The 57671-nt window shown below is 55.8% G+C and carries 51 protein-coding genes and 1 tRNA gene (2 of these 52 only partly in view); 17 read left to right on the plus strand and 35 right to left on the minus strand.

All coding sequences use genetic code 11. The features are described 5' to 3' along the window. Together IPN69_19815 and IPN69_19820 are read left to right on the plus strand one after the other, a co-directional pair. A protein-coding gene (locus IPN69_19815) for a VCBS repeat-containing protein (GenBank protein MBK8812958.1) crosses the window boundary here: on the plus strand, positions 1-2059 show its 3' portion. Its footprint begins 233 nt before the window's first position; the window shows 2059 of its 2292 coding nt (coding positions 234-2292); its start codon lies off the left edge, out of view; its stop codon occupies positions 2057-2059. A gap of 71 nt (positions 2060-2130) precedes the next feature. Next, on the plus strand, positions 2131-2403 hold the full coding sequence (locus IPN69_19820) for a hypothetical protein (protein ID MBK8812959.1): 273 nt from the start codon (positions 2131-2133) through the stop codon (positions 2401-2403). Positions 2404-2715: 312 nt separating this feature from the next. Here IPN69_19820 and IPN69_19825 read toward each other — a convergent pair whose 3' ends face one another. The 8 genes from IPN69_19825 to IPN69_19860 all read right to left on the minus strand — a co-directional run bounded on the left by IPN69_19825 (position 2716) and on the right by IPN69_19860 (position 13088). Then, positions 2716-5958: a PD40 domain-containing protein gene (locus IPN69_19825; protein MBK8812960.1), complete on the minus strand. Its 3243-nt coding sequence runs from the start codon at positions 5956-5958 to the stop codon at positions 2716-2718. 471 nt (positions 5959-6429) lie between these two features. Continuing rightward, on the minus strand, positions 6430-7614 hold the full coding sequence (locus IPN69_19830) for a beta-lactamase family protein (GenBank protein ID MBK8812961.1): 1185 nt from the start codon (positions 7612-7614) through the stop codon (positions 6430-6432). 11 nt (positions 7615-7625) lie between these two features. Further along, complete coding sequence (locus IPN69_19835; protein MBK8812962.1) at positions 7626-8390, minus strand: hypothetical protein; 765 nt, start codon at positions 8388-8390, stop codon at positions 7626-7628. A 50-nt stretch (positions 8391-8440) separates the two neighbouring features. Next, positions 8441-8995 carry a tetratricopeptide repeat protein gene (locus tag IPN69_19840; protein MBK8812963.1) on the minus strand — a complete coding sequence of 185 codons (555 nt, stop codon included), beginning with the start codon at positions 8993-8995 and terminating at the stop codon, positions 8441-8443. A gap of 350 nt (positions 8996-9345) precedes the next feature. Further along, positions 9346-9421, minus strand: a tRNA-Lys gene (locus IPN69_19845). Between the two features lie 301 nt (positions 9422-9722). Further along, on the minus strand, positions 9723-11036 hold the full coding sequence (locus IPN69_19850; GenBank protein ID MBK8812964.1) for an adenylosuccinate synthase: 1314 nt from the start codon (positions 11034-11036) through the stop codon (positions 9723-9725). Positions 11037-11181: 145 nt separating this feature from the next. Further along, complete coding sequence (locus IPN69_19855) at positions 11182-11541, minus strand: four helix bundle protein (protein MBK8812965.1); 360 nt, start codon at positions 11539-11541, stop codon at positions 11182-11184. A 131-nt stretch (positions 11542-11672) separates the two neighbouring features. Continuing rightward, the gene (locus IPN69_19860) at positions 11673-13088 is read right to left on the minus strand and encodes a glycogen synthase (protein MBK8812966.1); all 1416 of its coding nucleotides are present in this window, start codon (positions 13086-13088) and stop codon (positions 11673-11675) included. A 266-nt stretch (positions 13089-13354) separates the two neighbouring features. Here IPN69_19860 and IPN69_19865 point away from each other — a divergent pair, with 266 nt between their 5' ends. From IPN69_19865 to IPN69_19890, 6 genes are all read left to right on the plus strand, one after another. Next, entirely contained in the window at positions 13355-14335 is a 981-nt protein-coding gene (locus tag IPN69_19865; GenBank protein ID MBK8812967.1) for a diacylglycerol kinase family lipid kinase, read from the plus strand. A gap of 287 nt (positions 14336-14622) precedes the next feature. After that, positions 14623-17442, plus strand: coding sequence for an AMP-binding protein (locus IPN69_19870; GenBank protein MBK8812968.1), 2820 nt, complete (start codon positions 14623-14625; stop codon positions 17440-17442). A 20-nt stretch (positions 17443-17462) separates the two neighbouring features. Next, the gene (locus IPN69_19875; GenBank protein MBK8812969.1) at positions 17463-18293 is read left to right on the plus strand and encodes a hypothetical protein; all 831 of its coding nucleotides are present in this window, start codon (positions 17463-17465) and stop codon (positions 18291-18293) included. 80 nt (positions 18294-18373) lie between these two features. Next, positions 18374-20305 carry a CocE/NonD family hydrolase gene (locus IPN69_19880; GenBank protein MBK8812970.1) on the plus strand — a complete coding sequence of 644 codons (1932 nt, stop codon included), beginning with the start codon at positions 18374-18376 and terminating at the stop codon, positions 20303-20305. Between the two features lie 286 nt (positions 20306-20591). Further along, positions 20592-21176, plus strand: a complete 585-nt coding sequence (locus IPN69_19885) for a tetratricopeptide repeat protein (protein MBK8812971.1) — start codon at positions 20592-20594, stop codon at positions 21174-21176. A gap of 57 nt (positions 21177-21233) precedes the next feature. Further along, positions 21234-21632, plus strand: coding sequence for a hypothetical protein (locus tag IPN69_19890; protein MBK8812972.1), 399 nt, complete (start codon positions 21234-21236; stop codon positions 21630-21632). Here the strand turns inward: IPN69_19890 and IPN69_19895 are convergent. Both IPN69_19895 and IPN69_19900 read right to left on the minus strand, forming a co-directional pair. After that, entirely contained in the window at positions 21601-22977 is a 1377-nt protein-coding gene (locus IPN69_19895) for a HAMP domain-containing protein (protein ID MBK8812973.1), read from the minus strand. The two genes, IPN69_19890 and IPN69_19895, sit on opposite strands and share 32 nt — an antisense overlap. Before the next feature lie 3 nt (positions 22978-22980). Further along, positions 22981-23673 (minus strand): response regulator, encoded by a 693-nt coding sequence (locus IPN69_19900; GenBank protein MBK8812974.1) that lies wholly within the window; start codon positions 23671-23673, stop codon positions 22981-22983. Between the two features lie 155 nt (positions 23674-23828). Here IPN69_19900 and IPN69_19905 point away from each other — a divergent pair, with 155 nt between their 5' ends. Continuing rightward, entirely contained in the window at positions 23829-24341 is a 513-nt protein-coding gene (locus tag IPN69_19905) for a Spy/CpxP family protein refolding chaperone (GenBank protein MBK8812975.1), read from the plus strand. 250 nt (positions 24342-24591) lie between these two features. Beyond that, positions 24592-24879, plus strand: coding sequence for a hypothetical protein (locus IPN69_19910; GenBank protein ID MBK8812976.1), 288 nt, complete (start codon positions 24592-24594; stop codon positions 24877-24879). Positions 24880-25058: 179 nt separating this feature from the next. On the opposite strand, the gene IPN69_19915 is transcribed toward IPN69_19910, so the two are convergent. Next, complete coding sequence (locus IPN69_19915) at positions 25059-25691, minus strand: hypothetical protein (protein ID MBK8812977.1); 633 nt, start codon at positions 25689-25691, stop codon at positions 25059-25061. 476 nt (positions 25692-26167) lie between these two features. On the opposite strand from IPN69_19915, the gene IPN69_19920 reads away from it, so the two are divergent. Further along, positions 26168-27001, plus strand: a complete 834-nt coding sequence (locus IPN69_19920) for a hypothetical protein (protein MBK8812978.1) — start codon at positions 26168-26170, stop codon at positions 26999-27001. On the opposite strand, the gene IPN69_19925 is transcribed toward IPN69_19920, so the two are convergent. Next, positions 27002-27556, minus strand: a complete 555-nt coding sequence (locus tag IPN69_19925; protein ID MBK8812979.1) for a PqqD family protein — start codon at positions 27554-27556, stop codon at positions 27002-27004. It abuts the gene before it with no gap. A 164-nt stretch (positions 27557-27720) separates the two neighbouring features. Here IPN69_19925 and IPN69_19930 point away from each other — a divergent pair, with 164 nt between their 5' ends. From IPN69_19930 to IPN69_19940, 3 genes are all read left to right on the plus strand, one after another. Beyond that, positions 27721-28017, plus strand: coding sequence for a hypothetical protein (locus tag IPN69_19930; protein MBK8812980.1), 297 nt, complete (start codon positions 27721-27723; stop codon positions 28015-28017). 337 nt (positions 28018-28354) lie between these two features. Beyond that, complete coding sequence (locus IPN69_19935; GenBank protein ID MBK8812981.1) at positions 28355-28930, plus strand: hypothetical protein; 576 nt, start codon at positions 28355-28357, stop codon at positions 28928-28930. Positions 28931-28976: 46 nt separating this feature from the next. Next, positions 28977-30014, plus strand: a complete 1038-nt coding sequence (locus IPN69_19940; GenBank protein ID MBK8812982.1) for a 50S ribosomal protein L11 methyltransferase — start codon at positions 28977-28979, stop codon at positions 30012-30014. Between the two features lie 68 nt (positions 30015-30082). On the opposite strand, the gene IPN69_19945 is transcribed toward IPN69_19940, so the two are convergent. The 3 genes from IPN69_19945 to IPN69_19955 form a co-directional block, all read right to left on the minus strand. After that, on the minus strand, positions 30083-31330 hold the full coding sequence (locus IPN69_19945; protein MBK8812983.1) for a hypothetical protein: 1248 nt from the start codon (positions 31328-31330) through the stop codon (positions 30083-30085). A gap of 141 nt (positions 31331-31471) precedes the next feature. Then, positions 31472-32047, minus strand: coding sequence for a PqqD family protein (locus IPN69_19950; protein ID MBK8812984.1), 576 nt, complete (start codon positions 32045-32047; stop codon positions 31472-31474). A gap of 166 nt (positions 32048-32213) precedes the next feature. Further along, positions 32214-33020 (minus strand): DUF1223 domain-containing protein, encoded by an 807-nt coding sequence (locus tag IPN69_19955; GenBank protein MBK8812985.1) that lies wholly within the window; start codon positions 33018-33020, stop codon positions 32214-32216. A 383-nt stretch (positions 33021-33403) separates the two neighbouring features. Between IPN69_19955 and uvrA the strand changes: the two genes are divergently transcribed. After that, entirely contained in the window at positions 33404-36211 is a 2808-nt protein-coding gene (gene uvrA, locus IPN69_19960; GenBank protein ID MBK8812986.1) for an excinuclease ABC subunit UvrA, read from the plus strand. A 205-nt stretch (positions 36212-36416) separates the two neighbouring features. Further along, entirely contained in the window at positions 36417-37028 is a 612-nt protein-coding gene (locus IPN69_19965; GenBank protein ID MBK8812987.1) for a transposase, read from the plus strand. A gap of 184 nt (positions 37029-37212) precedes the next feature. Here the strand turns inward: IPN69_19965 and IPN69_19970 are convergent, their stop codons facing one another. Next, positions 37213-37512, minus strand: a complete 300-nt coding sequence (locus IPN69_19970; protein ID MBK8812988.1) for a DUF2695 domain-containing protein — start codon at positions 37510-37512, stop codon at positions 37213-37215. A gap of 22 nt (positions 37513-37534) precedes the next feature. Here IPN69_19970 and IPN69_19975 point away from each other — a divergent pair, with 22 nt between their 5' ends. Next, the gene (locus IPN69_19975; GenBank protein ID MBK8812989.1) at positions 37535-37783 is read left to right on the plus strand and encodes a hypothetical protein; all 249 of its coding nucleotides are present in this window, start codon (positions 37535-37537) and stop codon (positions 37781-37783) included. On the opposite strand, the gene IPN69_19980 is transcribed toward IPN69_19975, so the two are convergent. The 19 genes from IPN69_19980 to infA all read right to left on the minus strand — a co-directional run. Then, on the minus strand, positions 37733-38098 hold the full coding sequence (locus IPN69_19980) for a hypothetical protein (GenBank protein MBK8812990.1): 366 nt from the start codon (positions 38096-38098) through the stop codon (positions 37733-37735). The genes IPN69_19975 and IPN69_19980 overlap by 51 nt on opposite strands. Position 38099: 1 nt before the next feature. Then, a complete protein-coding gene (locus tag IPN69_19985) occupies positions 38100-39362 on the minus strand; it encodes an MFS transporter (protein ID MBK8812991.1) in 1263 nt (420 codons plus the stop codon). Between the two features lie 217 nt (positions 39363-39579). Beyond that, entirely contained in the window at positions 39580-42453 is a 2874-nt protein-coding gene (locus tag IPN69_19990; protein MBK8812992.1) for a proprotein convertase P-domain-containing protein, read from the minus strand. 106 nt (positions 42454-42559) lie between these two features. After that, positions 42560-43792, minus strand: a complete 1233-nt coding sequence (locus IPN69_19995) for a hypothetical protein (GenBank protein ID MBK8812993.1) — start codon at positions 43790-43792, stop codon at positions 42560-42562. A gap of 39 nt (positions 43793-43831) precedes the next feature. Next, positions 43832-45220: an HD domain-containing protein gene (locus IPN69_20000; GenBank protein ID MBK8812994.1), complete on the minus strand. Its 1389-nt coding sequence runs from the start codon at positions 45218-45220 to the stop codon at positions 43832-43834. 245 nt (positions 45221-45465) lie between these two features. Beyond that, complete coding sequence (locus tag IPN69_20005) at positions 45466-46866, minus strand: glycine--tRNA ligase (protein MBK8812995.1); 1401 nt, start codon at positions 46864-46866, stop codon at positions 45466-45468. A 341-nt stretch (positions 46867-47207) separates the two neighbouring features. Further along, positions 47208-48158, minus strand: coding sequence for a hypothetical protein (locus tag IPN69_20010; GenBank protein MBK8812996.1), 951 nt, complete (start codon positions 48156-48158; stop codon positions 47208-47210). A 48-nt stretch (positions 48159-48206) separates the two neighbouring features. Continuing rightward, positions 48207-48824: a PEP-CTERM sorting domain-containing protein gene (locus IPN69_20015; GenBank protein MBK8812997.1), complete on the minus strand. Its 618-nt coding sequence runs from the start codon at positions 48822-48824 to the stop codon at positions 48207-48209. 294 nt (positions 48825-49118) lie between these two features. Next, a complete protein-coding gene (gene pnp / locus IPN69_20020; protein ID MBK8812998.1) occupies positions 49119-51233 on the minus strand; it encodes a polyribonucleotide nucleotidyltransferase in 2115 nt (704 codons plus the stop codon). A gap of 305 nt (positions 51234-51538) precedes the next feature. Further along, on the minus strand, positions 51539-51808 hold the full coding sequence (gene rpsO / locus IPN69_20025) for a 30S ribosomal protein S15 (protein MBK8812999.1): 270 nt from the start codon (positions 51806-51808) through the stop codon (positions 51539-51541). Between the two features lie 168 nt (positions 51809-51976). Then, the gene (gene accC, locus IPN69_20030) at positions 51977-53323 is read right to left on the minus strand and encodes an acetyl-CoA carboxylase biotin carboxylase subunit (GenBank protein ID MBK8813000.1); all 1347 of its coding nucleotides are present in this window, start codon (positions 53321-53323) and stop codon (positions 51977-51979) included. Positions 53324-53411: 88 nt separating this feature from the next. Continuing rightward, positions 53412-53858, minus strand: a complete 447-nt coding sequence (gene accB / locus IPN69_20035) for an acetyl-CoA carboxylase biotin carboxyl carrier protein (protein ID MBK8813001.1) — start codon at positions 53856-53858, stop codon at positions 53412-53414. Between the two features lie 120 nt (positions 53859-53978). Further along, positions 53979-54482 (minus strand): 50S ribosomal protein L17, encoded by a 504-nt coding sequence (gene rplQ, locus IPN69_20040; GenBank protein ID MBK8813002.1) that lies wholly within the window; start codon positions 54480-54482, stop codon positions 53979-53981. Between the two features lie 140 nt (positions 54483-54622). Beyond that, positions 54623-55639, minus strand: coding sequence for a DNA-directed RNA polymerase subunit alpha (locus IPN69_20045; protein MBK8813003.1), 1017 nt, complete (start codon positions 55637-55639; stop codon positions 54623-54625). An 86-nt stretch (positions 55640-55725) separates the two neighbouring features. Continuing rightward, complete coding sequence (gene rpsD / locus IPN69_20050; protein ID MBK8813004.1) at positions 55726-56358, minus strand: 30S ribosomal protein S4; 633 nt, start codon at positions 56356-56358, stop codon at positions 55726-55728. A 202-nt stretch (positions 56359-56560) separates the two neighbouring features. Further along, on the minus strand, positions 56561-56959 hold the full coding sequence (gene rpsK / locus IPN69_20055) for a 30S ribosomal protein S11 (protein ID MBK8813005.1): 399 nt from the start codon (positions 56957-56959) through the stop codon (positions 56561-56563). Positions 56960-57039: 80 nt separating this feature from the next. Further along, positions 57040-57423 carry a 30S ribosomal protein S13 gene (gene rpsM, locus IPN69_20060; GenBank protein MBK8813006.1) on the minus strand — a complete coding sequence of 128 codons (384 nt, stop codon included), beginning with the start codon at positions 57421-57423 and terminating at the stop codon, positions 57040-57042. Positions 57424-57512: 89 nt separating this feature from the next. Further along, entirely contained in the window at positions 57513-57626 is a 114-nt protein-coding gene (gene rpmJ, locus IPN69_20065) for a 50S ribosomal protein L36 (GenBank protein ID MBK8813007.1), read from the minus strand. A 17-nt stretch (positions 57627-57643) separates the two neighbouring features. Further along, positions 57644-57671: the final stretch of a translation initiation factor IF-1 gene (gene infA / locus IPN69_20070; protein ID MBK8813008.1), read on the minus strand. Its footprint extends 194 nt past the window's final position; the window shows 28 of its 222 coding nt (coding positions 195-222); its start codon lies off the right edge, out of view — the gene reads right to left on this strand; its stop codon occupies positions 57644-57646.

Below are 57671 nucleotides of genomic sequence, written 5' to 3' on the forward strand. Positions count from 1 at the left end.
CGATGATTACCGGTTCGTCGCGCTCGGAAGCGGATGTTTGACCGTCACACTGAGCAACGCCGGCGACAACGTGTTGTTTGGCGTCGCATACGACCAGACCGGACTGAATCCGGCAAATCCAACGGCAAACTACCTGGCCGATATGGGCCTCAGCCCGACTTCGGCCGTCCCTTCGAGAACTTTTTCGTTTGACGTCACCGCCGGCGAGATCTTTCACATCGTCATCCACGAGGTAAATGCCGGCGGCGCGATCGGGCAGACCTATACTCTCGATGTCGGAGGCGTCAAGATCGTTCCGGACTTTTCGGTCACGGAGATTATCGACACAACGTCGGCGCAGCAAAATCCGGCCTATACCGCCGCTACCGGACCGCAAACCGGGCGGCTAAATCGGTTTCCACCCGCGAGCGATTGCAGCGGATTGAAAGCAAATCCCGGGTTGTTCACGACGATGGGGACGCGCCAGGTCGATCTTTATTCTTTTACGCCAGCCTCTTCGGGCTGCGCACGGGTCACTCTGAGCCACACCGGCGCCGATTCGGTGCACATCGTGGCCTATAACCAAAGCGGATATGTCCCGACGAACCCGTCGACCAACTATCTGGCCGACTCCGGTGCAAGCGCGACCAACAATTCGGTGACGTTTTCCTTCCTTGTGACGCGCGGAGTCCGGTTTTACATCGTCGTCAGCGAGGTCAATCCCGGCGCCGGCATCGGCGACTCTTACACACTGAACATCAGCAACATCAGAGTCGCTCCGCTGATCCGGGTCACATCGACGCTTGATGCGACCTCGCCATCGACAAATCCCGACTTCACTGCGGCAACCGGCGTGCAGACCGGAAGGATAAATCGACTTCCGCCGCCCTCGGACTGCAACGCATTGAAAACAGCGCCCGGTTTGAGCAGTCCGACAGGCTCGAGAGACTATGACGTTTACACGTTTACGCCGGCCAGGCCGGGTTGCGTTGAGGTAACGCTCAAGTCCCTTGGCGGGCCGCTTCTTTACGCGGCCGCCTATAGCAACCTCGGATTCAATCCGGCCAATCCGGCACTGAATTTCGTCGCCGACGGAGGCACGAGCCCGACTCTGGGCAATCCGGAGAGTTTCTCGTTTCTCGTATCCGCCGGTGTGCCGTTCAGCATTGTCGTCCATGAGGTCGATGTCGGGGCCGTCGGCCAGTCGTATTCGCTTGAGGTGGAAGGAATAGCGATGAACGCGACGACGCGCGCGGCGATGTTCGATTTCGACGGCGACCGCCGTACAGATCCAAGCATCTTCCGGCCGTCCGTCGGCGAATGGTGGTACATCCGCTCATCCGACGGTGGAAACAACGCGTTCCAGTTCGGAGCCGCGACAGATATGTTGGCCCCGGCCGATTTTACCGGTGACGGCAAGACGGATATCGCGTTCTTCCGGCCTTCGACAGGCTTCTGGTATGTGCTGAGAAGCGAGAACACAACGTTTTACTCGTTCCCGTTCGGATTGGCGGGCGACATTCCCGCCCCGGGCGATTTCGACGGCGACGGCAGAGATGACGCGGCCGTTTTCCGTCCGACCAACAGTACCTGGTACATCCAGAATTCGGGCGGTGGGACAACGATCCTGGGATTCGGATTGCCGGGCGATCTGCCGGTGCCGGCGGATTATGACGGCGACAACAAAGCAGACATCGCTGTTTTCCGTCCGACGCTCGGACAATGGTGGCTAAGGCGCTCGAATCAAGGACTGATCGTCCAGAACTTCGGAACGAGTTCAGACCGGACGGTTCCCGCGGACTATACCGGCGACGGACGGGCCGATGTCGCGATCTTCAGGCCGTCGTTGAACAGTTGGTATGTTCTCCGAAGCGAAGATTCGTCGTACTACTCGTTCCCGTTCGGCGCATCGGGCGATGTCCCGGTTCCCGGCGATTATGACGGCGACGGACTTGCCGACGCCGTTGTTTACAGACCGTCGACGCGCACGTGGTACAAACAGCAAACAACGAACGGTTTTGAAGCCATCAATTTCGGCGCCGCAAGCGATTTGCCGGTTCCGAATGCATACGTTCGCTAATGGTCGTCAAACGACCGAACAAGAGGTGCCGCCTGAAGTGTGAATTTCAGGCGGCCCTCAAATTGGTTAAAATGCCGGGCATTCAGAATTCACGATTCAAGATTCCAGGATTTCAGGATTGCAGGATTCCAAGATTCCAAGGATTCCAAGAATCCAAGAATTCAAGAGGTCCAGGAATTCAAGAGGTCCAGGAATTCAAGAAGTCCAAGAAGGCCAAGAAGGCCAAGAATTCGAGATTCCAAGAATTCCAAGAATTCAAGATCGCATGGTTGACCCTCGGAAGCCGGCTTGAGATCTCAAATCTCAGATTTCAGAATTCAGAAGACGTATCCGCCGCGCCGTAGGATTGCGGGCAACTGACTTCACCTTGAAGCCTGTCGGAAAAAATCGATTCAGTGTACGGAGCACACGCACGGACGATAGAACCACGTGGAGCGGAGCGGAGCGTGGTGATTGATCGGGCCGACTTCCAAAGCGTGTGTAACACGCGTAACTCTTGTGATTGCAACAGGTCCGCGTGTCTCACATGCTCGTTGGAACTGCCCGTGGCTGACACTTGGGCTCCGCTCCGCTTCACGTGGTGCTATCGCAAGTTCGCGTGCTCCGCACGTTTGAAGAAGTTAACTCGGTTTCCGAAAGGTAGTTTGTGGCTCGTCCTACCTGTTCATCAGCGTCTTTACCGCGGCCTCGACCTGTTGGTCACGGCCGGCCGCCATAACGTCGGGCTCGTTGCGCACGAGGATGTCCGGTTCCTGCTGGACGTTTTCGGCGCATTTGCCGTCGAGCGTGCGCCAGCAACCCATCGGGATGCCGAAGCGGAGGCTGCCGTCGATCTGGTTTTCCCACCAGACGAACGTTCCCGTTCCGGGTACCGGCATCCCCAGCACCTGGCCGATCCCCTTTGCCTTGTACGCGAGCGGGAAAAGGTGCGCGTCCGAGTAGTTGCTCTCGCCGACGAGCACGATCGACGGCTTGATCCACTTATCAAAAGGCTCGCTGCCGATATACTGTCCGTGCGGAACGACATCGAAATACTTCTTCCCGCTCAGGAAATCCGAAAGCTGTTCGTGGATGCTGCCGCCCCCGTTGAAACGCGTGTCGACGATTATCGCGTCTTTTGAAATGTTCACGCCGAGCGATTCGTCAACGGCCGCGCGCATGCTGGCGTCGTTCATCGAACGGACGTGGATGTAGCCGATCTTGCCGCCCGAAAGCCGCTCCGTCTCGGCGCGCCGCGCGCGGACCCAGCGTTTGTATAGCAATTCGTTCTCTTCGCCGCGGCCGATGGCCTTGACCGTCTCTTCCCAGCGCCGGTTCGTCGCCGGATCGAAGACCGAGATCAGGACGAGCTTTCCGGCCTTGCGGTTCAGAAGTTTGAAGAAATCGAAGGTGCCGTCGATCGCCGCGCCGTCGATCGATTCGATGACGTGGCCGGCACGCACTCCCGATGACGCGATATCGAGCGGGCCGCCCTGAATGACCTCGGCGATCTTCGCGCCGCTTCCCGCGCTTAGGTAATCATAAAGAACGCCCAACGACGCCGTTTGATCGCCCTGCGGAGAAATTGGCGTGTAGTACGCGCCGGTATGCGAGACATTGACCTCGCCGAGCATTTCGCTGAGCATCTCGGCGAAATCGTAGTTGTTGTTGATATAGGGAACGAAGCGCTTGTAGGCCGTGTAATAAGCATTCCAATCGACGCCGTTCAGGTCCGGGAAGATCAGCTTTTGCTTGAACTGCCGCCACGAATGGTCAAAGATGTACTGCTTTTCGGCCGTGTAGTCGAGCACCATTTCGGTGTTGACCGCGATCGGTTCCGGTTTGCCGCTTTCGGCGTCGATCTTCGTCGCGCGGCCTTCGGCAAGAATCAATAGGAACTTGCCGTCCGTGGAAAGCTCCATCGAAGCATTGTTGACGCCGAGTTTGGCGAAGACCTTGGTTTCGCGGGTCCGGATCTCGGTCACCCAAAGATCGTTGCCCTTCTCGAAAGCCGTCAGGTAAAAGAGCCGTTCGCCGTCTTTGGACAGCGCCCAGTCGGAGATCGCCGACGTGTGGGCGGTAAGGCGCAATTTGCGTTCGCTGACGCCTTCAAGATCGAATTCGAGGCCTTTCTTTTCCTCAGTTTTGGGCGACGGTGAAGGCGAGGCCGATGCCGCGGCTTTGGCTTTCTCGTCGGATTCCTTCTTCTCTTTTTCTTCGGTCTCTTTCAGCAGGGCGAATTCCTCTTTTGACAGACGCGCACGGTCGAAAAACGCCTTCGTGAAGTACATCCCGTAGACGTCGCCGGAGACCGAGTCCAATGCCTGCGACAACGCGCCTTCGCGGGTCGAGCCCCAGATCATCATCTTGCCGTCCATCGCCCATTTTGGAGCGACGTCGTCGTAACCGCTCTGTGAAAGATTGATCAGCCCGCTTTTGCCGTCGGCGGAGACCAAGCCGACCTCGGGCGTGAACATACGTTCCTTCGGGCCGAATTTCACGAGAAACCATTTCGAATCGGGCGACCAACGGTAATACTGATCACCGTCGGCGTAGGAGTAGTTGTACTCGGCCGGCAGGATCGTCCGCGACTGCTTCGAGGCGATGTTGTGGACGCGGAGCACTGTCCGATTCTCCAGATACGCGATCTCCTTGCCGTCGGGCGAGAAAGCGGGCTGGAATTCCTCCGCCGGAGTGGCAATCACCGGATCCTCCTTGACGACCGTCGACGCGTAGAAGTACGGCTCCTGTTTCCGCACGATTGTCGAAGTGAATATGTTCCAGTTGTTGTCGCGTTCGGCGGCGTACACGAGCGCACGCCCGTCGGGGCTCCAGTTGACCGAGCGCTCCTGCCACGGCGTATTGGTCACGCGCTTTACGGTTTTGCCGTCAATGCTCGAGACAAACACTTCGCCTCTGAAAACGAACGCGAACTCCTTTCCGCTCGGCGCAAGCTTCGCCTCGGTGAAGCCGCCGTTGACCGGAACGACGCGTTCGATCGGCTCGCGCCCGTCGGCGGCGATGCGGATCGCGACCTTTTTCGGCTCGCCTCCGTCCTTCACGGTGTAGAGTTCGCCGTCGTAGCTGAACGCCATCACGCCGGACTTCGACCGCGTCAGGAATCGGACCGGATGTTTGGTCAATTTCGTCACCGGGGTGCTGCGATCGGGCCGGCTGAAACTGCTTTTGTAGATGTTGAATGACCCGCTCTGTTCGCTGAGGTAGTAAAATTCGCCGTCGTTCGCGCCGAAAACCGGATTGCGGTCCTCGCCTTTGAACGATGTCAGCTGGGTGTATTTCTTCGTCGGCACGTCGTACAGCCAGACATCGCGGGTCACCGACGAAGTGTGATGCTTTCGCCATTCGCTCTCGTAGCCTTTGTAATCGTGAAAAATGATCTTGTCGCCCGATGAACTTACCGTCGCGTTCAATGCCGGCGACGTCAGGACCTGGGAAACCAAGCCGCCCGCCGCAGGCACAGAGTAGAGTTCGGTCATTCCTCCTGCCGGGAACTGGACGTTCGATGCCAGATCCTGCCGCGCGGCGGCGAAAAGCACGGCGTTGTTGTCGGCCGTGAAACTGCTTGGGATCTCGCCCGCCGAATGGAACGTCAAACGCTTTGCCTCGCCGCCCGTCGCCGGCATCAGGAACACGTCGAAATTGCCGTACCGATCCGAAGCGAACGCGATGTTTCGGCCGTCGTGGCTCCAAACCGGCGCAAATTCATACGACTCGCCAAGCGTCAGCGGCGTCGCGTTGCCGCCCGCTGCAGGGACGGACCAGATGTCGCCCTTGTATTCAAAGAGCAACGTCTGACCGTCCGGCGAGATCGCCGGATACCGTAACCACTGGGGATTGTCTTGGGCAATAACAAACGAAGAAACGAAAAGACAGAGCGACAGGCAGAAAAGGAGCTTCATAGTATTCAAAATCGGTATTTTTGGAAATTGGCAGAACGCAAATTTATACGAAAACCTGTCCGCTTTGTTTCACCCCGCAATCCAATGTTCGCATCGAAGTCATATTCGCGTTGTTTCGCGTCGATTCGCGGTCGGTATTTCAGTAAATTGACTCGAACGTTAATGTCGACCGCGAATCGACGCAAAGTGACGCGAAAGATGATCTCAAGGCCTCTTGAACGTACATTGCGCGATCGGAGTTTGCCCGCGGATTTCCGCGAATCCGCGCAAATACGCATCTGATCCGAGAACACACGGAAAACTGCGTTTCTAACGCTTGGCTCGCCCGGCTGAACAGAACCGAAAACCCGACTCACACACAAGACGCTTGAATCGGATTTTGATCGGCGCGGATTCGCGAAGATTCGCGGGCAAGAAGAGTGACCCGTCCGAAGGGATTCCTTGTGCGGCAACGGCTGCGATAATTATGAATCAATCGGCAGATTGCACGGCCGCGACCGGGCTGACCAAATCAGCGATCTCGGCGATCAGCCTTGCCGGCGGCTTGCCGCCAAAAGCCTGTGGTGCACTTGTATTCACCTGAACGGCAATGGCGATCTTTCGCTCCGGAAAGTACATCATATCGGTGACATAACCGGGGAAAAATCCGCTGTGCCCGTACGACGTTCCAGCTTGTGTCGGACGAATGATTACGCACAATCCGTACTTTACGTTCGGCCCGAGCCTTGCCGCGACGCCGTCAAGTACCTGCGGCATCAGCGAGTTGTCAAAAGCCTTTCCCTCGAAATACAACTTTGCCCAGCGGGCGAGGTCCTCGCCGGTCGAGGCCCAGCCGCCGCCCGTCCATTCGAATTGCGGATTGATGATGAACTTTCCATTCGCGATCATTTCGTCCTTGCCACCGAAGGGATTGTTTGGTCCGGCATACCCCTGAGTAACGCCCTTCAAAATGAGACCATCCTGCGGGATCGTGTTGTTGAGCTTCAGCGGCTTTACCAAACGGCGCTTCGCCTCGTCGTAGAACTTCTTTCCTGTCACCTTTTCAATGATCATTCCGAGAACAATGTAGTTCGTATCCGAGTAATCCCAACCCTTGCCCGCCAAGAACGGTGGCTTTTCGTCCAAAAGATAGGCAAGCAGTTCCTGCGGCTTCCAGACTTTTCCCGGGTTCGCCGTCAGATCCTTGGTGAACTGATCCTTGAATTCGTATCGAACAAGGCCGCTCGTGTGGTTCATCAACTGGCGGACGGTAATGTCCTTTGCGTTCGGCATTCGCGAATACCAGGATTCGCTTCCCAGGTACTTCTCGACTTTGTCGTCCAGCCCGATCTTTCCTTCTTTGACCAACTGCAAGGCAGTCGCAGCCGCGAACGTTTTACCGACGCTGCCAGCCAGCAGCCGGTCGGTAGGCTTCATCGGCGTCTTCGCATCACGGTCAGAATAGCCGACGGCCAAGCCGATCGCCTCGCCATTTGCCAAAACGACTCCAAGAGTCGCTCCGGGGAACTTTCCTGCTTTGTGCCATTCGTCGAGCTTTGCCTGAAGCTCTTTCTTCAGCACATCAGTGCCCGTCGCCGCGACAGGCTTCTGGGCAAATGCCGCCGATGCGGCCGCAAGAACAATCAGCAGCGCAAGGATCCTTGATATTCGTTTCATATCCGTTAGGGCTATTTCTTCTTGTAGTAAGTCCTATCTACCGACGTCCAATTCTCGGGCACCCAAAGGCCGGCGTCGAGTGCAACGTCCGCCTGGATCTCGGAATACTCTTCGGTCATCGTCGGTTTGCCGTCTACAAAGAACAGAACTTCAGGGGCTACCCATCCTCCTTTCGCCTTGACGTATTTGTTGAATTGCGTTTCGGCAACGCTCTTTTTGTCCCGCCCGGCCGCCTGAATAAGCCGGACGAACAGGAGGCGTTTCTTGTCGACCCAAAACTGTGGCGTCGTGAGATCGCCCGGTTTGGCGCCGACCACATAGACATCCCTGCCTTGCCATTTTTCCAAGTGAACGACAGAGAGATCGATCCCGAGCCCTTTGACTTGCGCGACGGTCGTCTTGACCGGTTGGCCGTAAACATCGAATCCGAGCACCATCAGCGGATGGACCAACGGTCGGCCGCCGCCCGTTTTGCCGTCGCGAAAGGAAAATACATTGCCATCGGAAAAGAGAATTCCGTTGCCTTTGTCGATCGGATCAATGTCAATCCTTAACTTTCCGGGCAACGACATCGCCTCGTACCAAATCTCCGAACTGGTCGTGCCGTCAGGCTTGTGGGTGATCGTTTTCTGGACAAAGGTCAGCGTTTTATACCATTTGCCGGCATACTTCTTGTGCATCGCCGCGAGGACATCCTCGCCCGACTTAACATCCGCGGCAAAAGTTGGCATCACCGCGAGAAACACCGTCAATAAGATCACTTTGATATTCTTCATGCTTGATCTAACGTGAGAACGCGCAAAAAGGTTTAGCATCGCGGTCGGGATCAATTTCCCTTCAGCCTCTTCAGCCTCTCAATTGACGTCTGGAATCTGGGGTCGATCGAAAGTGCTTTCTCGTATGCTTTGATTGCCTCGTCTCGCCGGCCGGCATTCGCGAGAGATTCACCAAGGCTGTCGAACGCGTTTGCCGAATCAGGATACAGCTCGGTGTTCACCTTGAACATCTCGATCGCTTCGTCCAGCCTTTGCATCGCTATCAGGCGACGTCCGAATGAGTTTATTTCGGCTTCGATGCTCTTGTAGATGTTTGCCGGATCGTTCTTGAATTGCAACGCCTTTGCCTTGAATGACTTGAGATCGTTCGCGCGATACAGCTCGAGCGCGATTTCGCGAAGCGTTTTCTTGATTTTGCAATCGAAAATTGCCTGCATCGCGGTATCGATTTTGTTGGAGCAATCTGCAAATGTGAGCGGCGCTGCGATATGCGGTGGTGTCCACACGCGTTTGTCCAGCTCGATATTGTCCTGGCGCCAAAGAGTCGAGGCGCGCACGGTCATTTTGCTGTTTGGCGGCGTGAAGCGTCGTGCATCGCCGTACATATTCACATCACTGGCCGTCGGCTCCCCGACGAATGTCGCGTTTGTAAACTTTTCCAGCGCGTTTTCGAGATTTGGGCCGCCGAGAACGTTTGGCGCCCGATCAAGACAAAGAACGTTCCACTTTGATCAAGTTTTTCGAGCTGGATCATCGGCCGAACGATCACCTTCTTCGTCCGTCCATAAAGTCCGGCAAGATGACGCCTTCCGCGCATTGCCGAGCATGTCCAAAGTTGTGCCGGAGAGTGTTGTGACACTTGTCACCGCCCCCGGCTCGGCAGTTGAAGTGCGAGAAGAAGAAACAACAAAACAAAAGAGCAACCGATCTGGTTGCCCTAAGTTATTGAAAATAATGGTGATCCGACCAGGACTCGAACCTGGGACCCAATGGTTAAAAGCCATTTGCTCTACCGACTGAGCTATCGGACCACATTTTTGAGATCTATCAATTACGATCAACCTCGAACCGAATTGTTGATTTTACATTTCGAGCACGAAGTTGGCAAGCGGAATCAGTGCAAAGTGCATAGAGCAGAGTGCAAAGTGCAGAGTGCATAGTGCAGAGTGCATAGTGCAGAGTGCAGAGTGCAAGAATGCGCCCGGTGTATTCAGTTGTTCTCAGTTCTCAGTTCTCACTTAGTCATTTTTCACTCGGCACTTTGCACTCTGCACTTTGCACTTTGCACTCTGCACTCTGCACTCTGCACTCTGCACTTCGCACTCTGCACTGTTAAGTCGCGAACCACCCTTCCATCACGCTGTCTTCGAGAATGATCGTCTGGTCGCGCTCGGGGCCGGTCGAGATCAGGCCGATCTCGACGCCGATCGAATTCGACAGAAAATCCACGTAGGCGCGGGCGTTCGGCGGAAGGTCCGCGAGTTTAATGATCCCGAGCGTTTCCGATCTCCAACCCGAGAGCGTTTCGTAGATCGGCTTGATTCGGTTCAGATCGTGCGAAACGGCGGGGAACGTGTCGATCCGGCGGCCGTCGATCTCGTAGCCGACGCAGACCTTGATCTCGTCGAGCGCGTCGAGCACGTCGAGTTTCGTCAGCGCGACCGAGTTGAATCCGTTGAGTTCGGCGGCGTAGCGCGTCGCGACGGCGTCGAACCAGCCGCAACGCCGCGGACGCTTCGTGACCGACCCGTACTCGTTGCCGCGCTGGCGAATAAGGTTTGCCATCGGTTCTTCCGCGTCGAGCATCTCGGTCGGAAACGGGCCTTCACCGACGCGCGTCGCGTACGTGCGGACGATCCCCAAAACACCCGTAATGTGATGCGGCGGAATCCCGGCGCCGACGGCCGCGCCGCCGGCGGTCGGGTTCGACGACGTGACGTACGGATATGTTCCGTGATCGACGTCGAGCAACGTCGCCTGCGCGCCTTCGAGAAGGATCTTTTTGTTGACTTTTTTGGCTTCCGAGAAGAAGTGCGAAGTTTCGGCAACGAACGGCCTCAGACGCTCGACCAGAACCGAGATCTCGGCGAATATCTCGTCCGAACGGAGCGGTTCGCGCCCGTAAAGAACGATGATCCGATTCGCTTCTTCGAGATTGCGCTCGATCCTGAGTTTCAACAGTTCGGGCACGAGCGCATCGGCAACGCGGATTCCTCGCCGCCCGGCCTTGTCCTCGTACGCAGGGCCGATCCCGCGCAGCGTCGTGCCGATCTTCTCGTTGCCGAGACGCTCTTCCGACGTGTGATCGAGCGCCCGGTGATACGGCATAATCAGATGCGCCCGGCTCGAGACCTTCAGGCGATCCGGCGTCACCGAAATTCCCTGCGTCCGGATCTGATCGACCTCCTCGAAGAACGCCTTCGGATCGATGACCATCCCGTTCCCGAGCACGCAGGTTTTGTCCGGGTGGATGATGCCCGACGGCAAAAGCCTCAAAACAAAAGCCTTGTCGCCGACATACACCGAATGCCCGGCATTGTGTCCACCCTGATAACGGGCAACGATATCGAACCGATCCGCGAGCAGATCGACGACCTTTCCTTTTCCTTCATCGCCCCACTGGGCGCCGATAATTACGATAATCATAAATTAAGTGCAAAGTGCATAGAGCAGAGTGCACAGTGCTCAGTGCAGAGTGCAAAGTGCACAGTGCTTTTACGTAAATGCTCAGTGCGAAGCGCGTAGTAACTTCGCACTTGAGGACTCTGCACTATGAACTATGCACTGTGCACTATGAACTATGCTCTCTCTTAGCCGTCTTGATCGACGAAATCAGCATCTTCTGCAACTCATTGCAGTCTGAGATCAACGATTCGGCCTGATTGGCCGAGAGATATTCTCCGTCCTTCAACAAATTGAGCCAATATTCGGTTTCAAACGACTCTTTCAACGAAACGGAGAGTTTGTGGACGAAGTCCGGCTTCGACTCTGCCCGGCCGCCTTCGACAACATTGGCGCCGATTGACGTTCCCGATCGCAAGATCTGTTTGGAAAGAACAAATTCCTTTTTTTCTTCGTTCAAAAACCTATTGAGTCTCACTATCCTGAGCGCGAACCTGTAAGATTTGTCGCGCAAAATACTTTCTTTCATCGAAAAAAAGCCCCCCGCGTTTTGAGTTTTCAAGCTTCCTAAGCATCAATTCCTTTCCCCGTTTTTCCCCTATTGAGCTATTCAATGCACTCTGCACTATCCACTCTGCACTCTGCACTATGCACTCTCCACTATGCGTTCCTGTAAAGAGAAACGTATTTTTGCGCCGCGTTCTCCCACGAATTGTCCTCGTTCATCCCGTTCAATTGCAGACGTCGCCAGGCGTCGCGGTCGTAGTACGCAAAGAGCGCCTCGTAGATCTTCTCCAGAAACTTGTCGGCGCGGAATTCGCTGAATTTGAAACCGTTTCCCGTGCCGGTCACGGCGTCGAAGTTCCGGACCGTGTCGTCCAATCCGCCGACCGCGCGGACGATCGGGATCGTTCCGTACCGCAGCGAGTACATTTGATTCAGACCGCAGGGTTCGAAACGCGACGGCATCAGGAACATATCGGCGCCGGCCTCGATCTTGTGCGAGAGATCCTCGTTGTATCCCCGGAAAATGCCGACCTGCCGCGGCGCGTGGTTGCGAAGACGCTGGAAGAAATTCTCGTACGACGAATCCCCCGATCCGAGCGAAACGATATACGAACCCGTCGCGAGGATCTCAAGCGCGACCTGCTGGATCAGTTCGATTCCCTTCTGCGACGTCAAACGCGTGATCGACGCGAAGATCGGCCGATCGAGATCGACCGGCAGCGAGAAGCCGTCGAGCAACGCGCGTTTGCATTCGCGTTTGCCCGAAAGGTCGTGTTTGCTGAAATTTGCGGCGATCGCAGTGTCCGTTTCGGGATTCCAGACGTCGAAATCGACGCCGTTGACGATCCCCACCAGCCGGTTAGATCTTTGACGCAAAAGCCAGTCGAGCCCGTAACCGTTCTCCGGCGTCTGCATCTCGAGCCCGTAACGCCGCGAAACCGTCGAGAGCATATCCGACGCCGCGAGTCCGGCCTTCATCGCCGAAGCGTAGCCGTTGAAGGCGAAAGCGTTGCGCTCGAAATCTGAAGTGAATCCGAATTTCCAAAGTTCGCTATTGCTGAATCCGCCCTGGTACGCCAGATTATGGACCGAAAAGACGGTCCGGACGTTGCGCCAGCAAGCGTCCCAATAGCGCAAGTGGGCGATCTCCACGGCGGCGAATCCGCAATGCCAGTCGTTGAGATGAACGATGTCGGGCGGAGCTCCGAGCCGTTTGATCAGCGCGAGCGCGGCGTGATTGAAAAAGGCGAACCGCTCGTGGTCTTCGGAATATCCATAGATCGAATCGCGGTGGAAATACGAAGGCGCGTCGATCAGAAACGTCGGCGAACCGTTGGCCTCCGAATAAAATGCCTTTGCGTGATAGACGCCGCCGCGCCAATCGACCGGCAGGTCGTCAAACGCCGTGTGCCAGAGATATTCGCCTTTGGTCTGCCAATAGCAGGGCGTGATGAGAAACGCGTCCTGACCCACCGATCGCAGCGCTTTCGGCAATGCGCCGGCGACATCGCCGAGTCCTCCGGTTTTCGAGTATGGAACCGCTTCCGCTGAAAGAACCGCAATTCGCAAGATTTTTTTCCTTTCGAACAAGTTGTAAAGCCGTATTGAATTTTACAACTGCGGCGCGCTTTCGTCTATGCGTTCGATGGTTTTCTTGCTTTGCGGCGCTTCGCGTTTCGCGGAGATTTTCATTCGTTTCGACCGCCGACCGGTTCCGCTCTAAGGCGTCTGACCATTGACTAAACGGCCGAAAAAAGTTAAACAAAAGATGCCGCGAAAATCCGTTGACGCATTCCGAAATTCTGAGTTCGCGGCTTCCGACCTTGCTTAAGCGAATGAAAAATCAACCGCCGTCAGGCGACAACGTGACGTTGCCGCTCTTGATCGTCAACCCGAAATCGGCGAGCGGTTCGACGAAAGACCGTTGGGCCGAAATGGCCGCCGACTTTCGCGTCCACTTCGGACCGTTTCAGGTCGCGTTCACGAAATCGGCCGGCGACGCTTCGGCGATCGCGAAACGCGGCGCCGAACAGGGACGCAAATTGATCATCGCCTGCGGCGGCGATGGAACGATCAACGAGGTCGCGAACGGCATTCTCGAAAGCGGTATCGACGTTGAAATGGGAATTCTTCCGTCGGGCACGGGCGGTGACTTCCGCCGTTCACTCGGCATCTCGAACACCGAACGCGATGCCGCGCGGGAACTCCGGAACGGCGAAACGAAACTCATCGACGTCGGCCGCGTGACTTTTCAGAATTTCGACGACGAAGCGGTAAGCCGATATTTCCTGAACGTTTCGTCGTTCGGGCTTTCGGCCGCGATCATCGAGCGCGTGAAACGCACGAACTTTTTCAACTGGATCCCGAAATCGTTCTTTCGCGGAAAGACCAGTTTCGCGGTTTCCACTTTGCAGGAAGTTCTCGACCTTCAGTTCAAAACGGTTCGCGTCAGGCTGGACGATGGCGACGAAAAGCCTCTGAACACGGTCAATTTCTGCGTCTGCAACGCCCGATACTTCGGCGGCGGGATGATGATCGCACCGGATTCGAGCCTGACCGACGGACTGTTCGACGTCGTCAATATCGGCGATATCAAGACCGCGAAGATCTTGCTCAATGCCTACAAACTCTACGGCGGAACGCATCTGACGCTGCCGGAAGTCAAAGCGTCGCACGCCAGGAAAGTTGAGGTTTCGGCCGCCGAAGAGGTTCACATCGAGATCGATGGCGAACTTCCGGGAAAACTGCCGGCGGTTTTTGAGATCGTCCCGAAAGCGCTGAGAATTCGGGTGCCCCGATTAGTGCAGAGCGCATAGTGCAGAGTGCCGAGTGCAGAGTGCATAGTGCATAGCGCTGAGTGCAAAGCGCATCCTCGGGGACCGGGTGGTGTACCGTTTTGAATGTGTCGCGCATTTATGCGCTTCGCAATATGCGCTCGGCACCAAGCAATCTGCTCTGTGCACTCTGCACTCTTCGATTTGCACTCTGCACTCTGCGCTATGCACTTTGCACTTTGCACTCTGCACTCTGCACTAAGCACTTTGCACTCTGCGCTATGCACTTTGCACTCTGCGCTCTGCACTTTGCACTTTGCACTTGATTTATGGACTATAATTTCACCGTGAAAAGCGATTCATACTGCCAGAGACTGATCGACTCCTGCGAGGCGAATGCAGCCCGAACCGCGATGCGGATCGTCGGCGACGATTCCGAGGTCTACACTTACGCCGAGTTGCTCAGGTTGATCCGCGCCGTCGCTTATAAGCTCAAACTGGACGGCGTCGGATTCGGGGATCGCGTCGCCCTGATCGGTGAGAATCATCCCTGTTGGGCCATCGCATATCTTGGATCGCTGTATCACGGCGCGGTCGTGGTCCCGATCGACCCCAGCGGCGAGATCGAGACGGTCACAAATTTTCTCGAAAATTCCGAAGCGAAACTCGTTTTCCTCGGGCCGAACCAGGTCGAAAAATTCGATCAGATCACGGAAAGGCTCGGCCGAACGATCCCAAGCGTCGTATGGCGATCTGACCCCGGCGAAATCGCAAATCGCAAATCGCAAATCGCAAATGAAGATTTCGAGGATTGGCTGACGACCGCGTATCCCGAATCCTATTCAGCCGAAATCCCCAAAGCGAAGGGCGACGACATCGCGCTGCTGATGTATACGTCCGGCACGACCGGAACTCCGAAGGGCGTGCCGCTGACGCACGGCAACATCGTCGCCGAACTCGACGGCATCAACGAACTGCTCGAACTCAGTGAAAAGGAAAAGATCCTCAGCCTTCTGCCGCTGTTTCACGCCTATCTCCAGATCGTGAATCTCTGGATCGCGACCACTTATGGCTGCGAGGTCGGCTATTTGAAGGAAATGACGCCGGACGAGCTTTCGAGGGCGATGAAGGAATTCAAGCCAACGATCCTGACGACCGTCCCGCGTCTTTGGTATCTGTTTCACAAGAAGATTTTTGACGCCGTTTCGCAGAAACCGAAACCGGTCAGGGCGCTTTTCAGGGTGATGCTCGCGACGAACGGTTTTATGCGCGACGCTCTCGGGATCAATATCGGACAGAAACTCTTCGGCACGATCCACCAAGGTTTTGGCGGCGACCTTCGGCTCGCGATCTCGGCCGGATCGAGATTCGATGAGTCGGTCGCGATCGATTTTCACCGACTCGGATTCGTCATTCTTCAAGGCTACGGGTTAACGGAAACGTCCGGCGCGGCGACCGGGACATATATCGACGACAACCGCGTCGGGTCGGTCGGCAAGGCGCTGCCCGGCGCCGAGGTCAAGATCGAATCGCCCGACGCTGAAGGCATCGGCGAGGTCTTGATCCGCGGCACGATGGTTTTCAAGGGTTATTACATCAATCCGACGGCCAACGCCGAGGCGTTCACCGAAGACGGTTGGTTCCGCTCCGGCGATCTCGGCAAATTCGATCGCGAAGGGCATCTCTTTATCGTCGGGCGCAAAAAGGACATCATCGTCCTGCCGAACGGCAAGAACGTCCATCCCGAAGATCTCGAGGTCCATTATCTGAAGACGCCGCTCGTCGAGGAACTGGCGATCATCGGCGTCGAAGACGAATCGCTCGGTCGCGCCGGGGCCGAAAAACTCGTCGCCGTCGTCGTCCCCGACTTCAATTATCTCAAGCAAGAGAAGATCGCGAATTCACAGACCGCTATCCGCTTCGATCTCGACAATCTCGGGCGCGACCTTCCGGAATACCAGCGCGTGCGCGAGTACATCGTCCGCGCCGAGCCGCTCCCGCGCACGGCGACGCGCAAGATCAAGCGGTTCGAACTGATGAAGCAGATCAAGGCCGGCACGATCGGCGTGATCGACGAAAAGCCGCCCGAGAAAAGTTGGGATTTCACCGCGGCCGACTCGGCGATGCTTGAATCGAATGCCGGACAGACGGTCGCGGCGGTCATCAAGCACAACAAGGCGGAAGTCGATCTGATCCATCCGGCGATGAATATGGAGATCGATCTTGGACTCGATTCGCTCGCCCGCGCCGAAGTTTTCGCGGCGCTCGAGCAGGCTTACTCGACCGAATTCGAATCCGAAAAGGCGACCGCGGCGCTGACGGTCGCGGACGTCATCAATCTCTGCGCATCCGTTTCCGGAGCTGAAACGGCAGTCACGGCGAATCTTCTGAACTGGGGCAAGATCGTCCGCACTTCGGACGACGAGATTCCCGAATTGACGCCGGTTTTGAAGGATCGCAAGGCGTTTTCAGCATTCGCGTTTTCGGTCGTGCGTGGATCGAATCTCTTTTGGAAGATATTCACGCGCCTGGAGGTTTCGGGGCGGGAGAATCTTGACGGGCTTCTGAAGGGCGGGCCGCCTGAAGGCGAAACTCCCGGCGAAACTCCGAACGCGTTTTTGATTTGTCCGAATCATCAGAGTTTTCTTGATCCCTTCGTGCTTTGCTCGACCTATCCGTACGGCGTTTTCAAACGGATCTTCCACGTCGGCGCGAGCGAGTTTTTCGAGAGCCGCTTTATGAAATGGGTCGCGCGGATGATCCAGATCGTCCCGGTCAACCCCGACACGCACCTGATGAAAGCGATGAAGGCCGGTGCGATCGGCCTGCGCCACGACCGCATTCTGAACATTTATCCCGAAGGCGAACGCGCGTTCGACGGCGACCTTCACGAATTCAAAAAAGGCGCCGCGATCCTCGCGACCGAACTCGGCCTTCCGATCGTCCCGGTCGCGCTCGACGGCGTTTACAAGGTCTGGCCGCGCAATTCGATGCGCATTCGCCCGGCAAAGGTCAAAATACGCTTCGGGAAGCCGTTTTTTGCGAAAGACGTTGTCGAAGAGGGCTTTTCGGAAGAACAGAAATACGCGGCGGTGACGGAGCATCTCAAATCCGAGATCGCGCAGATGATCGCGGATCTCAGATCCTGAGGGCCGCGCCGAACAAACAGATGAAGATCGTTGCCCGACGTTTGCCCGTTATGCTGCTGCCGATGATCTTGACGGCCGCGGCGTTCGGCTGCACCTGTACCGATTACGCAATACCCGTCTGCGACACCGTGCGCACGTCTGATGTCGTTTTTGTCGGACGGGTCATCCGTTTGATCGTCGAGAAGGAATCTGGCCCCGGTAAAACGATCCGCCTCAGGCGGAACGTTGTCAGGCATCAGGATGGACCGCAGGACTTTGTCGCGCGCTTTCATGTCTTGGAGTCCGTCAAGGGCGAACCGGCCCGGCAAATCGACATTCGGTCATCTATTGGCACAAGTTGCGAAACGCCGGCGAGTAATATGCGGATCGGACAGGTTTGGACGGTCTTTGCTCATAGGTCCAAACATAACGGAGAGTTGCAGACCGAAATCGGATCGTGCACCAAAACGCGGAAAGGCCGGGACAAGGAGATATTGGAGCAGTTTCGCGACGGGTCGGCGCGTGAGAAGGTGGTCGGCCGGATCACCAAGGGTTGTTGTTCAGAGGACGGTCTTGCGGGTGCGAGGATCACGGTTTCCGGCGAGAACTTTGAGGCGACCGCAACAACTGTGGCGTCTCGATCGTGGATTGACCTGACTGGAGGCCGATTCGAGGTCGAAGTTCCCCGGGCCGGTCGTTACATCGTCGCGATTGAACTCGAAAAACCCCTTTTTCTTGAAAAAAGGTTCGGCCCGGTGTCGCCGATCGCGAATAGAACCGACGGTAGTAAGAATGTCTTTTCGTACACGGTCGATGTTCCCAAGGGTCTGTGCAGCTACAGTTCGTTCGGAACCTACGCGAGAAAAGACTGACGGCGGGCCGCGGCATTCAAACTTCGTCCGTCGGCGCCGCGTAAAGGTATCTTATGAGAACGCTTCCAAGGTAAGAAAATATGCGCAGAATAACGTTTTTTCTTTTTGTCGTTTTGGCGACCGCCGGCGCGGTCTTCGCCCAGCAACCGCAGCCGCAAACCGAACTCGCCAAGTTCATTACCGACAATTACACCAAACGCGAGGTTTTGATTCCCGTCCGTGACGGCGTGAAGCTGTTTACGGCGATCTATGAGCCAAAGGATAGGTCGAAAACGTATCCGATCTTGCTCAACCGTACGCCTTACACGGTCGGGCCGTACGGACCGGACAAGTTCAAAACTTCGCTCGGGCCGGACGCGTTGTTCGCCAAAGAAGGCTACATTTTCGTCTATCAGGACGTCCGCGGAAGATGGATGTCCGAGGGCGAGTTCGAGGACGTTCGGCCGGACATCGACAACACCGACAACTCGAAGATCGATGAATCTACCGACACCTACGACACGATCGATTGGCTGATCAAAACCGTAGAAAACAATAACGGACGCATCGGAACTTACGGCATCTCGTATCCCGGATTTTACACGTCCGCCGGGTCGATCGATTCGCATCCGGCGCTCAAGGCCTGTTCGCCGCAGGCGCCGGTTTCGGACTGGTTCCACGGCGACGATATGCACCACAACGGCGCGCTTTTCCTGGCCCAGAATTACTCGTTTTTCAGCGGATTCGGTCAGGCTCGCCCGACCCCGACGAGCGATCCCCGCTCGTTTATGAAACCGTGGGCCGGCCGCAATTCGCCGGACGGTTACGATATCTTTCTCAAGCTCGGAGGACTCAAAGAGGTCGCCGATTACTATGAAAAGGCAGTCGGTCAGCGAATCAAGTTTTGGGATCAAATGATGGCGCACCCGAATTACGATCAGTTTTGGAAGGACCGAAACATCCTTCCGAAACTGAAGAACATCGGCTGCGCGACGATGACCGTCGGCGGATGGTACGACAACGAGGACCTTTACGGCGCGTTGCGGACATATCAGCATATCGAGAAGCAGAATCCGCGGATCCCAATGAACGTCCTCGTCATCGGCCCCTGGGATCACGGCGGTTGGTCGCGCAACGACGGCGACTGGCTCGGCACGGCGTATTTCACCCAAAAGACGGGCGAGTATTATCGAAACAACCTCGAAGTCCCCTTCTTCAACCATTTCCTGAAGGATTCGGGCGACATTTCGAAGATCAAGGAAGTCAATCTTTTCGACACAGGCTCGCACGAATGGAGGTCGTTCGACGGTTACAACCCTCCGACTGCCACCGAGAAAACGCTTTATCTCGGCGCGGGTGGAGCTCTGTCATTCACGAAACCGGTCGGGCGCGCGCTCGCCTACGACGAATATGTTTCGGACCCGATGAATCCGGTGCCCTACACCCAGAAGATCACGCAGAATTATCCGCGCGACTTTATGACCGAAGACCAAAGGTTCGCCGCGACGCGTCCTGACGTTCTGGTCTATCAGACCGAACCGCTGACCGAAGACGTGACGGTCGCCGGCGACGTCGTGCCCGATCTTTTTGTTTCCTCGAGCGGAACCGACTCGGATTTCGTCGTCAAACTGATTGATGTTTTTCCCGACGATTACAGATTCCCGGACGGCAAAAAGCCCGAAATGAACTCGGCCTGGAGCGTTTTCCAGCCGGGCGGCTATCAAATGCTCCTGCGCGGCGAACCGATGCCGACGCGTTTCCGCAACTCGTTCGAAAAGGCCGAACCGCTGAAAGCAAACACGCCGACACCCTTGAAGTTCGTGATGCCCGGCGTCGCGCACACATTCAAGAAGGGACATCGGATAATGGTCCAGATCCAGAGCACCTGGTTTCCGCTCGTCGCGCGCAATCCGCAGAAGTTTATGGCAAACTATAAGCTCGGCACGAGCGCGGATTTTCAGAAGGCGACGCAGCGGATCTACCGCAATGCGACTTACGCCTCCGGAATTCGCGTCGGACTGATAACTGACTAACTGATAAGTGATAACTGATAAGTGATAAGTGATAACTGATAAGTGATAAGTGATAAGTGATAACTGATAAGTGATAACTGATAACTGATAAGTGATAAGTGATAGTTTATAGCTATGGACTATCAGCTATCAGCAATCAGTTATCAGTTATAAACTTTCAGTTATCAGCTATCAGCTTACAGTTATCAGTTATCAGCTATCAGTTATCAGTTATAAACTTTCAGTTATCAGTTATCAGTTATCAGTTATCAGCTATCAGTTATCAGTTATAAGCTGTCAGAAATCTATGAAAACAATTAAGATGATTCTCATTTCGATCGCGCTCGTATCGTTTGCTTCGTGCTTCAAAGCGGACACTCCGGCATCGAAACCGAAACCGACGCCGGCGGCAGAGAGATCGGTCCAGAGTTCGCCCACGCCGGCGACCGAGAAGGCGGCCAATTTCGATCAGGCTGTGAGCGATTTCAACGCGAAGAACTTCGACAAGGCCGAAGCCGGTTTCAAGGACGTCATCGCCTCGAACCCGAAGAACGCCGACGCACATTTGTATCTCGGCCGGATCAAGACCGAGCGCAAGGATTTTCAGGCCGCGCTTCCGTATTTGCAGGAAGCGTCGAAACTTGATTACAAGTCCACCGAGAAACTGATGCTCCTCGGCGACGCATATTTTGAACTGAAACGATACGACACGGCGATCGTCGAATACGGAAAGATCTCCGGATTCGAGCCGAACAACCCGCAGGCGACTTACAAAATGGGGCGAACTTACATCGGGCTCGGAAACAAGATCGCCGCGCGGCAGCAACTTAAGAAGCTCGAGCCGCTCGACAAGAGTCTTGCCGAAAAGCTCAAGAAGGAAATCGGCGATTAACGAACTCGGATTTGGTAATCTGATTCCAGAACTAATTTACAAGGGGAAATACATTTTATGCCATCAACAGCGATCATTTGCGGCGTTTTGCTGATTCTTTTGGGATTCGGCGGTTTTGGTTACGCGGTTTCGACTCTTCCTGCCGGCGAACCGGTCACGAAGGTCTTGACGGCCCTGATCCCGGCGGTTCTCGGGTTGATCCTTGCCGGACTCGGCTTTCTCGCGAAGAGCAAGGAAAATCTTCGCAAACACGTGATGCACGCCGCCGTTCTGGTCGGGCTGATCGGTTTCGTGGCGACGGTTTCGAGCGTCTTCAAGCTTTCGGCTTTGTTCGCCGGAACTGCGGAGCGTCCCTTGGCCGTTTTTTCGCAGTTCATCACCGCGTTGATCTGTCTTGTTTTCGTGATCCTTTGCGTGAAGTCGTTCATTGATGCCCGCCGTTCAGGGGCAGTTTGATCGAGACTCGCAGACCGTCCGCCGTATTGACCGCGCCGATCGATCCGTTATGCGCCTGAACAGCGCGGCGGGCGATCGCCAGTCCAAGGCCGACGCCGCCCGATCTTCGTTCGCGCGCTTCGGCGACGCGGTAAAACGGACGAAACAGATTCTCGATCTCGGCTTCAGGCACGCCGCCGCCGTGATCCTCAACGACGATCTCGGCGGTTTTGCCGTTTTGGGTCAGCGAGAGTTCGACCGTCGTATCTTTCGCCGTGTACCGCACGGCATTGCGGACGACGTTCTCGATCGCGCTGCGCAGCAGATAGTCGTTTCCGACCAAGCGGCAATCTTCAATATTCCTGATCACGACCGACCGGTCGTTCGCGCCAGCTTCGAAATCGGCGTCACCGGCGATCTCGCGAACCAGTTGGCCGAGATCGAGCCTTACCATCGAAACGCCCGCCGACCCGCTTTCCAGTTTTGAAAGCGTCAGCAGCTTTCCGATCATCTCGTTGAGTCTCTCGGATTCGGTTTCGATCCGCGCGATGATCGCCTGACTCTCCGATCCGGCCTTCTGCTTGGCGAGTTCGAGCGCGACGTTCATCCTCGCAAGCGGCGAACGCAGTTCGTGCGAGATGTCCCGCGTCAGACGTTTTTCACTCGTTACAAGCGTTTCGATCCGTTCAGCCATTTCGTCAAAATCCGCCGCAAGTTTGCCGAACTCGTCACGCCGGTTGCCAAGTTTGTCGGCGACGCGTGTTTTGAGATCTCCGGCGGCAAATCCGCGAGCCGCTTCGCCGAGTTTGACGATCGGTGACGATAGGTAGCGCGCGAGAACATAGCACACGAGAATCGCCGTCAGGATCAAACCGGCAAGCCGCAGATAGCGAACGCGCGGCTCTCCGAGAAACGGCGGCGGCACCGGCCGCGTCCACAACACGACAAGAACGAACTTCCGTCCGTCGGTCAGCGCGAAACTCTTTGCCAGGACGCTTTCCTGACCGGGCAGATAATTCGATTCCGTCTCGTCGCTCAAAAACGCGCGTTCGGCAACTTCGCGAGCGTCCGCCGTACCGAGGCCGTTGTCGATGATAAGCTTGCGGTTCTGGTCGATGATTCCCACACCACGGATCGCTTCGAGTTCCCTGAGCCTGCCCAGGAATCGTTCGAGCCCTGTTTGCCCTTCGCTTTCAAAGATGCCGGCGGCGGTTTCGCCGTGGAATTTGACCTGGCTGCGGGCGATATTTTGAAAACGGCCGATGACCGGATCGCTCTGGAGCGTCCAGGTCAGGAAAACAGCGACGCCGATCATCAGCGCCATCGCCGTCAGAAACCACAGGAATATCTTGAAGAAAAGGTTCATTTCTTAAACCGCGGTGTAAATGTAACCGACCGAACGGATGGTCTTGATTCGCTCGCTTCCGTCGGCCCGGAGTCCGAGCTTTTTCCGCAGATTCGAGATGTGCATATCCAAACTCCTGTCATATGGCGAAAGACTGCGGTCGAGGACCTTCAAGCTCAGGTCCTCCTTTTTGACGATGTTTCCCGCCTCGGCCGCGAGCGATGTCAGCAGATCGAACTCGACCGCCGTCAGTCCGAGGTCGACGCCGTTCAGCTTCGCGGTTCGCGCGCCGAGCGAGATCTCGATATCTTCGACCGTAAGCGTTTCGTGGCCCGCGTTCTTCGATTCCGTCTCGACGCGCGCCCGCCGCAGGATCGCCCGGAGCCGTGCCACGAGTTCGCGTGGATTGAACGGCTTGGCGAGATAGTCGTCAGCGCCGATCTCGAGTCCGACGATGCGCTCCATATCGTCGCCGCGCGCCGTAAGCATCAGAACCGGGATCGCCGATGTCTTTCGCAAATCGCGCAGCACGTCGAAGCCGTTCTTTTTTGGAAGCATCACGTCGAGGATGACTATCCCGTGATCGCCCGCCAAAGCGCTTGCGAGCCCGGCCTCGCCGTCGTGCACGGCGTCCGTCTCAAATCCCTCGACGGTCAGATACTCGGCCACCAGATCGCATAGTTCCTCGTCGTCGTCGATGATCAGAATCTTGTCCATCGACTAGATTTTACGCCAGTTTACGATGCCGCGTCCCAACTTTTACATTTCTTTACACATCATCGCGATAAATTGACGTTCGCGGCCGGCGGGAATTCGTCTTATACATTGAACGGCAAGAAATTGCATTCGATAACAAGGCTTAAGGAGAAATTATGAAAAAGGCAACAATCGCAATACTGGCAGTGGCATTGATCTCGCTCGGCGCGGTGTTCATCTTCGCGCAAAAGGGCGAATGGCGCGGTCCGCGCGGCGGCGGATTCGGACCGGGCCGCGGCTTGATGATGATGGCCGAAAAACTCGGTTTGTCGGAAGAGCAGAAAACGCAGGTCAAAGCGATCCTCGAGGAATCGAAGACCCGCGTCCAGCCGTTGATGGAAGCGGCCAGGGCGAATCACGACGCGATCAAGAATCTCGGAACGGACGGAACCTTCAACGAAGCGGAAGTAAACCGCCTCGCGGCCGCGCAGGCGGAAACGACCAAACAGCTGATCGTTGAAAAGGAAAAGACGAAGGCTGCGGTTTTCGCCGTCCTGACACCGGAACAGAGGGTCAAAGCGGCTGAGTTCAAGGAGCAGATGAAAGAACGCTTCAAGGACCGTATGCCGGGCCCGTTCGGCGGTGGACGCCGCGGCGGCGGATTTGGCGGCGGATTTGATAAAGACTAACGAACAAGGGCAGTTCAAACGGGATCACGGCCGCCACTCGCGGCCGTGTTTTTTTCTGCCGGGAATTTGAACCACGAAGGACACAAAGCCACACGAAATTTTCGTACCGTTGCCGGTAAAGCAACCGGCGGTCAGAAACTTCGTGTGGCTTCGTGTCCTTCGTGTTAGATCCGGCCGATCCGAATGAATGTAACCTTATTCTCCCTCCGTTCGTATTGACAAAACCAATCTTTGATTTAGGATATACGCAATGCCGACGACTTTGACCGAATTCGAAGACAAGGAACGTGGAAAAACGGTTCTTCGCGTCGAAGGTTCAATGACGCTCGAAGACGCGGAACTCCTCGAACGGATCGCGCTCGACCTGCGGGAAGAGCGGGGCCGCAACATCACTTTCGACCTTTCGGACATCGATTTTCTCGACAGCGACAGCGCGCCGGTATTGATCAAGCTGGTCCGCGAACACGGTTTTGAGATAGAAGGGATCGAGTTTTTTCTGCAAACCATCGTCAATGACGCGGAAAAGGCGCGCCATTGACCGGAGCGCACTGGAGCGCAAGCGTCCCCGCTTGCAATGAGCGCGGAGCGCGAACGGCGCCCGGGAAAAGAGCGCATTGAGTTCAACGGCTTTACGGCGTTTCACGCCGTTGCAAGCGGGGACGCTTGCGCTCCAGTCGGCTTGCGCTCCAGTCGGCTCGCGCTCCAGTCGGCTCGTGCTCAGGGTGCGAATATCGCCGCCAATTCCTTCATCAGATCCTTGAATTCCGAACTCTCGAGCTGATCCGGATTGCGCGTTGCGCGGATCTTGATGAAGTTGTTCTCGAACGAAAATAGGTAGAGTTCCGAGACTTTCCGCTGCCCCTGAACGCTGAACTCATAGCGGGCGTAGTGAGACTCGATTGAATCTCCAACCGTCGCGGTGCCGGTTTTCACCTCTTTCATATTCTGATAAATTCCGGCTTTTCCGACGGCGAGGATCTCCTCCCTCACGCCTTTGTATTCGCGCAACACGATCGCGTCGTTGATGTCGTCGGCGATCTTCCGGTTCCCTCCGTTGTAAACATAGATCGTGACGCGGCCGCCGCCGTTGGATTCGTAGGTGTAGCTGTAGCCGAGTTCCGGAGTCGGATAGGTCTGCTTCGGGCTCATCGTCCAGCCTTCGATCTCGGGGAAAAGCAAAGTCGTCTTCTTGGCGTTCGTCGGCGTCGGCGTCGGCTTAACCCTCACAACCGGCGCGATCTCCCGTCGGTCATCACGCTTTTCCGACGGCTTCCCCGGATCCTGCGCAAGCGCGGCGACGGCGAGGACAATGCCGACGACCATCGGCGCTGAGAATCTTAGAAATGACATTATTACGAATACCTCGTTGGTGGTTTGCGAACCCGAGTAGTTTACGCGAGGCAGGATATGCGGTCAATGGTCTTCTTTCCGTGAAACCGCTCACACGGCATTTTGAATTGCACCGGGCATAGTCGAAAATATCCTTGGAGCTTGTCGTTACAATCGATTCAATGTACGGAGCACACGAACGTACGATAGCGCCACGTGAAACGGCGCGGAACCCGAGTGTCAACCACGAACGACTCCAACGTGCATTTGAAACACGCGGACCTGTTGCAACCACGAGAGTTACGCGTGTTCCACACGCGACGGAGGTTGGCGCGACCGGCCACCACGTTCGGCTCCGCTTCACGTGGTGCTATCGCAAGTTCGCGTGCTCCGCACGCTTGAAGAAACAAACTCGGTTCTCAATCGTTTCTCCGACAGACTCCTTGAATTCACAGGAGAACACCGATTTCAGTCACAAGACCGGCGACTGACAACTTATGAAGCGGACCGTAAATCAATACAGGCTTGGAATCGAGTCGTTCGGTGTCCGCATCAGCGTCGAAACCAACGATCCCGGAGCGCTCCGACCGATCCGAGACGCCGTTTTCGAGGCTCTGCCGGGTTGCGTCCGTGAAACCCTTAACGACGAATCCGAACATCGTTTCGTTTTCTTCCGAGACGAATTCGGCGATTTCAGCGTCTTTAAGGACCGCGAAACGGTCATCGAAAGCGCCGACCGGGCACGTGCTCTCGTTTATCTGGTTTCGCGAATTCGAACCGCAGCCGCGGAATTCGCCGTCGACCGCGTGTTCTTGCATTCAGGCGTGGTCAGCTGGAACGGAAAAGCGATACTGTTCCCCGGCGAGAGTTTCAGCGGAAAGACGAGCCTCACGGCGGAGTTCGTCCGGCGCGGCGCGGTCTACTACTCGGATGAATATGCCGTCCTTGACGGTGCCGGCCGCGTTCACCCTTTTCCTAAGACGCTATCTATGCGGGGCATCATCGACGACTATCAGCAGGTTGAGCATTCGGCCGAGGCGATCGGCGGCAGGTCCGCAACCGAAAGCGCGGTTGTCGGCGCTGTCATCTTCACGACTTTTACGAAAAGCGGGCATTGGGAGCCCGCCCCGATCACACAAGGTGAGGCGATGCTCGAATTGATCAAGCATACGCTTCCGATCCGAACTTCGACAGAATTTTCGCTGACCGTGCTCAAACTGATCGCCAGCAACGCGATGCTGCTAAAATCAGATCGCGGAGAGGCGACCGCTACCGCGCCGTCGATAATTGAATATCTTGACCCGAGATTTCGAACTGCCCATCGATCCTGATCAGGGTACGCAGTTGTCGGCCCCTAGCCCTTGGCTGAGACACCGGCAGTTTGTATCGGCACAGGCCATCGAAAACGCACCTGAAGGCGTACAGAACATTCCGGCGGGCTGATTGTCGCCAAGCCCGCATTGGCACCCGCCGACGAGCGTCATACAGAGCGAGTTGGCGTGGACTGCCATCGGCGCGGAAAGCGACACCAAAACAGGCAGCGCGACAAGCGATGCGGCGCCTATCCGCTTGATCACGTCGCGGCGCGACACTCCGGCGAAACGCGCTTTCACATCGGGTGCGTTTTGGATCAAAGACGCTTTTGCCAACTGGTCGAGCGCAAGCCAGAGAAGATCGTCATCGACATCAGATCCAAGCCGCACGCGCGCGAAATCGCGAATCCCTTTAAGATCGCGATTACCGTCGCAAGCGGACCAGACGGCCGCCGAGGTCTCGTTGAGACAATATGCCTGGTTCTTGTCGAGATCGTAGATCAGCACTTCGCCGTCGAGTTCCTGAACGACGAGGTTGTCGTGACGGCTCAAAGGGTTTCGATCTTTATGCATACGGAACATACTCCTTGAAACAACCTGGCTTTATGCGGGAAATTCCTGTAAGAAAGAAAGCCCAAGTCTGTTACAATCTTAGCTTTGGCGACTAGGAGGGTCAAGGCCTCCCTTACGCGGGGCCGCCCGAACACGGAGTTGCCGGCCTCGTTTGAGCAAAAGAAATGTTGTCTGAAGACACAATGCGCGAAAATGACCATTCCGGGAATGAGGCGCGCCGGAAGCTCTGCGAACTGCCTGTCGGCGCGCGCGTGATCATCCGCTGCAAGCACGACTGGCGTTCGGCGGCGATTTCAAGGCTCGGCGAAGAACGCGTCGTCCTGACGATCGCCTCACCGACCGGAAGAAACTACCGCAAATCGTGCCCGGCCGAAACGTTCGTCGATCTCGCCGGCACGCTCCCCGTCATCGGCGAAGGCCCGTGGCGCGAGAGTTTTGTCAGGTATGATTATCGATGGTAACCGTTTGACCCTATTTTTTGCGTTAATTTACCTTTAGAAAGTGGCTACGAAATCGACCGGCAAGACGAAAAAACGAGTTTATGATCGCTCACGCGGAAAGGAGTTCCGTCATCATTTCGTCTTTGAATCCTACGGCGTCAAGATCCGCGTAACCTCCAATGAAGCGGAAGCTATCGAAGAGATGAGAACGGCGGTAAGGCGCACTTTTTCGAACTGTTTTGCCGAACTTGAAGACGCCGCGGCGGATCACACGTTTTTGGTCGCCAGGAACGCGAGCGGCAAGGATACGCTTTACAAGAACGGCGAGAAATTCTATTCGCGACTCGCGCGAGAGGCGTTGATAGATGTCGTTGATTCGCAGTTGCGGTTGACCGTTGCGCAATTTACCAAAGAGCGCGTTTTTGTCCACGCCGGCGTGGTCGCTTGGAAAGAAAAGGCGATTTTGATTCCCGCTCCGAGTTTTCGCGGCAAAAGTGCGCTGACCGCGGCGTTAGTGAAACTAGGTGCGATATACTATTCCGACGAATATGCGGTGCTTGACGATAGCGGCTTTGTTCATCCTTTCGCAAAGCCACTTTCAATTCGAGGCGAGATTGACGATTTCACACAAGTTGATTATGCGGTCGAAGATCTGGGCGGCAGTGCGGGAGCTGTCGCAATCCCGGTTGGAATGGTGCTGATCACGGAATTTAAGCCAAATGGAAGATGGACTCCAAGACGACTGAGTCCGGCGAACGGAATCGTTGAAATGATTAAGAACACGATTCCGATCAGAGACAATCCGGCGAAAGCGCTGAAAGTATTGAATCAAGTGGCCAAGTCTGCGGCATTTATCAAGTCATCGCGCGGTGATGTTTCAAAACACGCGGATGTGATCCTTCGTTTTTTTGAAACCGAAGTTCTATGCCCTTGATTTCTGTTTCTCGTAATTGTCCTGAGGCTATGCCACTTTGCTTTTCATGAAAAAGAAAGAAAAAGACGAACAACTAGCGATGCATCTTCCCGGTCTGCTGCAATATCACCAGGTGATGTTGACTGATCCAGTCCGGAACAAATTGCTTTTTGAAGCCATTAGCAGCAACGTCAACGATGAAACAAGATTTCTTGATATCGGAGCCGGGACGGGCGTCTGGGCGATCATTGCCGCCAAACTCGGTGCCCAACGCGTCGTCGCCGTCGAGGTCGAAGAGGCTCTAATACCGATCATTTACAAACACGCGCAGGAAAACGGTGTCGCCGACAAGATCGAGATAATTCACGGAAATTCGAACGATGTAAAGATCCGCGGGAAATTCGACGTAATCGTCAGCGAGTTGTTCGGGAGCGACGCGTTCGGCCCGGCGACTGTTCAGTCCTTCGTCGATGTGAGAAAGCGCTTTTTGGCTCCGAACGGCGTTTTGATCCCTCAGAAACTTGCGATGTACGTGGTTCCCGCGGAGATTGAACGACCAACGTTCGGCTTTCCGGCCGAACTGCCGATCACCTTCGATTTCTTAGGGTCATTAAGACTAAACTACTTTCAGAATCTCGACTTGGCAGCTCGCTCCGGCGTTCGTTTCCTTGCTGAACCGCGCGTGATTCTAGAGTTGGATTTTGCATCGGTCGTGGCCCCGCCGCTGACAACGAAGCCTACCGTCTCTTGGGAACTCGATAATCTGGCGCAGGTTAACGCTTTCGTTGTTTTTAGTCAATCGGTTTTCACGAATGCGATCACGATGGACAGCTTCGATTCGCAAAGCTGGGGCGCGAATGCGTATCAATTTCAACCCTTTGCTGCGTCTGCGGGCGTGGTTGAGTTTCAAATGACGATGGACGGTCCGAAGTCTATCTGGTCGGTCAGTTTGCCCTCTCACCCCGAGATGTCGCCGCGAAGCTACGCGCCGATGTTCGCACCAGCCCGGATCCGTATGGTCCAGCAGACGACCCCGCACCGTAAATTTCGGCCTCGGCCAGCCCCCAAAACGCTCGAATCGAGTTCCGCCAAAACAAGAGACTGAATTAGGCGTTTGGAGAACGGAAGAGAACACGATGGCATTCGATTAAGAGCGCGCTTCAAAAGAGGAGGCTAATTCAGTTGGCCCTGAAAATCTTTCGAGACATAATGGAAAAAAAGCGATATCGACCGGTGCCCCTTCGGCAAAGGGTATCGGTAGTGAACAAGTTCGCGGCCTCTGTAAACTAATCCGTCACCGCTCTTGAGGTAGACTGCCGTATTCGGGTCGTCAATTTGATTGCCTGCCGGAAATTCCTCCGAACGAATGTCAAACGCCCCTTCCAAGTCGACTCCAGGGTGTTTCAGAAACAACGCCCAAGGCGAAATGTGATCGTCTGATTCCGGTAAATAGTCGACTTGAAATGAAATACTGAATTCACATTGCGCCCTATCGACGTGTGGCTTTAGATCAGCGCCTTCGACGTAAGCGCCGGCGTAAACATATGAAGGAATGACTTCGTGTCCTACCACTAAGCTCATCAACGTTGTCAGATTCCGATGAAAGAAACGCGCGAGCGGTTCGTTGTGTTGATAAAAGCGCATGCTCTGCGAATCGTCAAAAGGCATAAATCCCTGCTCTACATATTGCCGGTAATAACGGCGCATCGCAGCCATTTGGACCTTCGGGAGACATTGACGAACAATAGCATACTTGTCCTTGGCGTGGGCTGTTCTCGCTGCCTCTACAATTTCGTTCTTTTCTTGCCTTTTTTCCTCGAGCAGGTCCAAAGTAGTCAGTATCTTGGCCTTTATCAATTTGCCGATTAGGTGAGCGTCAATCGGCAACGGCGGTTTTTCTCCCGCCTTGAATCTCGAGAGCACCGCACTTTGATCGGAATTGAGCCAGTACCCGACTTCGATTTCGGTTATTGGCTCGGTCAACCAAACGGATTCCGCCCGAGCTGACAGGCCATCTTGCGTAACCCATTTGGTGAGATTGGCTAAATCTATCGGTTGTATCCGAAACGACGGATTGACAATAAGAGACGAGATGCCCAGGTCATACGGTAGAGCCTCGATTTCATCCAGAAGACAGAAAAACAACGGTCGTTGAGGCACTTCCCTTACCTTAACTAAAACGCCGTTTTGCTCAAGAAGATCGCGCTCAATGCGATCGATGTCTCGCGCGACATCAAGGAAATCCAATCGGGTTTGCGAAAGCTCGATGAAAAGCTCGTACAGATTCGGATATTCCGGTTTTGAAATTCTCAAGGTTTGTAGCCCTCGGCGTGGAGTTGGTGCAACCAGAGTGAACGAATCCTCCAGTCCATCCAACGTGAGGACCTGCAAGTACGGGTTCACTGTCAGCTTATCGCTCATCTGATGGTGGATTATCGAGTTAAGTCCGATGCGCAATATAAGCGGTCGCACCGCCGACCCCACGAAATCCGCCAACGATCCAGTTCGCGAGTCCAAAGACGCCTAAACCAACGGATTCAAGGGGTCGAGATCAACTCCGCATCAAGCGCACCTCCCTCGTGCATTGTTCCCAGAAGGACAAGACCACGGCCCCTGACAGGAACAACCCATAGGCGCAGGGGAGCAAGTCGGCGACGCCCCCATGTACGCCGGCGGCGGAAGCGTAGGGCAATTAGGATACGGAGTGTTGCAGACTGCATTATTGTTCGGCCCGCAAAGAGAGACAGCAGCGTGAACAGCCATTGGCGCAATCAGAGACGCTACAATCGGAATCGAAATTGCCGATCCAAGTCCGATTTTCTTGATCACTTCCCGGCGCGACATTCCTTCGAAATAGTCCACGACCTCCGAACCGTTTTCGAAGAGCTTTTCCTTTTTCAACTGATCGATCGCGAGCCAGACGAGGTCTTCGTTGCTTTCGGCGTTCAGCTTTTCGCTGACGTAGGCATTGATCTCCGCCACATTTCGTTTGCCATCGCACGCCTGCCAGACGAGAGCCGAGGTCGGATTGAGACAAAAGGCCTTGTCATTTCGAAGATCGTAGATCAGCAGTTCACCGTCCACTTCCTGAACAACGAGTTCATCGTGACGGCTTCTGGGGGTCGAGTTCTTTTTCATAATTTTTCTGTGATTCGCGTGACCAGGCACGCCGGTCCATCGCCGAACCTTTGACCGAGACACCGACAAGTGGGAAAAACAACCGTCATTAGAACAAAGATAGGCACGAGAGTCAAGCAATTCCTCAAGTGTTACGTTAAGTTCAGAGTCGAACCCGTTTTCCGCATCAGGCACGTATCGCCGAACAAACGTTACGGCTCAAAATCCGAACATCACCGCGCCGATGATCTTTCTCGACGCATTTTCCTGTATGAAAACCACCGAGCGGAGAGAACCGCGTTTCCAGTCTGGACTGGAAACCTATCCGGTCGCTGATCGCGACAGTACTCGTATCCGAGCGCACCGGACCGATCGCACGGAGTTCGCGGACGACCGACGCGTGTTTCAACGTCCGGCCGCGATTTTCACCTCCCGAGATCTCGCGGGTGATCTCGTCCTCCACGACCGCGACGAAAACGGTCGCGTCCTCGTGTTTCGGAATCGAATCGATGTTGATGTTCAGCTCGTTTCCGACGAATTTCGCTTCTATCGCAGCCTTCGGATGTTTCGCCGCGTCTTGGATTAGCCGCGTCGCGCGGCCGGTGTCGCTTCCAACCACTTCGAAACGGCCGTCGATGACCATCTGCGGCGTGTATGCCGAATCAAGCTTGAACCGCGACGCGTAAAACTCCTGCCGCTGCGTAAAAAGCGGCGACGAGAACTCGTCTTTCCAGCCCGAACGGTCCCAGTAATCGACGTGGAGCGCGAGCGTGATGATCTCGGCATTCGGAACGGGCTGCTCGCGGCGCAGGAACTCGAGCGCCCGTTCCGCCGCCGGACAGCTCGAACATCCTTCGGACGTAAACAGTTCGACGATCACCGGCGAAACCGTCGATTGCGCCGCCGGCGTTTCGGGGAGTTTTTGACTTTCGACCGTCTGCGAAACGCACGCGGAAAGAATGAACGCCAAGAACAGAATGATCAGTTTTTTCATCGCGAATCGATGATACCAAAATGCAGGTGTCCAATCGATATCCGTCTCACGAACGTAAGTCGTTAAACATAGATAATTTATTGCTCTTTTTCGTTTTTTGCGACCTGATTGCAGTTTCATATGTCTTCGGAACCGTACATCCAACGTCTTCCCTTCGTGCAACTTCGTGCGCTTCGTGGTTCCAAGAACGGTCGTCTTTCTTGGAACCACGAAGCGCACGAAGTTGCACGAAGAACAGGAACATTCCCGTGTATCCGTGTCGGCGATGACGTGTTCCGGTTGATTCGACGGATACCAAGCCCCAAATTCTTTAATCCCTGTTTTTGTCCGTCCCGACCGATTTGTTAAAATGAAATTTTTCATTCGGCAACGGATTCCAGACTATGAAGGCAAGCTCGCAAATCGCGGAAGACAGGATCGAGGTTCGCGGCGCACGCGTTCACAACCTTAAGAACATCTCGTTTTCGATTCCGGTCAATAAGATGACGATCGTCACCGGCGTTTCGGGCTCCGGCAAGTCGAGCCTCGCCTTCGATACGATCTACGCCGAGGGGCAGCGGCGTTACGTCGAATCGCTTTCGGCGTACGCGCGGCAGTTTCTCGAACGGATGGACAAGCCGGACGTCGACGAGATCATCGGCATCGCGCCGGCGATCGCCATTCGTCAGAAAAATTCGACCCGAAACCCGCGCTCGACCGTCGCGACCCAGACCGAAATATACGATTACCTCCGATTGCTTTTCGCCCGCGTCGGCCAGACGTTTTGCGCCGCCTGCGATACCGAAATAAAAAAGGATTCGCCCGAAAGCGCTGCCGACGATGTTCTCGGCAAACTCGAAGCCGGAGCGCGCTTTTACGTGCTTTTCCGGATCAATGACGACATTTTCGCCGGCAAGTCCGCCAAAACGACCGAAAAGGCGCGGCGGCTGCACGTCTCCGCGGTTTTGCTGTCGCTGATGCAAAACGGTTTCACGCGTCTGTTCCGCGGCGGCGAGACGATCGACCTGCAAACGCCGGAAGACTACAAGTTCCTCGATTTTGACGGGACTTTCGTCCTCATCGACCGCCTCAAGGCCGAGCCCTCGATCCGTCAGCGCTTGGTCGATTCGCTTGAGATCTGTTTTCGCGAAACCCGTTCCGCGACGATCCTGTCGACCGCCGGGACGGAACTCAATTTCTCGGACGCGTTCGTCTGCAAAAACGACGGCTCGGTCTACGAAGAACCCGAACCCCGCCTTTTTAGTTTCAACTCGCCGTTCGGCGCCTGTCCGACGTGCCAGGGATTCGGGAACGCGATCGGAATCGACTACGATCGCGTCGTGCCGAACGATTCGATCTCGATCGCCGACGGCGCGATCGAACCGCTCAGCCGCCCGCAGTACGCCTGGGCCCACAAAGCGTTGGTCGCTTTTTGTCACAGCGAAGAGATCTCGACCTCGGCGCCTTTCAACGAACTTACGGCGAGCGAACAAAAGGCGATCTTCGAGGGAAAGGACAAATGGAAGGGCGTCGTCGGATTCTTCGAATGGCTCGAAACCAAGAAGTACAAGCTCCACGTTCGCGTTTTTCTGGCGAAATACCGCGGTTATACGACGTGTCCCGAATGCCGCGGCGGACGGCTCAGAAAAGAAGCGCGTGCGGTCAAGATAGGCGGAAGGTCGCTGCCGGAAGCGGTCGAAATGTCGATCAAGGACGCAACAATATTTTTTAACGAGCTGGAACTCTCACCGGAACGAGCGACGATCGCCGATAAACTGCTTTTGGAGGTTCGCCGGCGACTGAAGTTTATGGTCGATGTCGGGCTCGATTACCTGACGCTCGACCGGCTCGCTTCGACGCTCTCGGGCGGCGAGGCGCAGCGCATACAGCTCGCGACGAATCTCGGCTCGCTTCTTGTCGGAACGCTCTACGTGCTCGACGAGCCGTCGATCGGGCTTCATCCGCGCGACAACTCGCGCTTGATCCGGATCCTCGAGAATCTCCGCGACATCGGCAACACGGTGCTCGTCGTCGAACACGACGAAGACACGATCCGGGCGGCAGATCATATCCTGGACATCGGGCTCTATGCCGGCGAACTCGGCGGAAACATCATTTACGAAGGTGATTTCGAGGGAATGATGCGTTCGGAAGAGTCTTTGACCGCGAAGTATCTCCGCGGCGAGGCCGAGATCAAGATCCCGCAAAAACGTCGCGTTGCGTCGGATCGACGAATCTCGATCAAAGGCGCGCGCGAACATAATCTGAAAGATGTTTCGGTCGACATTCCGCTCGATATGCTGGTCTGCATCACCGGCGTTTCCGGATCCGGCAAATCGACGCTCGTTCACGACGTTCTTTACGCCGGGATCAAGAAATCGCGCGGTGAATGGCAGGGACAGGTCGGACGTTTTCGCGAGATCGAAGGCACCGGGAACATCGACGATGTGGTGTTGGTAGATCAGTCCCCGATCGGCCGCACGCCGCGTTCGAATCCGGTCACGTACATCAAGGCCTACGACGCGATCCGCGAGGTGTTCGCGTCGACGAATCTATCGAAATCGAAAGGCTACAACCCGTCTCATTTCTCTTTCAACGTTCCCGGCGGACGCTGCGAAACCTGTCAGGGCAGCGGAACCGTGACCGTTGAAATGCAGTTTCTCGCCGACGTCGAACTGACCTGCGAAGACTGTCGCGGGACGCGTTTCAAGTCGGAAATTCTCGACGTCAAATACAAGGGCAAGAGCATCGCCGACGTTTTGCAGATGACGGTGCGCGAGGCGATCGTTTTTTTCAAGGACACCAACAAGCTGGTCAATCGGCTGAAGGTCATCGACGCCGTCGGGCTCGGCTATCTGCGGCTCGGACAGTCGGCTACGACGCTCTCCGGCGGCGAGGCGCAGCGCGTCAAGCTGGCGGCGCATCTGTCGCAAAAAACGCAGTCGCGGACGCTGTTCATTTTTGACGAACCGACGACCGGACTTCACTTCGACGACATCAACAAACTCCTCGGCGCATTTCGCGCCCTCATCGACGGCGGCGGCAGCCTTGTCGTCATCGAACATAACCTCGACGTCATCAAGACGGCCGATCACGTCATCGACCTCGGCCCCGAAGGCGGCACCGGTGGCGGCGAAGTCGTCGCGACCGGCACACCGGAAGAGATCGCGGCGAACGACAAGTCAATCACCGGCAAGTATTTGCGGCTTTAGGGCGCGACTGGAGCGCAAGCTGACTGGAGCGCAAGCGTCCCCGCTTGCAATGAGCGCGTAGCGCGAACGGCGCCGGGGAAAAACAGAGTTAAGATCCGCTGAGGCTTTACGGCGTTTTACGCCGTTGCAAGCGGGGACGCTTGCGCTCCAGTCCGCTTGCGCTCCAGTCGCGCTCCAGTCGCGCTTCAATCGCACTCACGAAGATATGAAAAACAATTATCTATTTCAGCCGAAGGGCTTTCGTTCAAACCTCGGATGGTATGACCGTGGCTACATCCCTCATTTCGACGGCGGTGAGATCCCGCAGTTTCTTACTTTCCGGCTGTTTGATTCGCTTCCGGCGCACGTCGTCGAAAAATGGCGGATCGAAACAGCAGATACAGGCGAAGCAGGCCGGGTGATCTTTCGAAAGAATGTCGAGAATTACCTTGATTCCGGTTACGGCGAGTGTTTCCTGAAGAACGAAGCCGTCGCGGAAATGGTCGAGAACAGTCTGCTGTTTCATCACGGCAGCAAGTATGGGTTGATCGCTTGGGTCGTGATGCCGAATCACATCCACTTTCTGGCGACCCCGTTTGAAGGCGTCGAGTTGGCCGAGATCGCCCATTCGATCAAATCTTACACTGCGCACGAGGCAAACAAGATTCTTAATCGATCCGGTCAGTTCTGGCAGCACGAGCCGTTCGATCGATACATCAGGAATCAGCGCCATTACGTGAACGTGATCGATTACATCGAGAATAACCCGGTCAAAGCTGGCTTGTGCAGGAATCGGTCGGATTGGCGATACTCGAGCGCGTGGGGTGAACGCGCCTGAAGCGCGACTGGAGCCTGACTGGAGCGCAAGCGTCCCCGCTTGCAATGAGCGCGGAGCGCGAACGGCGCCGGGGAAAAACAGAGTTAAGATCCGCTGAGGCTTTACGGCGTTCCACGCCGTTGCAAGCGGGGACGCTTGCGCTCCAGTCGGCTTGCGCTCCAGTCGCGCTCCAGTCGGCGTGCGGTCAATCGAACGCTTTTCGCCAGGCCGGGACGATCTGCTCCAGCACCTTGCAGTCGCAGAAGCCGCCGTTTTCCTGCAGCCACGAACTGACGCGTGGAAAATTCAGACGGTTTTCCATCATAAACTGCATCGCGAACCGCAACGAGTGATTGCATTCCTCATTTTCCAGCTTGAATTCAAGAAAATCGAACAAGTCTTCAAAATCAAACTGTCCGGCAGGCAAAGACTTGAGGAATTCCTCGAGTTCTTCCCCGCTCAATTGCGCTAAATTCTCGATCTGTCGTTTTCGTAAAATGGCCATAGGTTGATTTGCGATTTTCGATTTGCGATTTGCGATTTCGGATATTTCGGATTCCAGATATTCCGGATTCCAGATTCCAGATATTCCAGATATTTCGGATTCCAGATATTCCAGATTTCAGATTCCAGATATTCCAGATATTCCGGATTCCAGATATTACAGATTCCAGATATTCCAGATTTCAGATTCCAGATATTCCAGATATTCCGGATTCCAGATATTACAGATTCCAAATTTCGGATTTCAGATTCCAGATTTCGGATCTATGTGATTTGCGATTTTCGATTTTCGATTTTCGATTGCAGTATTCGAACTGGAATCCGGAATCCAAAATCTGGAATCCAAAATCCGGAATATCTGGAATCTGGAATCTGGAATATCTGGAATATCTGGAATATCTGGAATCCAAAATCCAAAGTCCGGAATATCCGGAATCACTGCAATCGCAAATCGCAAATATCCAAAATCTTGAATATCTGGAATCTGGAATATCTGGAATATCTGGAATATCTGGAATATCTGGAATATCTGGAATCCAAAATCCAAAGTCCGGAATATCCGGAATCACTGCAATCGCAAATCGCAAATCACAAATCGCAAATCCCCTTCTCCCTCTCAGCTTCTTCCCGCTCGCGGCGCTTTATGCCGTCGCGGCCGTCGTATGATAAGAATTTCGGCAAAAAGGCAGCGACCAGGAGCACTGCCGCGACGCACATTATTCCACCCGAGATCAGCGCCGGGCCGTTACCGAAGCGTTCGGCGACGAATCCCATTTTCGCACTGCCAAGGTAAGGCCCCGTAAGATAGCTTATCATCTCGATGCTTGCCAGACGCCCGCGCATAAAATTCGGGACCGTTTGGTTCCAGACCGAACCGCGGAAAATCCCGCTGATCATATCGAAAAAACCTGCAAGCACGAGACAAAATAACGCCACCCAAATGTTCGACGCAAGTCCGAAAAGGAATATCGCCACGCCCCAGAGCGCGGCCGCGCCGATTATCATCCGGCCGTGCTTGTAAACGAATTTGGTCCAGCCCGAGGTCAGGCTCGCGGTCAACGCGCCGAGGGCGATCGCGCCGTAAAAGAAGCCAAGGTATTTTTCACCGTACTCCCTTGCCAGCGCCGGATAGAGCGCGTGCGGAAACGCAAATAGCATCGCCGCGATGTCGATCAGGTAAGTCCCGAGCAGATCCGGGCGCGAGAACGCATATTTCCAGGCCGCCAAGACGTTCTTGACACTGGGTTTGTCCGCATTCGCCTGCGCCGGAACCGCGCTGATAAGAAAGACCGCGATGAGCGACGCGGCAAAAGTCACTAGATCGACGGCATAAGCCGTTTTGGCGCCGAACGACGTCGTGATCAGACCGGCGACGACGGGACTGATGACCGCGCCGAGGCTCCAGCGCATCGAATTGAGCGCCATCACGGCCGACATCATCTCGACCGGGATGACCTTTTGAATGAACGATTCGAACGCCGGCCGTTGAATCGCGGCGAACCCGGCGTGCAGCGCGGCGCACAGAAAAATGACCCAGATCCGCGGCGTCGCCAGCAGTGAATTGATAAGAAGGATCGATGTCACGAGCGTCTGGCCGATCTCGGTCAACCGCAGGATGCGCCGGCGGTCGAAAGCGTCGGCGATCGCACCGCCGACGAACGCGAGGATCAACATCGGGAAGAACTCGGCGAGCGCGATGAATCCGACCATCTCGCTCGAACCGGTCAGCGTGTACATCTGCCAGTTGATCGCGACGATCGAGATCATCGTCCCGAAAAATGAAACCAGCTGCCCGAAGAAGAGCAGCCGGTAATCACGCGAGACCTTGAGCGGTGTGATGTCGATTAACACAATTCGATTTTCGGACCGCACGACCGGAGCGCAAGACTGGCGCGCAAGCGTCCCCGCACTGGAGCGCAAGCGTCCCCGCTTGCAATGAGCGCGGAGCGCGAACGGCGCCGGGGAAAAGTGCGCGCTGAATCCCCAAGGCTTTACGGCGTTTCACGCCGTTGCAAGCGGGGACGCTTGCGCTCCAGTCGGCGCTCCAGTCGTGCGCTCCAGTTACGAGTTACCTCGGCGGTATCGGCGTGTCGCCTGCAATTCCCCAATTCGGTCCGATGAACGTATTGTCCGAACTGCGGAGAATGTACCAAACCCCATTCCGATAGACCGCGATATCGGTCCTTCGGTCGCGGTCGTAGTCGCCCTGAACCGGGACGTCCGTTGCGAGCCCCCACGCCACGATGTCCGTCGAACACGTCGCGCTGTTACGGATATACCACGTACCTGCACGGAAAACCGCGAGGTCCGCCTTACGGTCGCGGTCGTAGTCGCCGACGACCGGCGTGTCGCCTGTCGTTCCGAACTGCTCGATCCGCGTCGTTCCGTAGAAACTCTGCTGGATGTACCACGTGCCGTTGCGGAAGACAGCGATATCGGCCTTGCCGTCGCCATCGTAATCGCGCGGCACGAGGTTGTCGCCCGCCAATCCGAAAGCAACGAACTGGACCGCGCTATCCGAACTGCGGCGGATGATCCAGGTTCCGGCGCGAAAAACCGCGGCGTCCGTCTTGCCGTCACCATCGTAATCGGCCGGGACAGCAATATCGCCTGCCGTTCCGAAGTAGATCACGCTGAAGTTGAAGCGCGAGCCCTGCGAAATGTACCAGCGGCCCTCACTGGCACGGAAAACGGCAATATCGACGTCTCCGTCCCCGTCGTAATCGCCGGCCACCGGCGTGTCGGTGTCAAGGCCGAACTGCTGGCTGGTGACGCTCGCGTTCGAGCTGTTGAGAACGTACCAGCGTCCGTCCGTCGCGTCCTCACCGTTCGTGCGGAAAACGGAAATGTCGGTTCCACCGTCGGCGTCAAAGTCCGCGCTGGCCGGAGTTTTAAGGGCGACGACGCTGACATCGTCTACAGCCACGCCCGCGAATGGAACCGTATTGTCCTGATCCATATGGAACGTGACGGTCACGGTTTTGCCCGCAAATTCGGTGATGTCGTACTCCCTGACGGCCCAACCGGCGCTGCCCTGAAGAGTGATGTTCGGACTTCCGACGATCCCGGTCATCGTGCCGTCGGTATGTTCAAACACCCGCCGCGTCAGACCGCTGCCGCCGACCTCCTTGACTTCGACGTAGTAATGGTCGAAGCTCGCCGATTCGACCTGATACTTGTGCGCCCAGGAGAGCTTCAACGCGCGGCCCGCCTGACCGGTAAGATCGATGTTCGGCGAGATCAGGTCCTGCGTGATATTCGTACCCGCGGTCGGAGCGTTGTTGTATGTGTTGTCGAGATCGGTCTTCCAGCAACTCGTTCCGCTGAAGCAGTTATCGATGATCGCCGCGCCGGCGACGTTGGTCGTCGGCAAACCGCGTTCCCATTCGTCTCCGGTACCGGAATGCGTGAAGCCGCCGTCATCGGTCTCGAAATTCGAACTGTAGATCGTCTGCTCGAGCGCCGGAACGCTTGCGAGCGCCGGATCTTCGCAAACCGTGACGCTCCAACTGTTGAGCGTTCCGGCATCCGCAACCGTGTCATCGCGGGCGGTCAGCGTCCACGTGCCCTGCGCGTTCTCGCCTTTCAGCCAAGACAATCTGGTGAAGTTCTCCGGCTGGTAGTGCATCGGCTTGACGACCGTGAAAACGCCGATCGGAAGCGCCGCATCGTCGTCGAAATTGACGTCCAGATCGAGCAGATTGGCCGTATTCGCCGTGGCGCTGCCGACATCGTTGAAAAGCGTCATCGAATTGCCCTGCGGACTGGTGATGTCGAGGTCGATATCGGCCATCTTGGCGTGCGTGATGTTGACGTTGACGATCGCCTTGCTGATCCGCTTGCTATCCGGAATGCTGATCGTCTGGACCGCGTTCGGGCTCGTCGGATCAGGTCCGATCGGCTGCGCGGCATTTGCCGTGGTGTACGTCGTGCACTTGCTTTCCTTCGCCGGGATGACCGTCACGCTCAGATTGTAGGTGAAGGTCGGCGCTCCTGAACCGGGGGACGACGGATCGACGTACGCATAATAGGTTCCCGCCTGTTTGATCGTGAACATAAACGCTTCCGAGTTGGGCGAACCCGCATTCGTGTCGTTGACGACCAACGTGAAATTGCTGAATGTCGAAAGACCCAACCTGCCGTTCCAAGTCGCGGCATCGCGCTCGGGGTCGAAATCGAGGCTGAGGAAAACCGTGTCGCCCGCGTTTGCCGTGAACGAATAAAAATCCGCGGCGTCAGTCGTGGAACTGATCGCGCCGCTCATAAAACGGCCGGCGTTCATCGGCGTCGCGGTGGCCGTCGAATCGTTCGGCTCCACTTCCGCTCCCGGACTGCCGCCCTGAACCTGAAGATAGAGGTCGTAATAGCGAATTTGCGTGGTCGCCGTCGAGCCGGTCACTTTCAGATAATAAAGACCCGAGCTCGGAACCGTTCGGCCCGCGATGCTCGACGCCGCAGTCGCAAAACTGCCGTCGTCGAGATCCGTTTCGATGATCGTCGTGCCGTCCGAGCCGATCAGGTCGAGCGTCGAATTCGTTCCGCCCTGACCGGAAGATGTTTGGGTCGCCGCAAAAACGCGATCGCCGGCATTGGCGTAGAAAGAATAAAAATCGACGTCGGCGTTCGGATAAATGTCGCCGCGAACGCGAATCGCGCTGCCGCCAAGCTTGGTTGCCGCCGCGGCCGTCTCGTTCGGCTCGACCTCGTTCGTCGAAACGTAATTCTCCGGCTCGTCGATGCCGTTCTTCTTAACGAGCGGGTCAACGACGGGCGAGTTTTTCCCGTTGCCCGCAAGAAATTGTGTCGAATCGGTCGGCGCCACGTCCACGACTTCCTTTTCGGTGCTCTGCGCCAACGAGATTCCGCCAAGATAGAAGATCCCCGCCGCAAACGCCGCAAAGGCGGTTGCCAGGATCCATTTGCGCTTATTTAAATTGATCATGATTTTCTCCGTTTTTTTGCAGAACCCGATCAACCGACCGAGTCTGAAGTTGAATTGATGTGCCTATATTTTACTACACCTTGATCGGAGAAGTTACCCGTGGGACCTAGGGTTTGACGTGATCGGTCCAGAAAAAGAGATACGTCGCATAGGCGTTGACAAGGATGGAAAAGCCGTAGAGCGCGATCTCCGGCAACGTCGATTTCCGCGACCCGTTTTCGAGCAGAATGACGAACATCCACGGCAGCAATATCATCGCGTAACGATAGCCGAACTGCCAGCCGCCCGGATTGCCGTGAATCCACAGTACGAAGGTTAAGACGGCGAGCGCGAGCCACGCGGAGTTCTTCAAAGTCCGATCACGGCTTCCGCGACGCAAAAGAAACAGCAGGAAGGGACTGCTCCACCAGATCGCGCCGCCGAAACCCGTCGGCACGAAGTACGGATAACTCGCCACTTGTCTCCACGGCGTCGCCAGCATTTCCCAGGCGTTCTGCGGAATATAATGGAGCGAGAAAATCCCGTAGCGGTACCACGGTTCGTCAAGCACACCGGGAATGCGAGCGTAACCGAAATCGATGAACGAATCGAAACGAATCTGGTTGTAGATCAGAGTCGAAACACCGAGCATAAACGGGACGGCGCAGAACAGTGCAAGGCCAGCGATCTTCGAGCCGTTCTCGATCACCGGAACACTCGGATTCTCGCCCGGCTCCGACGAATCGCGGCAGAGCAAATACATAAATATCGGAGCCGTCAACAAGATCTCGGTGCGGTTTCCGAATGCGATCGCGAAAAAGAATCCGGCCGCCAGCGGCCGGCGCCGGAAGACCGTGAAGTAGATCGCGCCGAGCTGCCCGACCATCGACCATCCGAGCGCGAGATGCCAGGCTCCGGCCATTGTCAGATTCGTCCACATCCAACTTCCGAAAACGATCCCGAAGGTCACGAGCAGAAGTTTTGAGAGTTCGAGTTCGTACTCGCGGGCAATCAAACAGAATAGTCCGAAAACGGCCGCGCCCAAGATCGATGCGATCATCGCGGCCGGCATTGTTTCAACCAGTCCGGCGACTTTCAGAGCGGAAAACGGAATCATCGAAACGACGGCCCCAAACGGAAACACGGAATACCAGTTTCCCTCGTACGGAACAAACTCGTTGAGCCAGGTTGGCGGTCTTTCCTGAAAACCGATCGCGCCGCGCAGCAGGTTGTCGGCGACGCGGAAAGTGTAATCGTAATAATACTGCGGCTTCGGATTGCTGACGAAATAGATCGCCCCGACGATCGCGACTACTGAAAGGATCAGAATTGTGTTTTTGGCAACGGAAAGCCGCGGCATTGTGACAGTTTAAGAGTTTTGCGGCAAAAGACAAGCCGCTCAGGCTTGGCGCCCGATGATTTCGATCGCCAGTGAACGCGCCGTTCCGAGGTCCGCGACAGATCCGTCAAGCTGCTTCTCGTAAACTTCGTCGAGAACGTGTTTGAACAACGGCGACGGGCTCAGACCAAGTTCGATCAAATGACGGCCCATAAGGATCGGCATCGGCGCCGAGTGTTCGATGTTAAGGTCGCGGACGCGGCTGATGAACCACTCCTGCGCCGCCGCGTCGAAGCGTCTTTCAACCGGCAGCCAGTCCGGATTGCGACCGAGACTGTCGGCCTTTGCGACACGATAGAGCAGATCGAGATCGACCTTGCGCGCGAGACGCCGGAACGCGCCGTCGCCGGGCGGATTTTTGAAGAACATTCCGGGCGTGAGATGAAAACGCACGAGCTGAACGATCTGTTGGCGAACGTCGAAGCCGTCGAGCGTATGAATGCCGAGCCGGTCGAGAAACGTCAATGTCGGCTCAACCCCCGCCTCGTCGTGCGCAAGCGAACGAATTCGGCCGTCGCGAAATTCGGTTGTCAAAGGCTTTCCGAAGTCGTGGCAAACGGCTCCGAGCATCACGGCAACCTTTTCAGCATATGAAAGATCGGCGATCAGTCGGCGCGCTTCGTCGACGACCATCAGCGTGTGGATATCGACGTCGCCTTCGGGGTGCCAATCGGGTTCCTGCGGCACGCCGACGAGCGAGTCGAGTTCGGGAAAGAGCTTTTCCGCGATCCGGAGTTCGTAAAACAACTTCAGGCCAATCGAAGGCCTCTCCGCTTTGAGGAGCAATTTTTCGAGTTCGCCCCAGATCCGTTCCTTCGGCAAGTCGCTGAGATCGATCGAGCGGCACATCTCTTTGGTTTGGTCGTCGATCGCGAATTCGAACCTGGCGGCGAACTGCGCGGCGCGAAGAACGCGCAGGCTGTCTTCGGGAAACGTCTTCGGTGAGGTCATCTTGAGAACCCGTCGCTCGATGTCGCCGCGGCCCCCGAAACAGTCGACGATCTCGCCCGTCAAAGCATCTTTGAGGATCGAGTTGACGGTGAAATCTCTTCGCCGAGACGCTGACTCGAACGACATCGACGGGTCGCCCTCGATGACGAAACCCCTATGGCCCCGGCCGGTCTTGCGCTCGCGACGCGGCAGCGAGACATCAAGATCGGCTCCGATCTTGTAGACCGTAAACGCCTCTCCGACGGCGTCGACGCGCCCGAATCGGTCGAGAATCTCGCGAAGCTTCGCCGGCTCGACGCCGTAGACCTCAAGATCCCAATCCGTTGGCGCGAGGCCCATCAATTCGTCGCGCACGCAACCGCCGACAAGCATCGCGCGGCCACCGATTTCGGCGGCCGCGCGAGATATCAACTGGACATTTTCCGGGATTTGAAACATCGTGAACCGCCGGCTTGAAGGATGCCCGCCACGCAAACGGACTCAACAAAGTTCGCGGCTAGTATTTGCGGGGCTCAGCGACGGACTTGCTGCCGCAAGATTTCGGGCGGTAGCCCTTCTGTTTTCACGGACGATTTTCGGTCGGGCGGGAGCCCGACCCTGAGCGCACCTACCCGCCGCATTAAGCTCCGGTCCTTTGAGCGTGGACAACCGCCCGCGTCAAATGGTCAAATCAACAATTCGCTCTACTGACCGAGGCGCTTCAGCAAATAGTCCTTCAACTCCGCAACGCTGACCCGCTCCTGCGCCCACGTGTCGCGGTCGCGGACCGTGACGGAGTTGTCCTCCAGCGACTCATGATCGACCGTGACGCAAAACGGCGTTCCGATCTCGTCCTGACGCGCGTAGAGTTTGCCGATGCCGCCCGTGTCGTCGTAAACGGTGCGCATCGAAGGAAGGAGTTCCTTTTTTAGTCCTTTGGCCATCGCGACGATCTCGGGCTTGTTCTTCGCCAGCGGGAGAACCGCGACCTTGATCGGCGCGAGTTCAGGCTTCAGCCGCAGGATGACGCGCGTCTCGCCCTTGTCGTTGGTCTTCTCGGAATACGCGTCCATCAACACCGCAAGGACCGTGCGGTTGACGCCGGCCGCGGGTTCGATGCAATACGGATAAAAACGCTCGTTCGTCGCCGGATCGAAATACGAAAGATCCTCGGTCGAATCCTGGTTGATGCGCTTCCCTTCCGCGTCCTCCGGCTTTTTCGAATGCGTCTTGAGATCGAAATCGGTGCGGTTCGCGATCCCCATCAGTTCATCGAACTGCGCCGTTTCGTCATCGCGCTCGGGGAAAAAACGATACAGAATGTCGACACAGCGGACGGCATAATGGGCCAGTTCCTTGTCGTTCTGCTCGTAGAGTTTCAGATTGCCCGGGTCGATCCCGAGCGAACCGAACCAGGCCTGAAAATCGTCGATCCATTCCTGATGAATCCGGGCGGCGTCGGTCGGATGACAGAAGTACTCCATCTCCATCTGCTCGAACTCGCGCGTCCGGAAAATGAAATTCCCCGGCGTCACCTCGTTGCGAAACGACTTTCCGACCTGTGCGATCCCGAACGGCAGTTTGCGCCGCGACGTGTCGAGCACGTTTTTGAAGTTGATGAAAATTCCCTGCGCAGTTTCGGGACGAAGATAAGCGAGCGCCGCCGGGTCGTCGTCCGACGAAACCGCGCCGATCGTCGTGCGGAACATCAAATTGAATTGCCGCGCTTCGGTCAGGCTGCACTCCTTCCCGCTCCCCGCGCACGCGCCGGGTTCGTTCGGACAGGCCACGTCCTGAAGTTTGTCCTCCCGGAACCGGCCCTTGCAGGTTCGGCAGTCGACGAGCGGGTCGGAAAACGTCGTTTCGTGACCCGAGTATTTCCAGACGAGGCGGTTTTGAATGATCGACGAATCGATCCCCTCGATGTCGTCGCGCTCGTGAACGAGCCAGCGCCACCACGATTGCTTGATATTGTTGGCGAGTTCGACGCCGAGCGAGCCGTAATCCCACGAACTGCCGAGTCCGCCATAGATGTCGGATGCCGGAAATACAAACCCGCGGCGCTTGGAAAGGGAAACGATGGTTTCGATGTTTGGTGCAGACATAACGATTTTGGATTTTAGATTTTGGATTTTGGATTGAATCTTTCCGAAATCGAAATCAAGGGCAAATATTACAACGTGCGAGAGCAAAAGCAAAAGAGCGGTTTTCAATCGATCTGCGATTGGAGCGCAACCGTCCCGGTTGCAATGAGCGCATCGCGCGAACCAACCTGATAATGGCGATCTACGATTGGCTGAATGCGGCTTGCCGCGAGAACGAAATTCGATGGCCTCTTCTCAATCTCCGATTCCGATCTTCGCCGGCGTTAAAAGAAAAACACCGCCGGTGGTTGCCGGCGGTATTGACGATTCGATCCTTGAATTGAAATCCTTAACGCGGATCCCTACTGCGCGAGCGGCGGTTCAGCGCCCGGCGGGACGATCCAGATCTCGTAGGTCGTCTTGAGCGGAGCGCGTCCGCCTTTGACGATCGATATCTTTCGCGGATCGATTCCGCGGGTCTTGACCAGATAGTCGAGCGTTCGCTTGCTCAGTTTGTCGTAGGTGTTGCGCGACATACTGATCTTGTCCGTGCCCTGATAGATGATCAAATAGAGTTGCGCAAACGGAACGCCGTTCAACTGAATGACGCAGTTGTCGAAACGCGCCTTGTCGTCGTCAAACGCCTTCGATTCGAAGACATCGCAACGGACCGGATCCGGCGGTTCAATGATCACTTTCGAAATCTCAGTAGTCGCGTCGTCCGTTTGCCGGCAGGTCTTGCCGTAAACGTCGTCCCAAACTTCGAGATCGGCACGAACGCGCTGGCCGCCGAGATTCGATGTGTCAACCGTGATCGCCGACGAACCCTGGCCGCTGGTGATGATCGCCGACTCGGGCGAAACCTTCCAACGATAGTTCAGCGGAACCGCGGCGCCGCTGACGGCGTTGAACGCCGCGAACGTGATCAGGTCGCCTTCCGGAATCGTGTCCGGACCGTCGACCCGGACGTTGTACGGGCAAGCCCGCTCGGTCGTCGTTTCAACATACTTCAAACAAATGCAGTTCTTGCGATCCTTGACGATCTGAATGTTCTCCGAAAACATCTTGCCGTTCGGAAATTCGATCTCGAGCTTGTGCGTTCCCGGCGGAAGATAGAACTGCGCGGCATCGTTCACGCCGCTCATTCCGAGGTATTGTCCGTTGACCTTGACCGGATAAGCTACCGGCGAGGTCTTGACCGTGAGCGTGCCCGTATTTTTCGGCTTCTTCGTATCCCCGCCGAAACCGAACGCCGTCGTTGTCGCGAACGCCGCAATCAGGCCGATAACAAAAATAAAACTGAACTTTCGCATTGTCTTTTCCTCAGACCCGGCATCGAGCCGGACCAATTCCCTTGTGATTTACTCTTCAGACTTCGAATCGTCGCTCTTCTTGCCGAATCTTCGGCGAGCGGCCAAACCCACACCGGCCAATCCGGTGCCGAACAAAAGGATCGTCATCGGTTCCGGGACCGGTTCGGGGGTCGGCGAAGGCGTCATTGTAGGCGTCGGCGTCGGCGTCGCTGTCGGTGTGGCGGTCGGCGTCGCGGTTGGCGTCGACGTCGGCGTCGTTGTCGGCGTCGGAGTCGGCGTCTTGTCCTTGTCGCGCGTCAGGATTATCGCGATCGGGATCGCCGCGAGTCCGAGAAGTGCCCACTTCGGAAATCCGCGTTTTTTGACGATGTCGTCTTGGCAATCGCAAACTTCGTCACGGACGATGTTCGACTCGGTCGTACGGATCACACGATCGTCCTGTGTCGTTTCCTTCTTCGTTTCGTCATCGTCGGCCGTCGAAACAGCGACGTCGCTGGCGAGCCTGAGCTGCGCGAAGGCCCCCGTCCGGGCCTTTCCGGTCTTGACGTTGACGACCTGAACAACCTGCTTGAACTTAACCGGCGCCGCGTTCGCGGAAAGGGTGAATGTCAGGAAAGACATCAAACAGAACACCGCCAGAACAAATCTGAATTTATAGTTTTTCATTGTTGTTACCTTTTCGACTCCTGGCACGGATCGAAAAACTCGCAAGTCGGCACAAACCTGCAATCACTGAGTAAATTTTGGGGCTTGGCGGAAACTATAACAAAAACGCAGAGCAATTGCATCTCGAAATAGTCGTCAACACCATTGTTTTTCCCCAATTTATCGCTAAAATCTTTTCGATTCACAGGAAAGAAGTTGCAATATCGCGGTTATTCCAAAAACGAGACGTCTTTTTTCGAAAAAAAAGGAGCCGGGCTTGCCGCCCGACTCCAATTCGATTCCGGTGACCGGAGACTAGGCTTCCTGGGCCTTTTCCTGGAGAATGATCGCTTTGCGTGAAAGCTTGATCTTGTTCCCTTCCTTGCCGATGCACTTGACCATAATCTGCTGGCCTTCCTTGAGTTCGTCGCGAACATCGCGAACGCGACGATCCGAGATCTCCGAAATGTGCAAAAGCCCCTCGACGCCGGCGAATATCTCGACGAACGCGCCGAAATCGACGATCCGCGTGACCGTTCCGAGATACGTTTCACCGATGTCCGCTTCAGCCGTGATCGCCTTGATGCGTTCCACCGCCGCCTGAGCCGCGGCGCCGTCTGCGGTTGCGATCGCGATCGTGCCATCGTCAGAGATGTCGATCTTCGCGCCGGTCTCCTCGGTGATCGAGCGGATGATCTTGCCGCCCGGTCCGATAACTTCGCGGATCTTGTCCGGATTGATATGCATCGTGATGATGCGCGGCGCAAACGGCGAAATGTCCTCGCGCGGTTCGGCGATTGCCTGATTCATTATGTCGAGGATGTGCAAACGGCCCTTGCGCGCCTGTTCGAGCGCTTCCTGCAGGATCATCGCGTTGATGCCGCCGACCTTGATGTCCATCTGCAGTGCCGTGATGCCATCCGCCGTGCCGGTGACCTTGAAATCCATATCGCCGTAGTGGTCCTCGGCGCCGGCGATGTCCGAGAGGATCGCGTATCGGTTTCCTTCCATCACGAGTCCCATCGCGACTCCGGCGACCGGCTTCTTGATCGGAACTCCCGCGTCCATCAGCGCCAAACAGCCTCCGCAGACGGAGGCCATCGAACTCGAACCGTTCGACTCGGTGATGTCAGAGACGATTCGGATCGTATACGGAAAGTCGGTATCTTCGGGCAGAATCGACTCGATCGCGCGGCGCGCGAGGTTGCCGTGGCCGATCTCGCGACGGCTGGTCGAGCCGAAACGTCCGACTTCACCGACCGAATACGGCGGGAAGTTGTAATGGAGCATGAATCGGCGGCGAACTTCGCCCTTTTCGATGTCGTCCATATACTGCTCGTCCATCTTCGTGCCGAGCGTCGCGGTGACGATCGCCTGCGTTTCGCCGCGCGTAAAGAGCGACGAACCGTGGACGCGCGGCAACCAGCCTACCTCGCACGAAATCGGTCGGATTTCGCTGAATCTGCGGCCGTCCGGGCGGCGCCGGTTTCCAAGAATGTCTTCGCGGAAGATCTTTTCCTTGAGCGCGCCAAAAACCTTTGAGGCCATCGCGCGTTTTTCGGCCTGATCGTCCTGATAGCTTTCGACAACCTCTTTTTTCAGCGCATCGACGGCCGCATACGAAGCGAGTTTGTCCTTGCCGGTAGTGTCGAGAGCCTCGCGAAGCTTCTGGCTGAAGTTCTTTTCAACTTCCGCCGAGATCTCTTCATCGAGCGCAGGCGCGTTGAACTCGCGCTTTTTGATGTCGAGTGCCTTGAAAAGCTCGCGCTGCCAGAGACAGAGCCGCTTGATCTCCTTGTGCGCCAACATCAGCGCCTCGACCATGATCGTTTCGGAAACTTCCTTGGCTTCCGATTCGACCATCACGATCGCCTCTTCGGTTCCGGCGACGACGAGATTCAGTTGCGATTCGCGACGATCGTCATAGCTCGGGTTGATGATGTATTTTCCGTCGACCAGTCCGATCCGCACGCCGGCGATCGGATTCTCGAATGGAATGTCCGAGAGATAAAGGGCGCACGACGCGCCGGTGATGGCGAGAACGTCCGGGTCATTGAGTTCATCGGCCGAGATCACATTCGCGACGACCTGTGTTTCGTTCTTGTATCCATCGGGAAAAAGCGGGCGGCACGGGCGGTCGATAAGACGCGCGGTGAGAACTTCTTTCTCGCTCGGACGTCCCTCGCGCCTGAAGTAATTTCCCGGAATCCGGCCGGCGGAGTACGTCGATTCCCTGTATTCGACGGTCAGCGGGAAAAAGTCGATCCCTTCACGCGGTGAGTTCGTGCTGACTGCGGCGACGAGCAACATCGTGTCGCCATACGTGACGACCACGGAACCGTCGGCCTGCTTTGCGACCTTTCCGGTTTCGACCGTCAGTTCTCCGTCGCCCAACTTAATAGACTCTTTCAAGTATTTTTTTACTGTCATCTCTGATTTCCTTATAAACAAAAAGCGGCAGGTACTGTGCCGTGAAGCCCTGCCGCTATTGAAATTTTGTCCAACGACCTGTTCTCTTTCACCAGGGACCCAATAGGCTGTCACGTTCAGCAACCCCTGGCGAATTCTTCGAGAGAACCGTTCTTACATTGACTCGAAGCAGTCAATTCTAGAAGTGAAGATATGCGAATGTCTTATCCGACGAGAAGCTTGCGGCGCGGATCCTGCAAATTCCAGAAGCCCGACGCTCTTTCGCCTCTCACCCTTCGACTCTTCGATCTCCCACTTTTCGACTCTTACCTTCTCAATCCAAGCCGTTCGATCACCGTGTGATATTCGTTGATATCTTTACGCTTCAGGTAATCGAGGAGTTTTCTTCGGCGCGAGACCATTTTCAGAAGTCCGCGACGCGAGTGGTGATCCTTCTTATGGATCTTGAAATGCTCGGTCAATTCCTTGATCCGTTCCGTCAGCAGCGCGATCTGCACCTGCGACGAACCCGTATCCGATGTATGTGTTTTGAAACCGCTAACGATCTCCGCTTTCTTTTCTGTTGCTGTTGACATTGTTTTGCTGTGCTGAAAATAGCCTCTCCTTTTGCTCGCAGTAACTCCGCCAATGACGGTAACCACGAAGATTCAATCTGTTAATTGTTGAATGTAAATAGTTAATTGTCAAACTTTGTTCATAAATCGTTGCCTGTCAACCACTGAGTCGACGCGTCCGACAACCAACTATTTTCCAAATTCTTCCATAAACTTGGTCGAAAACTCGCCCTTTTGGAATCGCTCGTCATTCATTATCTTCAAATGCAGCGGGATCGTCGTTTTGATTCCCTCGACGACCATCGCCTCGAGCGCGCGGCGCATCCGCGCGATCGCCGCCTCACGCGTCCGCGCGTGGACGATCAATTTGGCGATCATCGAATCATAATACGGCGGGACGACGTATCCCGGATAGACGGCCGTATCGACGCGAACTCCGGGACCGCCGGGAATATTCAAGCCCGTTATCTTTCCGGGGCTCGGCGTGAATTTCTCCGGGTCCTCGGCATTGATCCGGCATTCGATCGAATGTCCGAAGATCTCGATCTCGTCCTGGGTGAATCCGAGTTTCTCGCCGCGGGCGATGCGGATCTGATTGCGCACGATATCGACGACGGTCACCATCTCGGTGACCGGATGCTCGACCTGGACGCGGGTGTTCATTTCCATAAAGTAAAATGAACCGTCTTCGTCGAGCAAGAATTCGAACGTCCCGGCATTTGAATAACCGATTTCCTTGCAGGCCTTGACCGCCACCGCGCCCATTGCTTCGCGCTGCTCTTTTGAGATCGCCGCCGACGGCGCTTCTTCAAGGAGTTTCTGATGCCGGCGCTGGATCGTACATTCGCGCTCGCCGAGATGGATGCAATTTCCGTATTCGTCGGCCAGCACCTGTATCTCGATGTGCCGCGGACGTTCGATGTAGCGCTCGATGTAAACCGAGCCGTTCTTGAACGCCGCGAGCGCTTCCGACTGCGCCAGTTCGAGGTTTCCCGCGAGTTCTGATTCTTTGCGGACGATTCGCATCCCGCGTCCGCCGCCGCCGGCCGCAGCCTTGATGATGATCGGGAAACCGATCTCCTTAGCGAGCCCGATGGCTTCTTCGGCCGACTCGATCGGCTCCGGCGAACCGGGCAGAATCGGGACGCCGGCGGCTTTCATCGTACGCCGCGCCTCGACCTTGTCGCCCATCATCTTGATGACGTGCGGTCTCGGGCCGATAAATTTGATGTTGCAGTCTTCGCAGATCTTGGCAAAAGTCTCGGATTCCGCAAGAAATCCGTAACCGGGATGGATCGCATCGACGTTCGTGATCTCGGCCGCGCTGATGATTGCCGGTATGTTGAGATAGCTCTCGGCGGACGGCGGATTGCCGATGCAAACGGCCTCGTCAGCGAACCTGACGTGGAGCGCGTCGCGGTCGGCCGTAGAGTGCACGGCGACGGTACGTATGCCCATTTCCTTGCACGTCCAGATGATCCGGCACGCAATTTCGCCGCGATTGGCGATCAGAATTTTGCGAATCTCCCGTTCCATTACAAAAACGACCTCTGACTATCGATCCTTGACCTTTGAACAGATGCCATCCAAGGGTCAAAGATCCAAGACCAAAGGCCGTGGCCAACTACCTCTTGATTCCAAAAAGCGGCTGCCCGAATTCAACGGGCTGACCGTTTTCAACGTAGATCCTGACAACCTCGCCCGAAGTTTCGGCCTGGATCTCGTTCATCAGTTTCATCGCCTCGACGATACAGACAACGCTCGAATCCGAAACGGTGTCGCCTTCCTTTACATAAGGATCCTTATCAGGCGACGGCGCTCGGTAAAACGTTCCGACGATCGGCGACGTGATCTTGTAAAGTCCCGCATCGGGATCAACCTCCGCAACCGGCACGGCGTCCGCTTTCGGGGTCGTCGATGACGCAGTCGGCTGAACCGCCGGTTGCGGTGCCTGAACGCTGTGCACGATCGTCGAGCGGCTCAGTCGAACCCGGATATTCTCGTTCTCAAACTCGAAATCAGTAAATCCGTGCTCGTTCACGAGTTCGGCGAGTTCGCGGAGTTCCGACATATTGAGCGAGGCCGTCGGAGTCGACTCCGAGTTCTTCGGGGCATTCTTTCCCGGGCGCGCTCCCGGTTCGTCTTCGGACAAAGCCGATGCCAGATTTTCGCTCATATGACTTTCTCCCGTCTATTCCTTGGCGGCCAATTCACGCGCACTGTCAACGAGTTCGATGACGGCCATTTCGGCGTTATCACCCTGACGGCGGCCTAGTTTGATGATCCGTGTGTAGCCGCCGTTGCGGTCCTTGTAACGGAGCCCGAGTTCACTGAAAAGACGCTGTACGGCTTTTACACCGGCCGTTCTTTCGATCTTTTCCTTCGGTTCGCCTTTCTTGCCGCGAAAACGACTCTGTTCAGCCTTGAACGTCGAGTTCCCGGCATGAAAGAACCTTGCCGCCTGCCGTCGCAGATGGACTTCCTCGACGCGCGCGTTGTCTCCGCTCAGATGCTGCGCCTTGCGCGCGAGCGTGATCACTTTTTCAACGAACGGACGAAGTTCCTTCGCTTTCGGCACCGTGGTAACAATATACTCCTTTTCCGCAATAATTAGCGAAGTCGCCAGGTTGCGCAGCAAGGAAATTCGATGCTCGGTGGTCCGTCCCAATTTTCGATGTGCTTTTAAGTGTCTCATAATTCCCGTTATACAAGTTTGGAAGTCCGGAGTTTTCAGAGAATCAACGAAGAAACTGACTTTCTTCCCGGCGTATAGACACTGCCGATCCTCCGACGCTCCGACACGCCCTCAACTTTCAAAACTCTCTGATTTCCCGTTTAGTCCAGATCTCTGCCGCCCGAACCCGGGATCGGATTTCCCTGCTCGTCAAAATCCATACCGAAGTCGAGTCCCATTCCGTGCAGAAGATCCTTGATCTCGGTCAGCGATTTCTTGCCGAAGTTCTTGGTGTTCAGCATATCGCGTTCGCTGCGGCGGATGAGGTCGCGAATCGAACGAATGTCGGCGTTCTTCAGGCAGTTGTAAGAACGGACCGAAAGCTCGAGTTCATCGACCGACCGATCCAAAAGATCGTTGCGAAGCAGCGGCGGACGAGCAATATCCTCGTATTTGTACTCTTCTTCTTCTTCTTCAAAGTTGATGAAGATCGCCATATGATCCTTCACGATCTTCGCTGCGAGACCGATCGAATCATCCGGTTTGACCGATCCGTCTGTCCATACCTCGATCGTCAGTTTGTCGTACTCCGTGTTCGAACCCATTCGGGTCTTTTCGACGTTATAGTTCACCTTCTTGATCGGAGTATGCACCGAATCGATCGGAATGTAGCCGATCGACAGATCCTCGTCGTTGTTGAGCTCGGCCGAAACATAACCGCGTCCGTGCTTGAGGCGCATTTCAATGCTGATCTCGCCGCCGGCGCTGACCGAGGCGATATGGATGTCGGTGTTCAAGACATCGACGTCTCCGTCGGTCTCGATATCGGCGCTCGTGACCTCCGCCGGGCCCTTTTTGGTGATCGTGAGCGTTTTCGATTCACCGCCGTGGAGAGTCAACGGAACCTGCTTGAGGTTCAGGATAACGTCGGTCGCGTCCTCGACAACTCCTTTAATGGACGAGAATTCGTGCTCGACGCCTTCGATCTTCACAGCCGTGATCGCCGCGCCCTCGATCGACGAAAGCAACGCCCGCCGCAGAGAGTTTCCGATCGTCGTCCCAAAACCACGTTCGAACGGCTGTGCAAAGAACTTACCGTAACGGTCGGTCAGTGTTTCTTTCTCAACCTCTAACCGATTTGGCATTTGAAAGTCTGTCCAGTGATTATTTTGTGTCATATATCTTTTTTAAAAGTCGCAAAGCTCCAGACCCTGACGCACGCGAATCCGCGCGAATTCGGTGCGTCAAGGCCTGAGGCTAAATACTATTTGCTGTAAAGTTCGACAATCAGCTGCTCATTGATGTTCGCGTCAACGTCCTCGCGCTTCGGAAGCGCCGAGATCGAAACGCTGAGATCCTTTTCGCCGGCCGAAATCCAATGCGGACGTCCGCGACCGGCGGCGGTTTGCCAGGCACCTTCGACGTGAACATTCTTGACGGTGTTCTCTTTGACGGTCACGACGTCTCCGACCTTGACCTGGAATGAAGGAATATCGACCTTTCGTCCGTTCACAAAAATATGTCCGTGATTGACGAGTTGGCGGGATTGCCGCCTCGACGTCGAGAAGCCCGCCCGGTAAACGACGTTGTCGAGACGTCGCTCAAGAAGAAACAGAAGATTTTCGCCCGTTACGCCTTTCTGGCGAAGGGCTTTCTCGAAGTAGTTTCGGAACTGCTTTTCAAGCACGAAGTAAATGCGTTTCACCTTCTGCTTCTCGCGCAGCTGCTGACCGTAGCCCGCCAGCATCTTCCGCCGCGCCGCGCCGTGTTGTCCCGGCGGATTGGTTCCGCGTTTTTCGATCGCGCACGATGATTTGAAGCACCGGTCGCCTTTCAAGAACAGTTTCGCACCTTCCCGGCGGCACAAACGGCACACCGCATCTCTATATCTAGCCATAATTTTTTTGTTTGCTGCTTCCCGGTACGATCTCGGATTCCGAAACAGTGACTTCGTGCACCATCCGGTCCGGATCTAACCCGGGAAAAGTTTACGGGACCCGATCGTCCGATCGTCCCTTCTTCCTTTTGATATTAAAATTTCAAATTCGGGCCGGCGATTCGATAAGGAGACTCCCAATCACAAATCGCAACCCCGAATCTCAGACCCGGCGACGTTTCGGCGGCCGGCAACCGTTGTGCGGGATCGGGGTCGTATCGCGAATCGCGGTGACGCGGATCCCAGCCTGATTGATCGCGCGGATGGCCGACTCGCGGCCGCCGCCCGGACCTTTGACACGCACTTCGACTTCACGCATTCCGGCGTCGATCGCTTTGCGCGCGGCGTCCTGCGCAGCCTGTTGAGCCGCGAACGGAGTCCCTTTGCGCGAACCGCGAAAGCCCTTGGCGCCCGCCGAAGACTGCGCCACCAAGTTGCCTTGGGCGTCCGTGATCGAAACAAGCGTGTTATTGAACGAAGCGGAGATGTGAACGATCCCGACCGGGATGTTCTTTTTCTCCTTCTTCTTGTAAACCTTTTTTCCTTTTGCTACTTTTGCCATATTTTAATTTTCGAATTCCGATTTGCAATTCGCGATCTGCAGCGTTGGTTGCAAATCGAAATCGTAAATTGCAGATTCAATTATTTCTTGCCCGGCGCCTTCTTCTTGGCAACGGCCGCCTTGCGCGGACCTTTTCGCGTTCGGGCGTTGGTCGATGTGCGCTGGCCGCGGACGGGCAGGCTGCGACGATGGCGCAAACCGCGATAGCACCCGATGTCCATCAATCGCTTGATGTCCATCTGAACGTGCTTGCGAAGGTCGCCCTCGACCTCGTAATCCGTATCGATGATGGTTCGGATCCGCGTCAGATCTTCTTCGTTCAGATCTTTGATCTTCGAATCGATGCCGATCTGCGCTTTATCCAAAATTTCCGTTGCGCTCGCCTTTCCGATGCCGTAAATATACGTCAACCCGATCTGCGCTCTCTTATTCGGCGGTAAATCAACTCCTGCTACACGAGCCATAATTCTCCTGTTTCGATTTCGGATTGGTGATTTCTGATTTCGGATGTTTTCAGTCTCCGAAATCACACATCACCAATCCGAAATTGCATTTATCCTTGTCGTTGTTTGTGCTTCGGATTCTCGCAAATCACGCGCACGATTCCTTTTCGGTGAATGATCTTGCACTTGTCGCAAATCTTTTTTACTGAAGGACGTACTTTCATTTCATTTCCCTCTCTGCTTACTTATAGCGATAGGTGATTCTCCCG

The organism is Acidobacteriota bacterium (assembly GCA_016715115.1).
Classification (GTDB): Bacteria; Acidobacteriota; Blastocatellia; order Pyrinomonadales; family Pyrinomonadaceae; genus JAFDVJ01.

Excerpts from the sequence above, each read along its gene's own strand:
- IPN69_19820 (MBK8812959.1), top strand. The coding sequence starts at position 2,131 with ATGCCGGGCATTCAGAATTCACGATTCAAGATTCCAGGATTTCAGGAT.
- IPN69_19825 (MBK8812960.1), bottom strand. The coding sequence starts at position 5,958 with ATGAAGCTCCTTTTCTGCCTGTCGCTCTGTCTTTTCGTTTCTTCGTTT.
- IPN69_19830 (MBK8812961.1), bottom strand. The coding sequence starts at position 7,614 with ATGAAACGAATATCAAGGATCCTTGCGCTGCTGATTGTTCTTGCGGCC.
- IPN69_19835 (MBK8812962.1), bottom strand. The coding sequence starts at position 8,390 with ATGAAGAATATCAAAGTGATCTTATTGACGGTGTTTCTCGCGGTGATG.
- IPN69_19840 (MBK8812963.1), bottom strand. The coding sequence starts at position 8,995 with ATGTACGGCGATGCACGACGCTTCACGCCGCCAAACAGCAAAATGACC.
- IPN69_19850 (MBK8812964.1), bottom strand. The coding sequence starts at position 11,036 with ATGATTATCGTAATTATCGGCGCCCAGTGGGGCGATGAAGGAAAAGGA.
- IPN69_19855 (MBK8812965.1), bottom strand. The coding sequence starts at position 11,541 with ATGAAAGAAAGTATTTTGCGCGACAAATCTTACAGGTTCGCGCTCAGG.
- IPN69_19865 (MBK8812967.1), top strand. The coding sequence starts at position 13,355 with ATGAAAAATCAACCGCCGTCAGGCGACAACGTGACGTTGCCGCTCTTG.
- IPN69_19870 (MBK8812968.1), top strand. The coding sequence starts at position 14,623 with ATGGACTATAATTTCACCGTGAAAAGCGATTCATACTGCCAGAGACTG.
- IPN69_19875 (MBK8812969.1), top strand. The coding sequence starts at position 17,463 with ATGAAGATCGTTGCCCGACGTTTGCCCGTTATGCTGCTGCCGATGATC.
- IPN69_19880 (MBK8812970.1), top strand. The coding sequence starts at position 18,374 with ATGCGCAGAATAACGTTTTTTCTTTTTGTCGTTTTGGCGACCGCCGGC.
- IPN69_19885 (MBK8812971.1), top strand. The coding sequence starts at position 20,592 with ATGAAAACAATTAAGATGATTCTCATTTCGATCGCGCTCGTATCGTTT.
- IPN69_19890 (MBK8812972.1), top strand. The coding sequence starts at position 21,234 with ATGCCATCAACAGCGATCATTTGCGGCGTTTTGCTGATTCTTTTGGGA.
- IPN69_19895 (MBK8812973.1), bottom strand. The coding sequence starts at position 22,977 with ATGAACCTTTTCTTCAAGATATTCCTGTGGTTTCTGACGGCGATGGCG.
- IPN69_19900 (MBK8812974.1), bottom strand. The coding sequence starts at position 23,673 with ATGGACAAGATTCTGATCATCGACGACGACGAGGAACTATGCGATCTG.
- IPN69_19905 (MBK8812975.1), top strand. The coding sequence starts at position 23,829 with ATGAAAAAGGCAACAATCGCAATACTGGCAGTGGCATTGATCTCGCTC.
- IPN69_19910 (MBK8812976.1), top strand. The coding sequence starts at position 24,592 with ATGCCGACGACTTTGACCGAATTCGAAGACAAGGAACGTGGAAAAACG.
- IPN69_19915 (MBK8812977.1), bottom strand. The coding sequence starts at position 25,691 with ATGTCATTTCTAAGATTCTCAGCGCCGATGGTCGTCGGCATTGTCCTC.
- IPN69_19920 (MBK8812978.1), top strand. The coding sequence starts at position 26,168 with ATGAAGCGGACCGTAAATCAATACAGGCTTGGAATCGAGTCGTTCGGT.
- IPN69_19925 (MBK8812979.1), bottom strand. The coding sequence starts at position 27,556 with ATGCATAAAGATCGAAACCCTTTGAGCCGTCACGACAACCTCGTCGTT.
- IPN69_19930 (MBK8812980.1), top strand. The coding sequence starts at position 27,721 with ATGTTGTCTGAAGACACAATGCGCGAAAATGACCATTCCGGGAATGAG.
- IPN69_19940 (MBK8812982.1), top strand. The coding sequence starts at position 28,977 with ATGAAAAAGAAAGAAAAAGACGAACAACTAGCGATGCATCTTCCCGGT.
- IPN69_19945 (MBK8812983.1), bottom strand. The coding sequence starts at position 31,330 with ATGAGCGATAAGCTGACAGTGAACCCGTACTTGCAGGTCCTCACGTTG.
- IPN69_19950 (MBK8812984.1), bottom strand. The coding sequence starts at position 32,047 with ATGAAAAAGAACTCGACCCCCAGAAGCCGTCACGATGAACTCGTTGTT.
- IPN69_19955 (MBK8812985.1), bottom strand. The coding sequence starts at position 33,020 with ATGAAAAAACTGATCATTCTGTTCTTGGCGTTCATTCTTTCCGCGTGC.
- uvrA (MBK8812986.1), top strand. The coding sequence starts at position 33,404 with ATGAAGGCAAGCTCGCAAATCGCGGAAGACAGGATCGAGGTTCGCGGC.
- IPN69_19965 (MBK8812987.1), top strand. The coding sequence starts at position 36,417 with ATGAAAAACAATTATCTATTTCAGCCGAAGGGCTTTCGTTCAAACCTC.
- IPN69_19970 (MBK8812988.1), bottom strand. The coding sequence starts at position 37,512 with ATGGCCATTTTACGAAAACGACAGATCGAGAATTTAGCGCAATTGAGC.
- IPN69_19990 (MBK8812992.1), bottom strand. The coding sequence starts at position 42,453 with ATGATCAATTTAAATAAGCGCAAATGGATCCTGGCAACCGCCTTTGCG.
- IPN69_19995 (MBK8812993.1), bottom strand. The coding sequence starts at position 43,792 with ATGCCGCGGCTTTCCGTTGCCAAAAACACAATTCTGATCCTTTCAGTA.
- IPN69_20000 (MBK8812994.1), bottom strand. The coding sequence starts at position 45,220 with ATGTTTCAAATCCCGGAAAATGTCCAGTTGATATCTCGCGCGGCCGCC.
- IPN69_20005 (MBK8812995.1), bottom strand. The coding sequence starts at position 46,866 with ATGTCTGCACCAAACATCGAAACCATCGTTTCCCTTTCCAAGCGCCGC.
- IPN69_20010 (MBK8812996.1), bottom strand. The coding sequence starts at position 48,158 with ATGCGAAAGTTCAGTTTTATTTTTGTTATCGGCCTGATTGCGGCGTTC.
- IPN69_20015 (MBK8812997.1), bottom strand. The coding sequence starts at position 48,824 with ATGAAAAACTATAAATTCAGATTTGTTCTGGCGGTGTTCTGTTTGATG.
- pnp (MBK8812998.1), bottom strand. The coding sequence starts at position 51,233 with ATGACAGTAAAAAAATACTTGAAAGAGTCTATTAAGTTGGGCGACGGA.
- rpsO (MBK8812999.1), bottom strand. The coding sequence starts at position 51,808 with ATGTCAACAGCAACAGAAAAGAAAGCGGAGATCGTTAGCGGTTTCAAA.
- accC (MBK8813000.1), bottom strand. The coding sequence starts at position 53,323 with ATGGAACGGGAGATTCGCAAAATTCTGATCGCCAATCGCGGCGAAATT.
- accB (MBK8813001.1), bottom strand. The coding sequence starts at position 53,858 with ATGTCGGAACTCCGCGAACTCGCCGAACTCGTGAACGAGCACGGATTT.
- rplQ (MBK8813002.1), bottom strand. The coding sequence starts at position 54,482 with ATGAGACACTTAAAAGCACATCGAAAATTGGGACGGACCACCGAGCAT.
- IPN69_20045 (MBK8813003.1), bottom strand. The coding sequence starts at position 55,639 with ATGACACAAAATAATCACTGGACAGACTTTCAAATGCCAAATCGGTTA.
- rpsD (MBK8813004.1), bottom strand. The coding sequence starts at position 56,358 with ATGGCTAGATATAGAGATGCGGTGTGCCGTTTGTGCCGCCGGGAAGGT.
- rpsK (MBK8813005.1), bottom strand. The coding sequence starts at position 56,959 with ATGGCAAAAGTAGCAAAAGGAAAAAAGGTTTACAAGAAGAAGGAGAAA.
- rpsM (MBK8813006.1), bottom strand. The coding sequence starts at position 57,423 with ATGGCTCGTGTAGCAGGAGTTGATTTACCGCCGAATAAGAGAGCGCAG.
- rpmJ (MBK8813007.1), bottom strand. The coding sequence starts at position 57,626 with ATGAAAGTACGTCCTTCAGTAAAAAAGATTTGCGACAAGTGCAAGATC.